Raw genomic sequence first — 57,671 nt, 5'->3', positions numbered from 1 at the left:
CGGGTAGTAATCGAGCCCGAATCCATCGGCAATCTCCATAATTTCTGATATCGCATATTCTAGCTCCTTCTGGTCGGTACTCATCCCACCGATCCCCCTTCCCGTTTGCGAAAAAAGGTACGTAAGGCTTGGTATACCTCACCTTTTTCCTTGATGACATAGTACATAAACTGATCCTTTTTAATATTCTTGTAGGCTGACATCAGCGTGCTGCTGCGATTATATTGATTCACTTCTCCATAGCCGAACATATTGCTCCGCTTTATAAGTTCCTCGATTAGCTTCACACACCGCTCATTGTCCGAGGTCAGGTTATCGCCATCCGAGAAATGGAAGGGATAAATATTGTAGCTGGAAGGAGGATATCGTTTGTCGATAATCTCCAGTGCTTTCAAATAAGCGGAAGAGCAGATTGTGCCGCCACTTTCTCCGCGGGTAAAAAATTCTTCTTCCGTAACCTCTTTAGCCTCGGTATGATGCGCGAGAAAGACAATTTCCACCTTTTCGTACTGACGGCGCAAAAAGCGGGTCATCCAGAAAAAGAAGCTGCGAGCGCAATATTTTTCAAAAGAGCCCATCGAACCTGAGGTGTCCATCATAGCTATAATCACCGCGTTGGATTGGGGAATGGTCTTCTCTTCCCATGTTTTGTAGCGAAGATCGTCCGGACTAATATGGTGAATGCCCGGTTTCCCCTCACGGGCGTTGCGGCGCAGATTTTCGAGAATGGTTCGTTTCTTGTCAATGTTCGCTTGCATGCCTTTTTTACGTATATCATTAAATACGATAGATTCAACCTCAATTTGATCCTTGTCTTTTTGCTGTAAATTCGGCAATTCCATTTCCTCAAACAGCATATCTTCCAGTTCTTCTATGCTGACTTCCGTTTCCATAATATCGTGTCCCGGCTGGTCGCCGGCTTTCTCACCTTTACCTGGCTTCTGGGAAGCAGGATCACGTCCAATGACATCCCCCACCTGACTGTCGCCATCTCCTTGGCCTACATGCTTTTGCTTTTGATAGTTATAAATGAAGCGATATTCATCCAGACTGCGAATCGGCACTTTAATAATCTGTTGACCGTCCGACATAATAATATTTTCTTCCGTTATCAGATCGGGTAGATTTTGCTTAATGACATCTTTGACCTTCTGCTGATGACGTTGCTGGTCCTGGTACCCTTTGCGATGCAGCGACCAATCTTCGCGGGATACGACGAATGAATATGGCTGGCGTGGTTCCGGCATTATTAGGCACCCCCCAAGTGGATACACGGCACAGTTTGGCCTTGTTGGTTATTAAGTATATTCACGGGGATGAACGATATGTGATGGAACTCGATTTAAATTCTGCCCGTTTGCTTTTATAATGAAAGTAAAAAATGTAAAAAAAGAATGGAGAACCTTGGGTTATGGAAGAAATTGCAGTACTTATAGTAGACGATGAGCAGGGGTTGCGGGATATGCTGACAACGGTGTTAAAAAAAGAAGGATTCCTTCAAGTCAAGCATGCTGCAACGGGTCGGGAAGCGCTGCAAGTCGTGATGGAATCTCATGTGGATGTGATTGTACTTGATGTTATGCTGCCTGATAACGATGGGTTTGAGGTATGTCGTCAAATGCGTCTATATACGGATGCCCCTATTCTTTTTTTGACGGCAAGAGATACAGACCTAGACAAATTAATGGGGTTTGGTATCGGAGGGGACGATTATATTACCAAACCGTTTAACCCGCTGGAAGTCGTTGCGCGTATGAAAGCTCGAATGAAATATCGGAAAGTTTCGACAGTGGCCATGAAACCGACCTTACGCACTTTAGATTTTGGATATTTTCGTCTGGAACTGGAATCCGGTGTATTGTATGTGGAGGACAAGCAGGTCGATTGTCCGGCACGTGAATGGCTACTGCTGGTATTTCTGTGCAAGCATCCTAACCGTATTTTCAGTGTACGGCAGCTTTATGAGGCGATATGGAGCGAGGCCTTCTTGGGTGATGAGAAGACCGTAGTGATTCATATCTCCCGTTTGCGGAAAAAAATAGAACCTGATCCCAAGCACCCGCAATTTTTAATCAATGTAAGAGGACTTGGTTATAAAATGATGTCAGTCAAGATGGGGGAGCAAGAATGAACTCTCTGGTTAAGATGTCCTTTCGCTTTATGAAAGTAACGTTATGCTTTGTACTGGCCTATGTCCTATGTTTTGTTATTTGCACGATCTTATATATTTTTATAAAAAGTATATTTGGAGCATCTCAAAATATAAATATTGATCTATTCTGGACAGGACTTGGTATCGTGCAGAGTGTTGTGTTCATAGCTGCCTACGGATGGTATATAGGCAAACCTTTGGTGTATGTAATTAAATGGATTGGAAATATTGCGACAGGGGAATTCCAAGCGCCGCTAAGTGAACTGGAACTGCCAGAGGGCAAAAAAAATCAGAAAAATAGTTATAAACCTCCGTATCAATTGTATAAAGAAGTTTTTGAACAAATGAACATCTTATCGGCCCAATTGCGCAGCAATGAGGAAGAGAGAGTGGCAATAGAGAAACGAAAACAGCAGTGGGTAGCAGGTGTAAGCCATGATCTGAAAACACCATTATCTTATATTGAAGGATATGCGGTCATGCTGACTGCTCAAGAGTATGACTGGTCTGATGAAGAAAGAAGAAGCTTTAGTATGGGTATCAGTGAGAAAGTGACGGAAATGAAGCAGTTGATTCAGGATTTGAATGCTTCTATGCAGCTTAAGGAAGGTCCATTGCCAATCCAATTGGAGAAGAAGGACATTGTGGAGTTTCTCCGTAGTACAGTCATAGATATCGCTAACCATCCTTCAGCCGAGCAATACGAATTTTCTTTTACGTCAATGGACGCGGCATGTATTATGCCCTTCGATAGTAAATTATTAGGCAGAGCGCTCCAGAATTTTTTGATTAATGCTATCATTCATAATCCTCCAGGTACACACGTTTCCATGGAAGTAAGCAAAGCGAACGATAAGCTTCATATTTCTATCGAAGACGACGGAATAGGAATGAATTCCAATGAGTACATGCAGGTATCTCATTCCCAAGGGCATGGAATACCTATTGCCAAAAGCTTTATTGAGGCGCATAACGGAACGCTTCATATCCTTTCAGGCAGTAAAGCGGGTACTAGGATGGAGATTTCACTGCCGCTAAACATCTAACTTTTTAACATCTAATCTCACATTTTGCAGTTTGCTCGGTTTTTTTGCCTGTTGTTTAGGGACTGTTTACCTGATGTTTACTTTACTTCAGTAAACTGTATGTAACTTAAGCTTCAGCATTAGAAGTCGAGAGGAGATCAGGAAATGTCTGAATATGTAATACATACACAGCAGCTAACTAGGCGTTTTGGAAAACGGGAATTTGTAAAACGAATAAATCTCCAGGTACCCGGACAGCAGATTTATGGATTTTTAGGACCTAATGGAGCGGGTAAAACAACCACGATTCGTATGCTACTTGGGCTGATTAAATCCACATCCGGGGAAATTGAGATTTTCGGGAAAAAGCTGAAGGATCAGCGTATGGAAATATTGAAGGATATTGGTTCCTTGGTTGAATCACCTGCCTATTATGCCCATTTATCCGCATATCGAAATTTAGAAATCGTTACAACCATGCGTGGACTGCCGACCCGAAGAATTCATGAAGTGCTGGATTTAGTGAGATTAACCAAGGATGCGTATCGTCCGGTAAAGGGATATTCCTTGGGGATGCGACAAAGACTGGGGATTGCTATGGCGCTTATTGCCAACCCCAAATTATTGATACTTGATGAACCGACGAATGGTTTGGACCCGTCTGGTATTCAGGAAATTCGGGAGTTAATTATGAGCCTCCCTGGCGCTTACGGAATGACGGTACTAGTTTCGAGCCATTTATTAAGCGAAATTGAGCAGATTGCAACCTATGTAGGAATTATTAATCAGGGTGAAATGATCTTCCAGGGAACGATGAAGGAACTCACCGCCAAAAGCAAGCCTCAATTATTCATTGAAACCCCAGATCCTGTTCTGGCTGCCGGTGCACTGATTCAGCATGGGTGGACGGCCGGGGCTGAATCGATTGAACAAAATGAGGTCGTGACTCCTATTGTAGATCGGCAACAATCTTCGGAGATGATCAAGGTGCTTGTGGAACACAATCATCCCATTTATCGGGTCACAGAGAAGAAAAAAACATTGGAGGAGATATTCCTGGAACTGACAGGTAAGGAGCGAAGCTTATGATACTCCGGGTTATAAAGGCAGAGGGGCTTAAGCTGAAGAAAATATGCTGGTGGATTCCTCTTATACAGGGGTGTGTACTTACAGGCATGACTGCTGTGGAATGGTATCTTTACTTTCGGCAAGGACCGGGAGGTGTCTACGCTGGTTTTGCCGTTATGTTTATGTTCCTTTCGTTTGTGATGCTGCTTGGCGGTACACTTTTGGCGAGTATTATGGCCGGTACAGAGCATGATACTCAAACATGGAAGCAGCTTATGGCCATGCCTGTTCCCAGAAGTTATATCTATTTATCCAAAATCGTATGGATTGTGATTCTGCAGTTGGGTACCGCCTTGATCACTGTAGCAGGTATGAGCCTCATCTGGGTGTTATATACAAACGAACCCATTCCTTGGCGGATCATGTTGTTACAGCCGATTAATGCAAGCTTGGCTACCCTACCAGTACTTGCAATTCAACTTTGGCTGTCTACGCTTTTCACTAATCAGGCATTCCCATTAGCGTTTGGTATATTCGGTTCAATTGCAAGCTTGTTTTTGGCACGCACAAGTATTCTGTGGATTAAAATATTGCCTTGGTCGTACCCTGCATTATCAAGTCCTCTGATGAAGGAACACATGATTTGGGTGATCGTTGCTTTAAGTGCAGGAGTCATCTTTACGGGACTTGGTACACTACAGTTTACCAAGCATGAATTCAAATAGAGAGGAAAAGATACATGGGCTCTATTTTACGCGTGGAGACAATAAAGCTTCAATGGATCATGGTTTGGATTCTCATTATATTGGATGCGATCATAAATTCTTTAATGGGAGTCCTGGAACTGAATGATTTGAAGCAGTTTTTTTCACCCAGTTGGTTAACTTTATATACTTATTCAGCGCAATTTCACTCTATGTTTTTTTATCCGCTCTATTGTGGAATTATTGCTTCTCTTTTGTGTGCGTACGAGCACCGGGATGGAGGATGGAAGATTTTATTGAGCAGCCCGTATCCTCGTCAGCAAATTTATTATGCAAAATATATATTGCTCATTCTCATACTGGGTCTGGATCAGCTTATATTTATAGTAGGCTATTTTGTAAGTGGAAATATAGCAGGTGCTCCAGGAGAGATCCCTTGGTCTGTCGTTCTTTCTACCGGTTTGGGAGGGTGGCTCGGGATTTTTCCCCTGGCAGCACTACAGCTTATGCTCTCGATAAAAATTCGGAATTTTGGAGCTTCTCTGGGAATGTCCATTTGTTGTGTGGTTCCTAATATTGTTATAACAGGCTTTCACTCTTCCATAGGTGCGTGGTTTCCTTTTACGATTCCTTATTATATTATGATGCCGCAAACAGCGACTTATGCACCCAGAGTTGAGCCTTATAGTCTCGGACTGATTGTCATTTTTACGTTTTTAGCCTATCTGTATGGTGGAAGAAAGATGTTTGTGAATAGGGACTGGTTGTAGTTAGGATAGCATGAGGATGTAATCCCAACCATTATTTTAATGGAGGAGGGCAAAATTGTGGAAGCAGGTAGTCATGAACACTTAATGGATATAGACGGAGTGTATGCAGAAATGTTTAGGCTGCAAGCCTCCTCGTATCTTTCACAACGAGAACGTGGTTTTGAGGAAGGAGATCTGTCGCCCTCGTTAGTAAGGACGACAGGTGGAGCCTAAGAAAGGACAGATGCCCTCCTATTGTAGGAGGGTAATTTTTTTCTTCACCACAAAAGTCGAATTACAGCCATACTCACAATACCGACAACGACGGTAGCCAGCAGGTTTTTGCTCCACAAGGCGGTCACTAGCGTAGGAAAGACAGCCATAAGCACTTGTCCATTAAGAGTGACTGAGGTTTCGGTTCGAACGAGCAGATTTTCCATCACGAGGGCCGTGAATATGCAGATGGGAATATAGGAAAGCCATTGTAGCACTGGCTTGGGTAGCGCCAGCCTTTGCAGCACGACAAAGGGAATGATCCTTGGAATCGCCGTGACAAGCATGGCACCGATTATGATATACAGGACATTGGGATTAATGTTCATTTGTCAGTTAACACTCCAATCGTTGCGGTGATCATGGTCGCTACAATGACGGCGATATGTGATGGTACCCACCAGGACAATAGGTACATCAGAACAGCCATACACAGCACAAGCAGCAGACGATGCTTGAGTTTGGAGGTCTGGACACTTTGGAGTTGGGAAATGAGCAGGGCAAGAAACATCGCTGGCAAGGCAAAGTCCAGACCAAAAGCCTCCGGCCGGGAAATCCAGTTCCCGAGAACCCCTCCCGCTACACAGGATGCAATCCAGGCGAGATAAGCTGTAATATTAAGCCCGTTCATCCAGCGGTCACTGACCTGCCCGCCTTTAGCCAATTTATCCGACGCTACTCCAAAGGATTCGTCCGTCAAAAGAACACCGATGCCTATGTTTTTCCACAATGAATATTTAGAAAAGTAAGGAGCCAGCGACGCACTTAACAGCAGATGACGAGCATTCACAATGAAAGTCGTTAAAATAATGACGGATGGAGGACTGGCTGCAGCCAGCATCGAGCACATGATAAACTGGGAGGCTCCTGCGTATACAAGCGCCGACATGAAGGCAATTTCCATGGTGCTAACCCCTGATGAAGCGCCCACAATGCCTGCCGCGAACCCAATACATACATAACCGAGCAATGTAGGAATACAATCTTTAACCCCTTGTAAAAAGCTGAGTGAATCGTGCTTCGTTCCGCTCAACTCCGAAGCTATGGACATTTTAACCTTACCCCCAGTGTATAAATTTTATAATAGTATATAACGTAAGTTGTAAAGTATCAATATATTATACGTTTGTATGTTATGTTGAATAGTTCCTACAGGAGAATTGCTCTTAAAAAGCTGTTTTACTGTTGACAACCCAATGAAGGCTATGTATTTACCAAAAAGGTTCGGTCGTGTTCCGGTTCCAGACGATTTGGCAGCAGCCAGTCATCCAAAAGCGGTGTTCAAATGTACTCCCGATGAGCTCTTCGAAATGGCAAACGGGCAAGAACTGATGATGAATCAAAGCAGCTCGGATGTGTTCATATAAGGGCTGTTTTGACTGAATGGGGAACTCGTAAAAAAAGGGCGTCCCAGTCAGTTCATGACTTATGGGGCAACCCTAAGGTGGTGATTTATATAAGCTCCTGCCGCTTTTTCAGATATCCGTAGAGAATAATTCCCGAGATCGCGCAGATGGCTGCGCATAGACCGATAACTCCATATCCCGCCTGAAGTCCGCGCAGTATGCCAAGCTCAGTGGTTGCGCCGTAGACTATCTTGACCCCTTCGATTACCCAGCCGATCACATAGTTGCCAATGACACTACCTATGCCCATCAGCGTGACGACGAACGTAATAGCTGTATCACTGTCCTTCGGATATCTCCTTGCTATGAACGCCATCACGGTCGGATAGATCATTGCAATACCTGCACCTGATACGGCAAAGAGAAACGCCAGTCTCTCTCCACCCGCGATTGCTGCGAACGTACATATCGCTGAGAAGGCGGAGAATAGAATCGTCGAAAGCACGAACCCCATCCGGTCTGTGAGTGGACCAAGCAATAGGCGCCCCAACGAGAAGGTAAGAAAGAACGCTGAGAGCATGCTGGACGCCTCCACCGTGCTCCATGAATACGCTTTCTCTAAAAAGTTGACCAGCCAGCCCCCAACTGCGAGCTCAGAGACTACTCCAAACGACAGGATCATTACCATCATCCAGAGTGCTGGATCGCGGGTTAGCGTCTTGAGTGAGGTTCGATCCTCATGCTGCAAATCGTCTCCCGGGAAGGTGCTGAGCAGTGCGGCCACAATCGGCAGCAAGCAGAGCGACAACATAGCCAGATACATCCCCCGCCAGTCCAGCATATGTCCAAATACCGTCAGTGACATGACTCCCGTCGCCAGCAAAGGGGCGACTGTTGAGCTGAGCCCATAGAAAAAGTGGGACAAATTCATCATCGTGCCGGTATTTTTCACAAAAATCCTCGCCCCCAAAATTGCGAGCGCAATCTCCAGCATGCCGTTCCCGATATACATCAAGAAGTAGGACGAGGCGAAGAACGGATACGTGTGCGACAGATAGATGAACACTCCCGAGATGATCATGGAAGCAAAGGAAATGATGCTGACCGCCTTGATTCCCCACTTACGGACAAGGACAGCGGTGAACGAGCAGGCAATCAAATAACCAAGTGCGTTTAGAGACAACAATGTTCCGAGCTGCTGTTCATCCAGATTGAAGTCGAATTGGATGCGTGGAATGGCAGGGCCTTTAATATTTTCCGAGATGCCAAATACAATAAAGCCAATAAAAATTGTCGCCAGCTGCATCGTATACATGTGGCGGGACTTGCGGGTTTGCAGATTCAAATTTAGTCCCTCCTAGATAGCCAAACTTGATTTTCTCACCTGTTGGGTGTTCAGGGACGGAAAAGTCATAGGATAGCAGCCCTCCTTCAGGATATTACAATAGTTTTGAAAAAAGTTTTAATAAGTGAAAAGTTTAAGGACATTTATATTCAATGTCAAATGTTTTTATTGCATGTTGAAGTAAGCGAGGAACCTGACCATATTACAATTACAGTAAATTGTAGCATGTCTACTTCCCGTTTAAGCTTTGTATTACCTTGATCGGCTACACTTAATTTACTGTGGATAATAAGTCATGCATCCAAAATTGCAAAAGATAAATGATATTTTACGATACAGTCTATATATAGCGAACACACAGTCTTTTGTGTATTCTTCTTATATAGACTTTTGGATACAAGGAGGCATCGTCCGTGGATTCAATGCAGCATATTATTGGCTCTAATTTGGCTCAAATCAGGAAGACTAGAGGATTAAGTTTGGATAAGGTGGCTGAACTGACAGGGGTCAGCAAAGGGATGCTGGCTCAGATTGAGAAGGGGAAATCCAATCCTACGGTAACAACCCTTTGGAAAATTGCGAACGGTTTGCATGTATCCTTCTCCACCTTTCTCAAAGAAGATCCGCCGCAAATCACGAAGATTCGGAGGGAAGACCTGCATCCGGTTATTGATGAGGACGGTAACTATTTTGTTTACCCTGTATTCCCGTATCACGCTGAAAAGAAGTTTGAGGTGTTCACGGTAAGTCTGAAGCCAGGTTTTACACACCAGGCAGAGAAGCATTTGGGGGAGGAAACGATTCTCATGATCCGTGGGGAAATGTACTTTGAAATGCAGGGGCAACAGCTCAAGCTGAGTGCAGGGGATGCCGTGCAATTTCAAGTATCTGACATACATACCTACCGAAATGATTCGGATGAGGATGCCGATTTTTATGTATTGATTTATTATGCGGATTAGTGGGATGATTAGCATAGTCTAAAACAGGCTTCCACATCATGATTTTGCAAAATCCTGAGATATAAAAAGAGAGCAACGAGGAAAAGAGAGGAAAGAATCCATGGAAAGCAAGTACATCCGAGAAACCTACTGCTTCAAGACGTCCCGAGTATTTCCCAACGATATCAACAATCATAACACGCTCTTCGGCGGCCGATTAATGTCGTATATCGACGATATCGCATCTATTGCAGCTGCTAAGCTGTGTCGTACGAACACAGTTACAGCCTCTACGGATTCGGTGGATTTTTTGCTACCTATCCATCCGAGTGATTCTGTCACGCTAGAAGCGTTCGTAACCTGGACAGGCCGTAGCTCGATGGAGGTGTTCGTAAAGGTAATTCGTGAAGGACTGATGACTGGCGACCGGAAAATCGCAGCCACCGCCTTCCTGACCTTTGTGGCATTGGACGAGAACAACCGTAAAGTGACCGTCCCGCAGGTGATTCCAGAAACAGAAGAGCAGTTACAATTGCACCAGACGGCTCCATCACGCGCAGCCATACGGCGTCAGCGGAGAGAAGAAAGTAAGCAGCTGGCTAGTTTTTTGACAACAGATTATCCGTGGGAACTGTAACGTACTAGAGATTATCAATTTCATCGTTTTACGTAAAAAGGAGCCGTCTTTTCCGTTAGCAGTCACCATGATCTGCTCGGAATACGGCTCCTTTTGAAAATAACTTGAGCTATTCTACCTTAACTACACGGAAATGCTGATTCGTTCCACCATTATCGCCCCATTGAATGGCTTTGGCTCCATCGGCGGTGGCGCCTTCAGAAATATCGATCAGCTTGCCGGTTGCCCGATTTTTCAGCTTGTAATAACCACCGGTTACGGATACTAATTGCCAATGCTGACTGGACCAGCCTCCGTCACTCCACTGCTCAATAACTGTACCGTCTGTTGTGGTACCGCTTTCAACACCAATTAGCTTTCCGCTGTTGCGGTTCACAATTTTATAATATCCGCTGCCTGCATCCTTGAGCTGCCATTGCTGGTTTGCTGCTCCGGAATTTGCACGCTGCTCCAGGTCTGCACCGTCCGTCGTTGCATTGCCAATAATGCTTAGTGGCTTATTGCTCTTGCGATTCACTAGCTGATAATAGGCATCCGGATCAATGGCAATTGGCGTTGTTATCCCCTCGACCGCACCACTGGCGGTGTCAATATTAATGCTGTCGAACCAATCCATGGCTAATGAAGTCGCTGTTGGAAAACGCAGTGGCAGCCATACATATTGAGAATCCTGCACAGGACCGCTCCACGCACCCGCCCAACGGTCGCCCAAATACAGGTATGAAGTTGTCTGGGCACCTTCAACAGGAATCACGTAAGCCGACTGTGAACCATATGTCGTACCGTCCCCGAAGTTTATCGTATTACTCCAGGTTCCTTCAATGCTGGATGCGGTAGCATACTTGGCTTGATTGGGATTCCAGCCGGTTGCCCCGGATGTAATCAGGAAGTAGACGTCTCCTTTTTTGAACATCGCCGGAGCTTCACGATATTGTCCTGGCCAAAGTGTAGTCACCAGCGATTCAACTTGCAGAAAATCCGGTGTCAGACGATAGATGTTCAGATCCGCGTTTACCCGGGTAGCCGAAATGAGGTAAGCTGTACCGTTATCGTTGTATACGGTCATATCGCGCGAATCGTGATCCAGAGGACGGAAGCTGCCCTGATACGTGTAATCGCCGTCCACGGTATCGGAAGAAGCGACAGCCACTCGGGCCTCGTTGTAATTAACCCCATTCTCCTTATGCATCCATAATACGTATTTACGTGTTTTTTCATTGTAAATCACTTTCGGACGTTCAATATTCGAAACATTCAGCTCTACAGCGGAGCTGCTGGTCAGTACGTTTTTACGAAACTCCCAGTTTTTTAAATCAGAGGAACGGTAGGCGGATACCGCCTTGAATGTGCCGTTGGGATTACGATTTTCACCAAACCAATAATAGTAACCATCTACTTTAATCATACCACCCCCATGGGCATGGACCACGTTTCCATCTGTATCTTTAAACTGAATGCCATTCACAACATTCGCTGAAGCGGCTGAAGCGACCTTAGGTGAAAACATCTGAAAAATGCTCAACGTCAGCAAAATAGAGAGCATAATACACAGCAAGCGGGCAAAATCATATTTCATTGTTTCGTCCTCCTCTGTATGCGTTATTTTAAAGCGCTTTCATTAATGGGCTCTATGAAGTAGTTTTAATAGAGATGCTTATCCCAATTGTATCCATATTGAATTGAAAGTGCTAGAGTAGTATATTGACCATGTACACGGCACACGCCATCCATATCTAACAGACTTCAATCGAACGGTGAGTGTTACAAACTGGCTGATATTCATTAGATATACAGGAGGCAACCATGAAAATATACGCGATTGATACGAGCAAGCCGGAAGCTGAGGAGCATTACGAATTACTGGTAAATTGGGTTTCGCTGGAAAAGCAGCACAAGTTAGATCGTTTTTTACATCGGGAAGATGCTTTGAGGGGCTTATATGCCGATGTGCTGCTAAGATGGTTGGCCTGCCGGCAATTGAAGGTATCTAATGCTAGTCTTCAATTTACATACAATGCATTCGGTAAGCCTTCCTTGATAAATGCACCCGCATTCCATTTTAATGTTTCTCACTCGGGAAAATGGGTGGTATGCGCCATTGATGATCACCCGCTTGGAATCGACATTGAACAGCTCCGTCCTATTGATTTTGAGGTAGGCAGAGTGTGCTTTTCAGACACAGAGTATGATGCGTTAATGCGTCAGGACGCAGACAACCGATTGTCCTATTTTTACGATCTATGGACGCTTAAAGAAAGCTTTGTGAAGGCCGAGGGGCAGGGACTAACTCTACCGTTGAAGTCTTTTTCATTCGAGCTGAAGGCACAACCGTTCATAGGCTTCACGACAGAGGGCTTTACCACCGAGTATTGTCATTTTAAGCAGTATGAGCTGGATCAGGATTATAAAATGGCTGTCTGTGCAGCTCATGACCAATTTGCCCAGCAGGTGCAGCAGATAGATATAAATACACTACGCTTGGAAGTGGCGACACAGGCGTAATATGAAGTGGATATGCGTATAGTTGAAAAAAGGAGATGAGTGGCGTTGACATTCGTTTTGTTCAAGCACGGCCGGTTGCATGGGGATTGGGCTTCCAAAGGAGACTCCATCGTTGTACAGCAGGGTCGGATACAAGCCATCGGATATGCTCGGGAGCTTGAATTGCAGTTGACCGGTAAGGAATATGAAACTGTGGATTGGGAAGACGCCTATGTACTGCCAGGCTTAACTGATTCACATATGCATTTGTCTATGCATGGTATGAAGCTGGCTATGCTGGATTTAACATCAGCTACCTCCAAGGAAGAGATGCTGGCTATGCTGCGCAAACGGGTCGCTGTAACACCGCCGGGAGAGTGGATTTTAGGACTTAACTGGAATGAAAATGCGTTTATTCCTGTTGAAATTCCAGGTATAGCCGAGCTGGATGCCATTACAGATCAGCATCCGGTATATCTCACTCGTACGTGCTTTCATACGTTCTTGGCCAATTCAGAGGCATTTCGGCGTGCGGGTATTAGCGAGGACACCCCTGACCCGGCTTCGGGAGCCTATGGACGAGACGCAGATGGACGGTTGAACGGATTGATTTATGAGGAAGCATCCTTTGCCTTTACTAGCGTGCAGCCAGAGCCGGATTATTCGGTTAAGAAGGATACGATTCGGCGGGCTTGCCTGGATGCGCTACGGCTTGGTCTAACTGCTGCGCACACGGAAGATTTACGTTTTTTGGGCAGTGTGGAGACGATGCAGCGAATTTACAGGGAGCTGAGGGAAGAAGGTCTTGCTTTTCGCACACACCAGCTCATCTATCATCCATTTATGGAAGAAGCGAAAGTGCAAGGGCTGCGTGCAGGTACCGGAAATGAGTGGTTTAAAATCGGTGCGATTAAAATGTTTGCCGATGGCGCTATTGGTGGAAGAACGGCATTATTATCAGAACCTTATAGTGATGCTCCACATACCCGCGGAATGGCGATTCAACCGCAGCCAGAGCTGAATCAGATGGTGGCAGCTGCCAGGGCCGCAGGCTTTCCAGTGGCTGTACATGCTATAGGGGATGGGGCAGCGCACATGATTTTGACAGCGATGGAGGCCCATGTGCTCACGGAGGAAAGCGGTTTGCCAGATCGCCTGATCCATGGACAGGTGCTTAGGAGGGGTTTGGTCAAGAGAATGGCGAAGCTGCCGCTGATTGCGGACATCCAGCCCCGTTTTGTCGCAAGTGACTTCCCTTGGGTACTGGATCGGGTTGGGAAAGAACGGACTGAATATTTATATGCCTGGAAAAAACTGCTGGAAGCAGGCATTCCATGTGCTGGAGGTAGTGACGCGCCGATTGAGCCGTTAAACCCTTTTCTTGGTATTCATGCGGCAGTGACTCGCGCCAAGCCGGAAGAAATGCATGAGGGCTATCTTCCCGCTGAAAAGCTGGATGTACATGAAGCCATTCGTCTGTTTACCACAGGAAGCGCAGTAGCAGCCGGGGAAGCTGATGAAAGAGGGGCGATAGCTGAAGGGAAAGCCGCTGACTTTACAGTCATTGACCGTGATGTATCGGAAAGCCCGCAAGCTTTACTTGATGTTAAGGTACGAATGACAGTTGTAAACGGGAAAGTTGCATATCGGTCATAGGCTGGTGCTAAGTACGTATGCAAAAAGCCTTCAACTTCACTTTTTACGTGAAGTTGAAGGCTTTTTATTTTATAAACCACGCTGTATGAATCGGTCTGCGTTTGTCACACTGGACCACAGATCAGAGCTGGCTCCGCCCGGATACCAGTAGGCGAAGCCAGCAAACCCAGCATCCTGCCCCAAGCGATACTTACGAGTGAAGGATCGTCCTTCCTCAAGCCAAAGCTTATGAAGCTGTGTGTCTTTGTAAGACACGGTATACTGCTGAATATCCTCATTCCAGATTGGTTTGGAAACGGAACGGGATACTAGCTGGTTTTGCTGATCTAGTGATATATCAGAGGAAGCGATTGAATGTCCGCTAGCATTAAGAGTCCAGTTCCGTGTAAATAATGGCAACGCCAAGATCGCTTTCTCCGGATAGGTGGTTTGTACGAAACGCCGCACGCTTTCACGGAGCCATGGCAATGAGGACACAGAGCCGGGGATCGAGCTACCTCCCCAATGCTCGTCATATCCCATCAGGATCAGATAGTCTGCCGCAGCGCCAAGCTGTTTATAATCAAAGGCGGCAGTCCAGTCCGTTCCATAATCAGGAGATACACAAATCGCCAGTACCGTATTCTGACTCTTCAACTTAGCTTTTAATTGTTGGACGAACAATGTTAAATTGGCACGATCCTGACCATCTACATTTTCAAAATCAATGACAAGTCCGTTCAAACCGTATACAGATACGGCATTGGCAAGCTGAGTTATAGTTTTATTCCGTAGAACCTCACTGGATAGAATTTGGTGCGTCAGCACCAGATTGGAACGGTTGCCTACCATAGCCCAGATATTTTTATGATGCTGTTTGGCCCAGGTGAGCAGCGACGAATTAGTATAGTCGCTTATACTACCTGTTTCATTTAGAAAAAACCAACGTGGTGACAGGGTGTTGATGTTGGATTGGAGCACCGTATTTTCAAACTGCTGAACGGTTTGATCATATTGCCAGCCTAGTCGGATGGAAGAAGCCGTGGAAGCAGTTTGGTTAGCATGCTTTGTTGAATACGTTAGCAGACGCTCCAGCAATGCCGCTGTTTCTTCGCGGGTTAGAGAGGATGCTGGACGAAAATAGTTACTTTCACCTTTCATAAAGCCGTAACGATTTACGGTGGTTACCGCATCAAGAGCCCAATCTGCAATTTCCCCAGTATCTGTGAAGGAGGAAGTAGCATTTCCTGATCCGCCCGAAGAACGGATGAGACGTGCGATCATCAAGGCCGCTTCTTGACGGGTTATAGGACTATTAGGTTGGAATGTGGCAGACGTTCCCCCCTGAACGATATTGAGTTGAGAAGCCGCTTCAATCCATCCATAGTACCACGTCTTTTGGGCAACATCTCGGTAGGAGGAAACGGCTGCTTGTACAGGCTCCAGACCGAGTGTACGGTCCAGTGCGGTAACCCATTCGGCTCTGGTAACAGCCTTTTTAGGAGAGAAGTAACCAGGTTGTGTACCGTTCAAAATTCCTTTAGCGTGCAGGGAAATAATAGACTGATAGGCATAGCTGTGTGCAATATCTTGGAACGTAGCGCCGGATGATGCTGCTGCTGGAGCAGCTAAGTATGAAGTGAATGTTGTGAATATTGTGATGGCTGCAGTTGCTGAAAGGGTGAGCCTGGTTAACCAACGTGATCGTTTGGAACTCATACCAAATAACCTTCTTTTTTATGATAGATTGTAGATTCATATATCGTTACTCGACGAATAATACTATCAAAAAGAGGAAAGTTATTCATTGCTAAATTGCTGGAAAAACACCAAAAAACCCGCTACCTATGCGGCAACGGGTTTGATATTGGATAAACTATGCTTTTTTGGCATACATAATACCGATAGTCTGTGGACCACAATGACTGGAAATGACACAGCCTGCTGTAGTTAGCAGTACCTCTTGTGCGTTCGTTTCTTCTTTCAAGCGAGCTTGCAACATCAGCGCATCTTCCTCGGCCAAAGCGTGCACGACAATAATGATATCGTTATCCATCTGATCTCGTTGATTCAGAGCGTTTTGCAGCATCTGATCCAGTGCTTTTTCACGTTTGCCGCGGACTTTGTAGGCAGGCGTCATTTTTCCGTCAATCACTTTGATCACCGGACGAATTTTGAGCAGACTGCCAATCAGGTTTTGCATGCCTGAGCATCTTCCGCCTTTATACAGGTATTCAAGTGTATCAATGACAAATTCCGTGTCTATTAACGGCCTGGTTTTTGTCAACATGTCTACAATCTGCTCTATCGTATTGCCGTTGGTTGCCGCACGAGCAGCTTTCATCACAAGCAGGCCAAAGCCGCACGACAAATTCAAGGAATCAAAAACCGTAATGCGACCTTCCGGAAATTCGGAGGCAGCGAGTAGCGCATTCTGGTACGTCGATGATAGTTCGGAAGACAGACTGATATATAAAATGTCGTCCCCTTGTTCTATGTAGGGCGCAAAGGCTTGAATAAAATCCGACGGAGAAGGTGCGGCGGTACGCGGTAAATGTCCCTCGCGGCTTACACGTTGAAATAATTGTTCTGGGTGAATGTTTACACCATCCTGCAATGCCTCATCACCAAATACTGTATACAATGGCACAATACTAATTTCGTACTGTTGACGCCAGTGAGCAGGAATATCACTGGTACTGTCGGCAAAAATTTTAATTTTGTTCATACATTGAATCCTCTCTGTGTGATGCAGAAAAATTATAAAGATTGCACGGAGGAAGGATAGATATCCGCTGTGCTATTCGGAACGGAAAGACCGATGGCAAGAAGTGCAATAAAGCCCACAATAATAAGTGCATTAATGATTAAGCCTGTAATAGCAAAGGTTTTCTTACGGTTTTTTAACGCAATTCCAATGATACCGACCACAAGTCCGCTACAATTCAGCAACAGGCTGCCTAAAAAAATAAAAGGAAGCAGTACCGTTCCGGTTTGCTGCAGAGCGACTTCCGGGTTCATCGTTTGGTATTGGCCGAAATGAGCCAGCAGATTAATAACCATAATAGCCAGAATAATATATCCGATCAGGCTGACAAGCGACATAATAAAAGAAGCAATTCCGGGACCGGAATGTTTGAGCTTGACCGGAGGCTGGAACACAGGAGTTTCTGAAAAAACAGGGTGCTCCTCAGGCGCAGCAGGCTTTTGCAAATTAGGATCTTGGGTACTCATTTTTTCAACTCCTTGAACATAGTCCGAACAGGTACTAATTTTCCACAAAATAAACAAAAAAGCAAGCCACCCTACACATTACCCTTCAAAAGACAGGGTCTAATCATCCAATTCTGTATGCGGTCTGTTCACACACGCTGGCTGGTAAACTTCATACGGTTTCGATAAAATAAGAAGAACATTCGGTTAAAAGGATGAGATGAAAAGGAGTACACAAACATGCAACGAAAATGGATATTTATGGGATCTATAATGATGATGTTGGCGGTAGCCATTGGAGCGTTCGGGGCACATATTGTGAAAGCCCGGATCGACGCGGATGCTTTGGCCGTGTATGAAACAGGTGTGAAATATCATATGATTCACGCTGTCGGTTTGCTGATCATTGCGTTGGCTGCTGGACAGTGGGGTTCTTCCAACCGTTTGAGATGGGCAGCGCGTCTGTTATTAACGGGTATCATTTTGTTTTCCGGCAGCTTGTATGTGCTAAGTTTGACCGGAATCCGTGTGCTGGGGGCTATCACCCCCTTAGGAGGCGTGTGTTTTATTGCAGGATGGATATTGTTGGCATGGGCTGCCATGGGTCTGAAGAAAGAGGATTAGAGTTCTTTTCGGATAATGCAAAAAAAAAGAGAAGGGGCAAGAAAGACGTCATGTTTTTCCTGCCCGTTCTCTTTTTTTTGCTTCGTTTTTTTATGAAGTATTTACATTTACGATGTGATTTCATCGATCTCATTCATTTTAAAGGAGTACACTTGCTTCTCATCTACATGATACACACTCAGCAGGCTATTATCATGATCCAGATTGAGGATGCGGCAAGGGATGCTACGCTGTCCGCCATAGCGGTTCACGATTAACCGTACAAGCGTATTATCTTGTATATAGCGTTTGATCCATTCATACGTACTAAGTTCTTGTTGTGTTGCAGGCTTTGGCTGTACGTGGGATTGTTTGATCTCTTGAACGACTGGCGGCTTGTTCGTAACTGCGGCTGACTTCTTTTTGGAGAACTTTTCCGCAAGCGTAGCAGCTGCGTCAGACGGGTTATTACTGGCTGACTGTTTTTTTAGATACAGTGCAGCTTCGATTAAATTCCCAAGTTCAATACCGGATTGAATCCGGCTATCCGCAATGTGTTCGTTTTGGCTCAAGAGATTAAGCAGGAACTGAAGGGCCTCTACGTTCGAACGGCCTTTAACTAATACATCTACATTAAATAAATAACTGGTTTCGTCTTGATTTGATTCCTTTTTCATACATCCTCCAGCCCAAGCCATGGGTAATTAGTCTTTTATAGTACCTATCAATATATCATTAAAACGTAATCTATCATAGTGCCTAAGGCCCTGTTGTTGGATATTAACAAAAATAAAATCTATATAAAGCCCTATGTGTAAAATTTTAATGGAGTACACCGGAATTGTACATTTTTGCATGTGTACACGAATGAGGTCAGTATGTGAGCACTAGATATAGATAAGCAAAGCCAGAGTTACATATACAGAGAATAAAGGAGGTAGGGGGTGAAATCAAGTAGTTTAAATTTTAAACATGTTACAGTGGGAAAATATAACGAAGCAGTATCATCCATCCAGAAGAAAAGTAAAATCCCCCTTAACGAAAGGGGGATGGGGCATATCAAAAACATGATATATTATAGTAATCGCAATTAAAGTAAATTTTATTTCGATCAAAACGGGATTCGTTGTGATCGAATAAGGTAGTCATGTTCGACTGCCCAACTCACAAGACCACTCCAGAAATCTTCACAGGCTGAAATGATCTTCGCTGGTTCAGCTAAATCTCCGGACATCACCAACTTAACTACATGATCAAATCCTTCTGGACGACTCGGCAGTTCCAGGGCCTCCGGTAGAACCATTGAACCCGTTGAGAAAAGCTTCTGATTGTGCAACCCAACTAACATAGCCCCATATTGGGCAAACTGCATTACCAAGTACGGCAAGTAGGTATGAGGGCCATTTACACGGACATTTCTAAGCTTTCCTATAAACTCGTACATTTCACCTACAAGCACTTCGTTGATGGCATGCCTGAAATCTTCCTTTGTTGGGGATTCGGCAGCTTCCTTTAATATAGAAAAAAAGTTTTTAGGATCATACAGACGAAGTGGGGAAAAGAAGGGTCCATGTGTCAATGGCCAATCGCCCTCAACAGTAGAGGCAATTTTAAGAAGAATGTCTGAACTACAGACGTTCACCTCAGCTTTCCAGGGCCCCGCCGACCATTCATGGCTAAATTCTACGGGGCCGTTTGGTTCACTTAGTACACAAAACATTTCAATGTCCGAGAAAGGGCCGTCAGTACCTTTGGCAACAGATCCATAGATCCCTATAGCCAGAATTTTGTCTCTGTATACTTCATGTAACCTCGCAGCTATTTCGTGGCAAGTCTGAAGTCTCTCACTTCGAGAAATGTTGACAGGTCCATTCATGTCCATTAGTGATCACCCTCTATTTCCTACGGTCTAAGTGACTTGTCCAATTTACGGATTTGCCATTCAGCGAGGGTTTAATTTCACTTGTGAGCCCTTGCCGCCCGTCTGGATTCCAGTATCCTTCACTCCGGCTTCCTTCAGATCGACTAGTAGCCGCTCTAGTACAGCTTTGGCGAAAGGTGCTTCTTTTGCACCAGACGCTTTAACGACCAACTGCACCGGTTTGCCGGAACGCAGATGTTTGTCTGCCTGACGCAGCTTCGTGTCGTAATCATGCTCCTCAATATGAGCAGTGAAGCGAAGCTCCTTGACCTTTTCTTTGCCACTGTTTTTTGCGGTTCGGCCGACATTCGTTTTGCTTGCTGCGGCTTCTTTTTGCGCAAGCGCTTTTCCTTTGCCCTTTGCGACCAAGCTACAGGGCGGTGGACTGCTCATCAGTGAGGTGCAGACCAGGTCCACCCCTTTGGATCGGGCCATAGCCAAGGCTTCTGACTTCGAGACAACGCCGAGCTTCTCCCCTGCGAGTCCAGTGAGTACCACTTCGTCAGCTTTAATTTGCTCGTTGATTAATACTGCCACGTAAATGTAGCCTCCCTTAAACAATGATAAAGCTATCATATACGGAACCCGTTTGCGATTCAATTTTAGATCTATCCGTATTGACAAAAGTCACTAAGCCCTATACTCTTTTACTGATAATGATTATCATTTTCCAATGCAATATACATACAGGGGTGATTGAGAGAAATGAAAAAGATGTTGAATAGCCTATTGTTATTTGTAGTATTTACTATTGTATTGGCGGGCTGCGGTGCAGCTGGGGATAGCTCGAAGACGGAAGGTACTGCTGGGTCTGAGCAGACATCTACTACGGCTGGTCCGGTTACGGTTAAGGACGACCACGGGGAAGTCAAGCTGGACAAGCCAGCGGAACGTGTCGTTGTACTCGAATGGACGTTTACCGAGGACCTCATTGCACTTGGCGTACAGCCTGTCGGCAATGCGGACAATGAAAACTACAAGCTGTGGGTAACACCGGAGGCAAAGCTGGCTGATACCGTAACTGATATCGGCACACGGGGCGAACCGAATCTAGAAGCGATTGCGGCGCTCAAGCCAGATCTTATTATCTCTAACGCCGATAACAATGCAGCGATCTATGCACAGCTTAAGGGGATTGCACCGACGATAGAATTCGATCCTTACAAGGGGAACGGCTATGATTACGACCGTATGGTCGAAATTTTCAAGCAAGTCGCTGTGGCTACCGGAAAAACGGAACAGGCTGATAAGGTCCTAAGCGAACTTGACCAGCACTATATAGATGCAAAGGCTACATTGGAGAAGGCAGGCAAAGCAGACTTTCACTATGCGCTGACACAAGCCTTTACAGCTCAAAATGCTGCCAGTCTGCGAATGTTCAAAGAAAATTCGGTTGTAGTGGGAACGCTTGCGAAAATCGGCATGGTGAACGACTGGAAGTCGGACAAGACTGAGAAATATGGGTTTAGCACCGTTGGCATTGAAGCTCTTCCAGCTGTGCAGGACAGCAATTTTATCTATATTACGCAAAAGACGGACGATGTATTTGGAGCCGCGATGAAGAACAACTCGGTATGGAACGGACTGAACTTTGTCAAAGAAAAACGGACCTACCCACTGGACGGTACAACATGGACGTTCGGCGGCCCAATCTCATCTAAAGTGCTGGTTGATCAAGTAGTCGGAGCTCTGACGAAATGACCCGAACAGGCACAACGGGTTTATCGAAGACTTGGCGTGTAGGAAGCATTTTTGGGGGCGGATTGATCGTCCTCATCGTGCTTTTTTTTGTAAGCTTGTGTTATGGAGAGGCTTCAATCCCGCTGCATACAGTAATTGAGGCGTTGACCCAGCGTCAGAATACGCTCGATCATAACATGGTGTGGGATCTCCGAATGCCGCGTACGGTCATCGGAATCCTAGCAGGTGGTGCGCTGGCCATCGCCGGTGCTCTGCTCCAGGCCATCACCAAAAATCCGCTGGCGGCTTCTGATACACTAGGAATTAACGCCGGTGCCTACTTTGTGGTCGTCCTTGGCGCGGTGATGTTTCCCGGATTGCTGCATCAGGCGCCGTTTCTATTTGCCGCTGTCGGCGGCCTGCTTGCAGCGGTGCTGGCTTACTTCATGGGCGGGGGACGAGCTGGAAGTCCGATTCGGTTGGCGCTTGCCGGCTTGATTGTATCCATGGTTCTCGGTTCGTTTACCGGAGCTTTGCATATCTTTTATTCATTTGAAACGCAGGGATTGTTTCTCTGGGGTTCTGGCTCGCTTGTGCAAAACGATTGGAGCGGGACGACTTACGCCTGGCCATGGGTCGTAGGACTCTCGGTCATTGCCGTTCTGCTGTCAAGACAGTTTGATGTCCTGGATCTGGATGAGTCCACATCCACGTCGCTCGGACAAAAGGTTAGCTTGACCCGGGCGGTGGGAATTGTATTGGCTGTCCTGCTATCGACCATTACAGTCAGCGTCATTGGACCCATTGGTTTTGTGGGTTTGGTAGCTCCGCATTTGGTTCGCTTAAGCGGTCTAAAAATGCATCGTTGGGTGCTGCCCGGTTCCTTCCTCTGGGGGGCATTGCTGTTGACGGGCGCTGACGTGCTGGCGAAAATGGTCCACCAATCAAGCATGGATCTGCCGACCGGAGCAATGATGGCCTTGATCGGTGCTCCTTGGTTAATTTGGCTGATTCTGTGGAAGATGAAGCTACCTTCTGGTATTAGTGGACAATCTTCAATGAACATAGGTGTGCGCTCTCGGAAATTACCGTATGGCAGGCTGGTCATGTTGCTTGGGTGCGGTGCCGTGCTGTTGACCGTATTCAGCCTGATGTTTGGAGGAATGCGAATTCCGGTCGGCGATTTGCTGTCCGGCCTGTTCGGCGGTGAGAACGCAAATTCGGCCTTGCTGCAGTTTAGAATTCCGCGCACGCTGGTGGCAGCCGGGGCTGGTATCGCTCTTGCGGTCAGCGGTGTCTTGATCCAATTAGCCGTTCGTAATCCCTTAGCGGATGCCTCGATCATTGGTGTTTCTTCAGGGGCTGGTTTCGGCGCGCTTGCAGTAATTATCGTTTGGCCTGGGCTGCCTGTTTATATGCTGCCCATCGCGGCGATTGCCGGAGCGACGGTTTCGGCGGCGGTGATCTTCTTTTTATCATGGAACAAGCACCTAAACCCGTCTGTGGTCATCCTACTTGGGATTGCCGTATCAGCGATCGGAGCAGCTGGCATTCAGATACTGATTATCCAAGGTTCGCTTTGGGGCAGCACAGGCTATATTTGGCTGACGGGTAGTACCTACGCTCGAAACTGGGGGCAGGTGGCGACGATTCTGGCTTTTCTGCTCGTGTTGTTGCCAATAGCCTGGTGGCTAGCTCGCCGCTTCGATCTTTTGGTATTTGACGATAGCAGCGCCATGGGACTGGGACTTCCGGTGCGCCGCACCCGGCTGCTGGCCATGACAGTGGGTGTGCTGCTGGCGGGCGGAGCGGTGGCCTGTGTGGGTACAGTTGGCTTCATCGGGCTGATTGCCCCGCATATCGTGCGTACGTTGATTGGGCACCATGTACGCCGCTCCATTGTTCTGTCGAGCATCTTGGGAGCGGTAATGCTGGTGCTGGCTGATACGATTGGCCGGACAGTGCTTGCGCCGACCGAAATTCCTTCTGGATTGCTGATCGCACTGATCGGTGCACCGTATTTCCTGTACTTGATGTATCGCTCCAATAAGAGTAAGTCAGTGTAGTTGAATATGTACACAAACAGGCTGTTTCCCAGCGGATTTTCTGTGGGGAAGCAGCCTTTATTATTAATTCTTCTACGTAGTCATTGGGCTTTATATTTACAAATCTAATAAAATAGATATAATGTTTTATATGGAACCGTCATTGATTTATAAAGCATTGTCAAACGAAACTCGTCGTCTAATTATGCTGTGGTTAAAAAAACCAGAAGAGTTTTTTGATGAACAGGCTTATCTAAAACAAGGGCTTAATTTTCAAATTGGTGTATGTGTGGGAGATATTCAGGCTAAAGCGGGACTTGCGCAGTCTGTGATTTCAAGTTATTTATTAACGATGCAAAAATCCGGTTTGTTAGAGTCTGAGCGTATTGGGAAGTGGACGTACTATCGTCGGAATGAAAAAACAATCCGGGAATTTGCCGAGTACGTTCAAAAGGAACTATAAACAGAAAGGAGGTTTTTTTTTACATAACATATCTACAAATCTATATATATAATTAAATTGGAGGCTTATACTTAAAATGAAAAAGGTTAACCCGTTACTTATTATCATTCTGGCTTTAGGCGTATTCGGCATTATTACAACGGAAATGGGGATTATAGGTGTTCTCCCCCAAGTAACTCAAAAATTCAATGTATCAGCTGCCCAGGCTGGTTGGCTCGTCAGTATTTTTTCTTTAGTTGTTGCCATTTCAGGTCCGTTCTTGACCTTACTCGTTTCCGGCATGAATCGTAAAGTCATTCTATTAACCGCTGTATTCAGTTTTGTCATTTCCAATATAGTCTATGCCTATACCACTCATTTTGAGGTCATGCTCATTTTTCGTGTTCTTCCTGCTATTTTTCATCCTGTCTTTTTTTCGGTCGCTCTCGTGACTGCATCTCATCTTGTCCCCCCTGAAAAGAGTAGTAAAGCGGTCACCAAGGTTTTCGCTGGAATTACAGTAGGATTTGCTTTTGGCGTGCCTTTGACTTCTTATCTTGCCGAAAAGATATCGTTAGAAGCTGCTTTCTTATTTGGTGCTGTCGTAAGCATGATTGCATTTGTAGGAATACTCGTATGGCTTCCTTCCCTGCCAGTTCAGGAAAAGATGTCTTATGGCAAACAGCTTGGTATATTACGCAAACCTCAATTGTGGTTCAACATTGTGACTGTTATTTTTATCTTTGCAGCTATGTTTTCGGTGTATAGCTACTTTGCCGAATATCTTGGAGAAGTAACTCTTATGAACGGGTCATGGATCAGTATGATGTTGATGGTCTTTGGAATCGTCATGATTTTTGGAAACTTTTTATTTGGAGGATTATTACATAAAAATCTGATTAAGACCGTCATCATGTTCCCATTGCTATATATGGTCATTTACGTATTCACTTATGCTCTGGGGGCATCTTTCCTACCAATGATTGTGGTTGTGCTCATTTGGGGGGCCGTGCATTCCGGGGGGCTAATTATTAGTCAAACATGGTTAACTACTGAAGCGAAAGAAGCTCCAGAGTTTGGTAATAGTCTGTTTGTCTCATTTTCTAATCTAGGTATTACGATGGGAGCTGCTATAGGCGGCTGGTTTATCTCTCACTTGGGAATACACCAGCTCATCTGGAGCGGACTGATGTTTGCACTGCTAGCGTTTTTATCTATGATTATAAAAATAAAATTGTTCAATTCGAATGCAACGGAAGTCAACGTGCGTTAAAATATGGAGAGACATTAGAAGAGTACTCTACATTATCTAATTGGGAGGAATAGATGAATATTCGAATGTATCACGATCTGGAGGCTCAATTGGAAGAGGAAATTTGGGCTCTTGGTGAGGAAGCAGCTCATATACTCCCATTAGATAGCAACTTGGCCGAGGAAAAAGCACAGAAGGCCTGGGATCTAATACCCGAACCTAAGCATACATGGGGCATCACAGGGGTAACCCTACATCAATACGTTCAAATTCTCAATTATAACGGGCATACTCAGCGATCAGTAGAGCTTTTAAATGAGGAGATTTTAGATTTGGAAGGTTCAGGGTACCGGATTATACATGCCGAACCTTATATCCAGATGGCGGAAACACTTCTTCATCAGAGCAAGCCTGTATTAGCTCATGAATATCTCCAGAAGGCATACTCGATTGGGAGTGCAAGAGCATTTCGGGACCAGCCCAAGCTTTATCTCAAAATGGCGAAAAGTAAAGCTCTGGATGAACAGGATATACTACTTCAATTTGCGGCGTTAGATGTGAATGCCAAACTTCTAAGCGATTTAAAGGATAATCAATAACCAATGTAATGGCCTCATACAGTCTGAGATAAAATGCTGATCTGGATACGACGGAAAATGGGTTTCAATATTATTTATGGGGAGGACCAATGCATTGAAATTAAAAGAAGTGCTTTTAGGCACCCACAGTTTCGAAGCGATAAAAGCTTTTTACGGCTCTCTCTTAGATTTGCAGGTTGTGGAGGAAAACCCTTCGCGGTTGTCTTTTCAAGTAGGGGAATCGGTTCTTGCTTTTCAGGAATCCTCCCACATGGAAAATGAATTTTATCATATTGCGGTTACGATTCCAACGAATAAATTCATAGAAGCAAAACAGTGGATAATCGACCGTGGGATTTCATTGATTTCAAGACCCCGAGAAGATGAGTTTTTTTTCGAAAACTGGAATGCAACAGCGCTTTACTTCTATGATCCGGATCATAACCTTGTCGAGTTTATCGCTCACCATACACTCAACAACGCAGTCACTGAAGCTTTCGGGCCCCACTCTCTACTTCGTATAAGCGAGATCGGTCTTCCTGTCGATGATGTCTCCGAAGTATCTAGGATAATCGCCGAAACGTTCCAACTTCATTCATGGGGAGGGGCTGGACAGAAATTCGCGCCGCTAGGGGATGTAGAAGGATCATTTATAGTCATAGACAAGCAACGGCCTTGGTTTCCTGATGATAGGCTTCCGGCCGTATTTAACACCAGAGTCTTGTTCGAAGCTCCATGCTCTGCTAGTCTTTCGCTTCACAATGGTTTGTATGAATTGAGATCAAACTGATTTAGGGCTTCCCCGGATTTCTGGAATAAAGCTTACGATAAGGGGAAATCCGGGGATCATAATACATACAGGAGAGAATATATGAAAATTAGACTACTTAATTCAAATGAAAAATATCCAATAGAGCTCTTGTTACTAGCTGATCCTTCGCACCAACTTGTTGAGGAATACTTAAAAAGAGGGCAGTGTTTTGTAGCAGAGATGGACCAACATATTGTTGGAGTCTATGTTCTTTTACCTACAAGACCTGAAACAGTTGAGTTAGTGAATATAGCAGTATCAGAAGATATGCATGGTAAAGGAATAGGCAGACAATTAGTAACACATGCAATTGAAACAGCCAAGACACAAGGTTATAAAACGATGGAAATGGGCACAGGAAACTCTAGCATTGGGCAGTTAGCTCTCTACCAAAAATGTGGGTTCAGAATTGTTGGTGTAGATCTAGATTTCTTTGTCAGACACAACTATCTAGAAGAAATTTATGAGAATGGCATACAGTGTAGAGATATGATTCGTATGTCTCAGGATTTATAGAGCTTAATTTCTTTGCAAACCCTTCAAAGGTATCTTAAGTAAGGTTCTGAAAGGTATATGATATTGTGCCAAAAGATGGTACAATAAATTGCGGAAAGGCTATACAATCATTGGATTGCAATAGTCCTTTTTTAATAAGTTGATATCCTACTAAGTTCCTGATAAGGGGTGGTTACTTTGTACAACACAACAACCACGATACTCACAGAGATAACAAAATATATGAAAGATAATGATTTAATATTAAGTGATTTAGCTAGAGAAGCCGAAATGAATCCGGGCACCATGAGCAGTATTATTAATGGGAACCGCACTCTTTCAGTGGATCAGCTAGACCGAATTACAAAAGCGATGGGGCATCCCGTTGGCTATTACTACGAACGGTATGTGTCTGAGTATTTAACAGAGGCTAATCCGAATTGGCGTCGAATGAGTCCTTTTATACATAATTGTGCGAAATTAAACAAACTGGACTGCATTCATGATGTGGTCAATCTATTGATGGATAAGTTGGGCTATTCAGAATCCTTATTTGAGCTTGCTGAAGAATTATTTCATGAAAAGATGTACCAAGCGGCAGCCATACTTTATGAAAATGTAGCTGTAAGTGAGAAAAAACAATACTCAGAACGCCTCGCTATGTGTCAGTACCGCTTGTTCCATACGAGGCAAGGAGACAATCAAGAAAAAAATTATGAGGCGGCAGTTCAATTTGAAATATATGTTGAACGACTAGATGAGATAGATCAGTTAGAAGCGTTAAAAGATTTGGCGAATACATACCGTTCGTTACGTAAATGGGACAAAGTAGAATTGTTCGCTAAAGCTTTGGGAGACAAAGCTAAAATTCAATACAAACTGGAACAACAGCGGCATCATGTGAAAAAAGAAAATTCAAAGAAACCAAGTTTTCCTCTGTTTGCTTATTGGGCATTTTCTCATTTACTTCGTGCAGAAGTTTGTGAGGCTCATAAAGATTATGAGAAGGCACTTCAGCATACGTACAAATATGGTGACTTAAGTTGGGTGAAAGATTCAGATGAAACTACTTTGAAGTGGAAAAGGCAATATGAAGAATGGTCTAAAGCCAATACTTATGTAAATAAACTTCATGCTGGTGAAATTGGTGTTTTGGCTGATTATGTAACATTTTTTTCTTCAAGGAAAGAAGAGTTACTTTCCGGATTAGATAACATACTTGAAGCTGCTAATCGATATCATTTAAATGTTGATAATATACTAAATCAATTTCAAACAGAAATTTTAGTTTTGCTGGATAAACCTGAGTGTGTAGGTACGTACAACCAACAATTAGTTATAGAACGTTATGTTCATTTCACACATGAATTAGCGGTTTACTACTTTAACAAAAATAATTTTGTGGATGGATTTACTTTTTTGTTAAATTGTTTGGGAAAATCTACATTAATCAATAATAAGTCGTATATAATTAAGTGTGTAAAGCTATATGAGTTCTATCAGGAATGTGCAGCATCTGAGACGAAGACAGCATATAGAAATTTAATTAATGAGGTGGATAATGATGAAACGTAAAGTAATTCTATCTTTTTTAGTTACCAGTTTTATACTAGTAGTAGTAGCGGTTCCCCTTCTTCAGCACCAAGACAAAGGGTCTACTTATGAGCCTACAGGGCAACATGGAGGAATGTGAGAATAAAATGTCGCAAGTTCATGATTACAGTAGAGCATAGAAAATCAACTATTATCAAGTAGTTAGGTGGGATTATCCGTCTAGCTCTTTTTATATGACTTATTTTAATATTATTTTACTATACATGAATAAACCCTAAATATTTTATGGCTCCACGGATGTCCACAGTACTGCAATTGCTGCATAAAAATATCTGGATAAATAAAGCTTTCATAGCTATTTTCAATTTACTGATATGTACTGGCTCATTTTATTAAAATCTCATAACTGACTGAAATGAACAGACTCTAAATTCATATGTGTACACTCGTACACTGTTGCAGCCTAGATAATATGTCTAGGTTTCTTTGTTTTTAATATCCATATATTATTATTTAGATAAAATGAGGGGGGGATTTACACCCAAAACATCTCTTTAATTTCTACAATTTCCTCCAGCACATCTATTTACACCGTATAGTTATTTAATGGACGCTGATTTATGCTTCTAAATACCCCGGAGGTGGTTAAAATCAAATTACCATTCAATTTCCACAAATATGGGCATAGCACTTCCACTCCCTGACTCAGCCTATTTTTCGACTTGATACCATACGCAAATTGTAGACGGTAGTTGGTCAGCTTTACATATCAATTTTAAGACCAATCTACAGATAAATTATAATGGAATTTGAACACATCTACTCAATCTGATAAATTTGTATTGCTTGATTTGTCCTCTGATATTCCACTTTATCATGAAATCATTGTAAACTATCCAAAAAGGTATCTTGAGTAAATATCTGAAATATATATGATTTTATTCTAAAAAACGGTATAATCATGAGTGATCAAATAAATTAATTTTATAACTCGTTTCTCAATTACATAGTTTTTTATCTATGCATCATATGAAAAGTTTATGATGAAGGGTGGTTTATCTATGGAGATCACACCTACGATTAGAGCAGAAGTTCAAACCTATCTGATACGGAAAAGCTTAACCATGACCGAGTTTGGACACATCATTGATTTGAATGTAGGTACGGTTAGCAGTATTGTTACTGGAAATCGTATTTTATCCGTTAACCAATTGGATCGCATTACTGCCGGGATGGAATTACCACCAGACTATTTTTATGAACGTTACATTGAAGAGTGTATCATAGAAGAAACGCTCAACTGGCGAAGAATTAGCCCTTTTTTGTACCGATGTGTGGAGCTTGATCGACTCGATTGCTTGCAACGAGTTGTATTTTTGTTGCTGGATAATCCAATCTATCCTCCGTTACTCTTTGAAGTAGCCGAGAATATTTACAGAGATGGTCACAATGAAGCAGCGGCGTTTCTTTATGAAAATGTGGCCGAGAGTGAAAGGCAGCAACATTCAGAGCGATTGGCGGTTTGCCATTATCGATTGTTTACGATTCGTGTTGGAGACGATCAAGAGAAAAACTATGATGCAGCGGTTCAGTTCGAGCCTTACGTTGAAAGATTAGATGAAATAGATCAGCTTGATGCACTAAGAGCGTTGGTGAATACATATCGTTCTCTACGAAAATGGGTTAAATTGGATTATTTTGCTAAATCGCTGGGGAATAAAGCGAAAATACAATACAAAATTGATCAACAGCATTCTGAAAATAGTGAACATACAAAGAAGCCGCTATACCCTTCATTTGTCTACTGGGCATTTTCGCATTTAATACGTGCTGAAGTTTGTGATGCTAATAAAGATTATGAGACAGCACTCCAACATATCCAGAGATATGCCGATTTAAGCTGGGTAGAAGAGAAAGATGAAACGACCCTAGAATGGAAAAATCAATTTAAAGAATGGGCAAGCGCTAATATTTATGTGAATAGGCTTATGTCAGGCGACTTAAGTGTAATCCCTGATTATGTTGCTTATTTTTCTTCAAAGAAAGATGAAATACTCCCCGCAATAGATAATATAATTGAGGTGGCTAATCGATATAATATAAATGTAGATCACATCCTTGAATTGTTTGAAGCAGAAATTCAGTCTTTTTTGAATGAACAAAATCAGGTAGGCGTATATACTCAACAAATTAGTTCAGAACGTTTTACTCATTTTTCAAGGGAATTGGCGATCTATCTTTTGCGTAAGGGGAGATTTTCAGACGGCTTCACATTTTTGTTCAGCTGTTTGGAAAAGTCTGCTGAAGCTAATAATAGAATACAAGCAATCAGATGTATGAGGTTGTTTACGTATTTTAAAGAACATGCATCTGCTCACACGAGGGCAGTCTACGGAAATCTAATTAAAGTGGTTAATGAAGATGAAGAGTAAGTTGATCCCGCCCTCCTAGTATCCAGTTTTATGTCAGTAGCATCAGTAATTATGATCCAACTGGACAATATAGAGGAATGTTGGAATAAAATAGTCTCAAGTTCAAGATCACAGTAGACTTAGAAAAACAACTATGATCAAGAGGTTAGATGGAATTATCCGTCTAGCCTTTTTTAAATGGCCTGTTTTGCTCTACATAAATAAGCTTCTAGAAGTGACTTAGCTTGGACTTTTATCTGTCAAATGCTTATTCGATCATTGGAAGATTATCATTGGAAGATTATATAATGTGGAAAGTAGTATTTAAATAACAAGACATATTGCCTATTTCCTTCATTTCCCTTATGATAATTGCACTACTGCCAAAGAAGGAGATACATATGAAGAAAGCTATTCTACTATTATTGATGTTTGCTATTTTAATTCCATCACAAGTATTGGCAGCAACATCTACAAAAGCAATGTCAACAAGTGAAATCGAAAAAATATACTTTGAGAATTACAAAGATCGTGTGAAGGAAATTAAAATTGCACAAAAAAAACTTAATGCTGTTCTGGGGGCAGAAGTTCGTGAGCTAACTCAGAAATTAAGTCAAGCATCAGCGCGGTATAAAAACGAAGTGAAAAATAAGTCAAGTAAAGTGGTAATAGCTCAATCCAAGGCTGACTGCGATAAATTAAAGAAGCAGCTCAGCGTGGCTAAAGTGGAACTAAATAAAACAGTTAAAAATTACAAAAAAGAAAGTGAACAAGCATTAAAGGATATTGCAAATCAGAAAGCAGACCTTATAAAATTCATTAAGAATCACACAGCAGGAAAAGATAAACTTACTGAGTCTCAATTTAGCAAACAAGTTAATGGAGATATTATGTCGATTAACGGCTCATTTACTGGCATTTTAAAAATGTTGACGGAAGCTAAATAATGATGAGTAAAGGCAGCAGGTATCACCTGTTGTCTTTTTAATTAGGCTTAGAATGGAAGTTATTGTTGGCCGACTTTGGATTGCTGTGGAATGGGGTCAAAGAGGATATATGGATGAAATAAATTTTGTTCGTTTTTATATAATGAAGTACGATTAGCGAGGAGAAAAATTTATGAATCGTAAGTTTTTTATCATGGCTTTGATAAGAGGTATTTTTGGGTATTTCCCTTGTGGGCTGGGAGTTGCAGTATTATTGGAGGCTTATAGCAGATATAGTCTAAGAGGTTTTTTAATTGGAGCTACATTTTTCCTTATCGGGGGATTAGTGCTTTACTTCACAAGACGCTATGAATCATCAGATTGGTTACTTTAGATAAAGCAAATATTACATTAGAAGGAGTATATGATGTTATCACCAAAACAAGAAGAGAGCCTTAGTAAATTTATGAGTAAAATTCTTAGGCATACACCAGAACAGTTTGGAATTAAGTTGGATCATGAAGGTTATTGCCACGTGCAAGACTTAATTTCAGCAATTAAATCAGAGAATAGATGGTCGGATATAGGAGAAGCAGGGATTGATCAAGTCGTAACTAATTGTCCAAAGAAGCGATACCACATGGTAAATGGATACATACGAGCGAACTACGGGCACAGTGCAGGAAGATTAGATTACAAAGAATCCATTCCGCCAACTGCTCTTTATCACGGAACAAATAGCAAAGTAGTTGATAAAATTATTACCGAGGGAATTAAACCCATGGGGAGAAAGTATGTTCATCTATCTGAGACACTTGAATTTGCAACATTGGCAGGTAAGAGACGTGGTGAATTAGTCATTCTTGAAATCGATACAGTAAAATCAATGGCTAACAATGTTAAGTTCTATGTCGCTAACAATGGTGTTTGGCTTGCCGATTTTGTGCCCCCACAATATGTTGAAAAAATTTAACACTGATATTTTTGTTTATATTAAAAAGTCAGTTGCATTACTTGAATCTATTAGTGAATCACCATCTATCGGCAACTGATATAAGGAGCTATTTGTGTATTTTATAAACAAAAAGAAAATAAATGCTATGGATTTATTATTTTTATCAAAATTAACGAGATAAAATTGGATGCTATCAAAAGAGTGAAGTCAAATAATTTACTTTGCCAGGGATTTATACAATACTTTTGACATAGTAAATCCGTTTATATCAGTCCATTTGTCACATAATATAAAAGGGATATCCCTAAACATCTCCTTCTGATAAGATTATTTCCATCTAAATTAAAATGGACGTGATCAATTGGGGAGAATATTGGTTCCACCTGACAAGCTAATGGAAGTGGCTGACCAGTTCTTGCATGGTAAACACGAAATGGAACGTATGTTGAATTTACTGAATGGAAGAATTGATTTTGTCCAACAAGGTTGGTCTGGTGCTACCCGAGAGAGGTTTTCCCAAGATTTTCAGGTCTCTAGACAATCCATGGGCGTGACGCTTGAACGACTTTCTACGGTTGCACAAGAACTCATCTTTATTTCAAAAAACTTCACACAGGTAGATGGAGAAAAAGTCGTACTTGATGTGCCCGGGAATGGTGTGCCTGTTAAAACGGCATCAAGCGGTGAAGGTTGGTTACATAAAATCTTTGAACAGATCGGTAAAGCTGAGATCACAAAAGCCGAAGCTCAGATGGAAGCTAGTAAGCTTCAAGGGGAAATTTTGTGGGATACTGCTCAGGGAGCGAAAGGTGCTATTCAGGAAGATTTAACCTTGGGGATGCTGCCTGACAAAGACCGTGACTATGATCATCCTATGGCTGCTAAAGTAGGTGAAACTCTCGGTCACGTAGCTACGACATTGCAGGGAGCTGGTGAGGTAATCGTTGGAACAGGTGGAGAAGGATTATCAGTTGCTGTTTCATCCACAGGAGTTGGTAGTATTATCGGAATACCTGGATTGATTGGCTCAGCAGCTTTAGCGGCACATGGAGGTACAACCGCAGTTAAAGGCGCAAGCGGAATAGGAAAAAGCTCAGCGGAATTGTGGCAGATGATGAAGGGAGAAGGTGTACCTTCTTATGGGAAAAAATCTGTTCCAGCAGGTCCTTATCGTGAAGTTGACAGTTACCCTGTAAAAGTAAAACACGGAGATCAGGAGAAGCATATTGTTGAGACGCCCAACTACAAACAAGACTTAGCCAATGGTAAGAACAAGAGTATTTTCTATGGTGATAACAAAACCGCACAAGAATTACTTGATAGTTATTCTGGAAAAGGTGCTATGTTTAAAGCAGGGCGAGAAAGGATTGATTTCGGAAAACCTATCGGGAAATATTATAATAGAGATACTGGTATGTTCGAAGAAACAACAAAAGGAATTATTCATTACAGTAAAGATGGCGCACATATTGTACCAGCAGCGCCTTAAACCAAGGAGGAATATATGGGATATGATTCTTTGATTAAAGCCATTATTTCAGTACCGAAAGAAGAATTAACTATTCAGTGGGGAAGTGGATTAAAGATTATTGGTACTAGGGACACCATTTATGAAACAAACAATGGTTTAGATGAAGATGATAATGAATTCATTGAATATGATGCTGCGGTTATTGAAGTTAAAAAGATAGTATCTAAGCCGATTAACGACGAAGGAAGTATATATAATTGGTTACAAAAAGGAAAGAGCCCCTTTATTGAAATTTCTCTCCATAACGATCCTCCCAGCATGATAACATCTACTGATGGATCTATTATTTGGAAATATGAATAACTCTGGAAATCCTCAATTGTGTATTTTTCACTCAATCGAGGCTAGATGGGATTATCCATCTAGCCTTTTTGGTTTGTATGGGTACCACATAAATTGTAAGCACGACAGAGCATATAGTCCCCTATGGTCTAACATTCGTTATAAAGTAGTAGGATGCCATTACACCTAAGAAAATTAAAACAATAGACTACACGAATCATGGAAATTCAAAGCAGCATCCAGAGTGGCCTCATGAACATGTTTTTGAATGGAAAGAAGATGGGACATTTAAAAGAGTTAACAAGAAGTAGGAGGGACTGTTTTGGAATACAATGAATTGGTGGAACGTTTTGAAATGGGGGAAGAGTTTCAGTTCTACTATAAGAATGATAGCTATTGGATTAGCCAAAATGAAGAAGAGTACTTTCTTACTCGTGAAAGAGACAGTTTTTCGCAATCATTTGAATCAGCAAGAGAGTTGTTCATTAATGGGAAGATTGAAGATAAGACTATTTTAGAGTTGTCGGATAGCATAGAGATTTAAAAAAGTACAATTTGAGCCTGCTCCTTAACAATAAAAACGGGAGTGGCCTTTTTACTAGTTAGCCAATCTGAATAAAGGAGGATGACATTTACAACCACCTTGCTTCAAACGAAGGTGCGTCAAATTCAGGTCACCATGTTCCAATATCAATCATGATCAAATTGTTGAGCTAAGGATATGGGAATCAAGCAGATGAACAAAATGTCCATCTAAAAGATATTACCGATATTGGAGAAAATAAAAGCGTGTCGTAGTTTTTACTCATAAAGAAACACCTCGAATGAATTTGATTTTGATCTCGTATTCTCGGTGTTCACGTTCTAATTTAAACCCATAAACCACCTAATATTTTGAACGTATCCACGAGTGTCCACACTTACCCGCAAATGCCGCATAAAATATCCCGGGTGAACAAAGAGTAGGTGCATGTAATAACCATGTTACACTTGGAACCCGTACAAGTGGGTGAGCATACATTTATTGGAGTCGAAGTCAAACTGCCTAAAACAACGCTGCTGACTATCTCCAACTCCCGTGGTTACATCATGTGTGGTGCGTCTAAGATACGGCTACTTCAGGGGATTTAAAATCTCCTTTATTTAAGCCGTAAAATCAAGCAGGACAAGCTTTCATAAATATTTGCTTCGAACCGTTAATTAAGAAAAGAAGCCGTTGCTTGGACGGCTTCTTTAACCTTAAAATCATTCAGGTAAAATCTACTTATTTCCTCTTATGCATAAGAAAGTGATTGTATACACCACTCCAGCAAAGAGGCTTAGTAGAAACGAGGTTGATAATGTTCTGAAAATAAAAGTAGAAGTGGGTACCGTATAAAATTCAAACATACCGTTGATCGGAGTACTCGTTGTTGTTGGCCCTTTAATAAAGGAATAGTATATTCCTACAAAAAAACCGTAAGACAAATACTTAATTAGATTTTTTTCGAATTTACTCATTTGTTAGCCTCCAATAATGTTTTTGGAAAAGTAGAATTCTTGTACTATGAAGCCCTTCAAAGTAATGTAGGAAAAGTCTATAAATATAGCGATCTTAAAAATCTTTGGTAAGGATGTTTATTGATATTATGTCAATTATATTATTTTAAATCAAGAAAAAGGAATAATGATGTAATCATCATTACTCAATCTTTGGTGTTAGCCCTATGGATAAAACCCCCTGTAACTCTAGGTACACAGCGTCTAACATTAACATTACGTTAAATCCAGTCATATCAAGGCTTATGACAGTTTCTCAAAAGTATAAGGAAAAGAAAACTTCTTATAATCAGGAATTTTATTCTTTTTTCTTCGTGATTCACTAAACCTGGAATGACGTTCAATAAAATGTACAACATATAAGCTTAAAAAATTGGTCTAGGCTCTTTGCATGTCTATGTGAAGCAAATGTTACAAAGAGGAAGGCAAAACAAGAAGGAATGCGTATACAGGAGTCAAGAAGAGTCATCCCCCATGGATATGAAGCTATTCGCCTAGCAATAGACATTTCTTTGTTAACAATTTACTATACTTATTCGAAATATATGGGAAATTATCCCTATCTGTTGTATTATAAGATAGTGTGAAAAAGAGCCAAAGTAGCTAAGGAGGAACATTGTTGTCTATATTTGTGATAGTGTGTGTCGTTGTTGTATTGATTGCTTTGGTGTTGCTACGCTTATTTAAGAAGCCTAGAGTTCAGGAACCGTATAAAGTAACGCAGAATATTGACCCTTATAAAATTGGCATTAACGAAATAGACCGTATGGAGGATGGCAAGGACTTTGAAATGTATCTGTTCAGGCTGTTCCAGTGTTTAGGCTATGGTGATGCGTATAAAACACAAGACAGTAGAGATTTTGGAACAGATTTGGTATTTACGGACAGAGAGGGCTACCGTAATGTCATTCAGGCTAAACGGTATGCAATAAGCAATCCTGTTGGTTTGAGCGCAGTTCAGGAAGTTTATAGTTCTATGCGATTTTACAGAGCTAAGAAATCTATTGTCATTACTTCAAGCAAATACACAACTTCGTGTGAACAGTTAGCCAGTTATAATGGAGTAAAGCTGTTGGATCGCAACGATTTAATTAAAATGATTGAGCTATTCAAAGAACAACAGCACAGCAAGGTAAAAGATATTATTGAAGCAGAGCCATACTTGAGTTTAGATTCATGGGATGATTATAGGAATAACAGTAAAGTGATTAAAAAGGATCGCAAGGCTGAAAAGCTTATCGCTTCAGGTAACTAGATACTGGATACTCCCGTAGTAAAACGATGATTTTATAAAGGTGCATAAAAAATCTACGATAAATGAGGATTAAGCATCATGGAAGTTATAACTAAATATTTGCCTATAGTCGGAGCTGGGTCTTTAGTCGCACTAGCCTTACTAATTTTCAAAGCTATTGCCTTAATCAATTCATCTACTCTTGAAAAGTTACTGTACAAGAGTAATAAAAGATACATGGTAACACCACTGTCAATTGCACTAACTGTCGCTACTACTTCTATGCTATGTGTCATCATAAGCTTTTTAAATGATGAAATTAAAACTATAACAGATTTGAAGGTAACAATATTAGCCTCTTCATTTCTTAGCTTTTTATTAAGCTTAATTGTTTTTGTACCTTTATATTTTATAAGAAAGAAGAAAGGAAGAGTATACTATATTAAAGATAATCTAAATGGCACAGATATTGAGCTTTACTTATTGAAAACTACTGATGAGGGCTATATTTTATTGTCTGATCAACCGCATGTTAAATCTAGTACAGGATTTAAAATATTAAGGAAACAAGAAGATATACTTAATAGGCAGATCTATTCAAAACTTATCTCATAACAACGGAGATGATGATCTAGAAATGAATCTATACTAACATCACACTATGCTACAAGCAATTCCTATAATGGATGGAGCGCACAAATTAAAATAGGAAGAAAGTATTTGGTACTGACGGGAATTTGTATAGAAATAATCAGCAAAATATTACCCATATACCAGTTGATCTTGGGAGGTAAACAATGAATTTGAATGAAATTAAACAGTTGCCTGATATTATGTCTAAAGAACAGTTAGAGTCCTATATTATTCAATATTTAGACTCCATTGAAAATTTAGAGAAGATAAATATTCTTGAAACGTTGGAATGTTTTTCGGAATTTGCTGACAGGAAGACTTATACTTACGAATTGTTAAGTGATTCGTTGAGAAAAAGATTAGACAGCTTTGTCCAGAAGATATGGGATGATACATCTTCAGAATTAGTAGATGTATATTCTTCAGTTGTTGTCAATCTGAACTTAAAAAGTAGCTATAACTTGATGAAAGAATCTTTAAACAAGGATTTGGATGAAGATGTAAGGGAAATCATCGAGGAAACTGTAAATGAAATTGGTGAAGATATAGAGGTTACTTGTTTCACAACTACATAATAATTTTAACTATGCATCGTATTGTAAGTTCACGCTGAAAGGGTGGTTTATAGATGAAAATTACACCCACGATTAGAGCAGAATTGGAACAATATCTAAAACAAGAAGGCTTAAACCTATCGCAATTTGGACAAATTACAGGGATGAATAGGGGAATAATAAGTAGCATAGTGTCAGGAAACAAATCTATGTCTGTTAATCAGCTTGACCTAATGACTGAGGGCATGGGTTTACCAGAAGGTCACTTTTATGATTTATTTATAGAAAACTACATCATCGACACACCTCCAAATATGAGGCGAATCAAGCCATTTTTATATCGTTGTGTAGAGCTGGATAAGTTTGATTCAATTCGTCGAGTGGTGGGAGCCATCATGGATAATCTTCTCTATTCGCCAAAGTTATTCGAAATTGCGGAAAGCTTATATGAACAAGGACGACACGATGCTGCGTTGCTTCTCTATGAGGGTGTAGCTGAAGCTGAAAAGTATCAGCATTCTGAACGCTTAGCCGTCTGTCAATATCGCATATTCAAGATTCAGATTAGAGACGATCAGGAAAGAAATTTACAAGCAGCACTCCAATTTGAGTCATTTGTCAAACGACTCGACGCTATAGACCAGTTAGATGCCCTTGTAGATTTGGCTAATGTATACCGATCATTGCGTAAATGGGAACGGGTTGAGGAAGTTGCTAAGGACTTAAGGACTTTAGGTAAAGCGCAATATTCTATAGCACACTCTCTAAAAAGAGAACAACATAAGAAGCCTTTACGACCGTTATTTTTTTATATAACATTCAGTAATTCACTTATTGGAGGCGCTAACTATGAGCAAGGAAACTATGAGTTAGCACTGCAAGCAGCCTATGAATCTGCTGATTTGGAATGGGTGAAAGAGACTGATAAAGAAACAAAACACTGGAAAAACTTATTTCAGGAGTGGGGTGAGGCTAATGTGTGCCTGACCAAGCTGATGGCTGGCAATAGAGAGGTGCTTCCTGCATATGCTGATCTCATCACAAGGACGAAAGATGAGATTCTTCCGGGTCTATGGAACATTATGATCGCAGCCAATCGTTATAGCATAGACGTTGATGATATTCTGAATCGATTAGAGTGTGAAGTTTCAAACATACATGATTATCACGGAGGAATACAAACTAATGACCAGCAAAATATTAATAATCAGCTTGTTGGCATATTGAGTGAATTGGCTGAATATTGTTTATCCAGAGGCCAGTACGAAAAGGGAGTTCGGTACTTATTAGATGGTATGAGGAAATCCATTATAATTAATAATGAACGCTCAATCCTTCGTTACATGATAATTGTCGAACGGTATCAGAAATTTGTCTTAGCTGAAGCCAAGACGGAGTATCATAATTTAGAAAGCTATGCACGACGACATTCTTATTAGTATTAGTCATAAGTACACAAACAATGAGTAGTCAAGTTACAACTATACCAACGGCAACTTCAAGTGTTGGTTTCAAGTTTAGGGCTGGCAGATTGGAAGTTTAGTGATCAGATTACTTTATACTATGATCCAATTGGTGGGGCTTGAACTGAAATTTGAATGAAAAAGCTTTGAAATAATGCAGTCATAAAATGGGTCTTATTACGAACCCAACAGGAATCATTCCTAATACGAACCAATGGGAAACAAGGGAGAATATTAAATCATAATTAAAGGTTAGACGAGACTGTCCGTCTAGCCTTTTTTGTATGTTAGGGAATGAATAGGGCGATAAAGATGTGAGGAATTGAAAATATTTATCTAGGGTTACCTCACTAAGTTGTAGAAAAAACAGCGGTACCGATAATGACAAAATTTAGACACTGGTTGGCACCGCTACGTATTAGGATCTAAAGTGAGTTAGAATTTGGACTGTTTATCTACCATAACTAAATGTGAAGCCTTGGCTAATTGCTTTTCTCATTTGACCATTAACTCCTACATTGTAACCGAAAACACCTAGAGAAACCCCACCAGACTCTGTTTCTATAGTACCAACCACAGCAGTTCCAGTAATTTGAACCCTTTGGGTAGGGAATTTACCAGTTATAGAAATGGTATTAGCATGTGTATTTTCCAAACTCCAAGATCCACCACTAACAGGTGTCCAATATGTTTCTGAAATATTCGAAACCTCAGCCAATGAACCACTACTTATACTGACATTACCGAATATAATTTAGCAGTTACAAACCCATCCTTATAGTCTTGATATACAGTACATGTTTCGTAGCCGTTTGTTGTAGTTTAATCGTATTACTTACTTTCAACTCGCCTACAATGTAAATCACATTCCCTGAACCTTTTTTCAATAAACTCCATAGAATTTGTTAACGATCTCATTATAGTACTATCTGAAATAATTATAAAAAAAATAATAAAAATAATATGTTATTGTAAATAATTGACTGGAGGTGTGCTGGATGGATATAGGTGAATTAGTACAGTATTTAAATCGGATGAGTTCTAGCATAAGTGAAATAGGGGATAAAACTAGTTCAGGTTTACAGGACATTGAAACCAGATTGAGCAACTTAAATAGCACTCTTACTATCACAAATGTTTTGCTCATCGTTCTAATTATTGTTATTGCCATAAATACATTTCTAAAATGGAAAAATTCAAAGAATTAATTATCAGCTCATTAAATATGTTCATACATGAATGCCCCTATACATGCCAGAAAGTTGAGGCGATCTGGTTAGGGGCATATTCTTATGGATTGAGTATTGAAGCTACTAGTACATGAGCCTAAAACACAATTCAGTATTTTCTCAAGTAATTAGCACAACCAAGCAACAACTACATAATTATAAAAACTTCTGACACTCATTCCTGAGTTGCAGGATATGGTTGTCGTTACAAATATAAGGCCTTTAGACATAGGCAGAAAGATTAACTCTTCACATAACAATTAGGAATTAAGTTGGTTTTCCATAAATTTGAATAATGTTACTATGTCATAACGAACTAAAACAGAGGTATATTATGACAACAATTAAAGTGACACCTGAGCAGCTTATGACTGCCTCCAAGCAGTTTGAGTTAGCACAGCAAACGGCAACTCAAATGAATAGTAATTTAGTACAACAAATTTCATCTATGGGGCAATTGTGGGAAGGACTGACTAAAGAGCACTTTTACTATTCCTTCCAAACCTCTCAGAAGAATATGAATGACTTTGTTACCTTGACGGATTCTATTGCTAGGGAATTACGTCACCATGCAGATAAATTCAGATTAGCAGATCTGATGGAAGCAGGTAACCTTGACGCAAGTTGTTTACCACCTCCACCGAATTCATGTGCTGTTCCTGCTCCAGATACACGGAATGCGTTCCAAAAATCAGTAGATAGCTTAACTGAACTAGGTCAGGATTTTGTAGATGCTAACTCAGTACGCTATGAGAAAAAGTTTAATTCAGTCTGGAGCTTTCTAGATTATATGTCATATGGTATTCCAAAAGGAATGTACCAAGGGTACATGGAACGGGCAGCTAAACAAAACGATTCATGGAATGACATGCTCAATTTCGGTACATTTGGAGTAACAGGTATGATTCAAGGGGCATTTAATCCAAACAATGCCTGGTCAAAGGAACACTGGGCTAATATGATCGGTACAGCTGGATTAATTGGAGGAGTTAGTTCAGTAATCAAGCCTAAAATTGGTTTGAAATCATCTATTAAGTATGAGATTCCGAAGAATAATGCGAATTCGAAATTGCGTAATTCAATAGAATCTGAACCTAAAACAGAAGTACAAACAGGTGGAAGAAACGATCTTTCAATTGATGAATATTTTCGTAGAGAAGCTGAAGCAGATGAGATGTATGATCAAATCAGAGCGTCTGATAGTGATGTAAGAGCAATAGCTGAAAATTCTGGAATGAAGGAAAGTAGAGTTCAAAGAATCAAAGAACACGTTTTCATAAATGAACATACAAAGTCGAGTGGTTATGGCAGATTTCATTCTGATTACGAAATAGCTCAAGCATGGGATAGATTACAAAAAGGATTACAAACAGAAAAAGATATGGATTTGCTTAATCATGAATTGTTTGAATCCAGATTTGAGGGTATATTTAAAACAGACTATGAGACTGCTCATAAAGCTGCGGTAAGGTCGGGTCGTCCATGGGAAATAGAATAGAGGAGATTTTATAATGGGAGCATTTGTTTTACTTTTTAAAGAGCATGAGGATGAGAATGTAGTTATTTATAGATATGGCCCAAATGAACACATTATGGGGAAAATTCAATTGAACAAAGAGACTAAGCTATTCTCTGAAATTGAACCTTTACCAGATCCGAGTCATTCAAATAAATTTTATTTTGATAGGGCTGCACAGCGGATGGCACGTTGCTTCGTTAAAGAAGGTGGTATATTTCCCGAAAAGCTGACATTTGAATCATAAAGTAGCTTCAACAATAGGAACCGAGCTTGCTCCTTTAACAATAAAATGGGAGTGAGCTTTTTTCATTTTTCATAGTAATTTATCTGATAAAGAAGATAATTTGCATGCACCTAAGAATTTAGAGGTGGGTTTAAACAGGAGAGTCTTCAATCAGGCTACTTACTTAGTGATATGGTTAAAGTATACGGAAGGTACGTGAATGTTATGAAGTATGATACATACTCAAAATTATGGGAAGAACAAAATAGTCTAATGAGATTATTAGAGGGGAGGGGTTTTATGAATCGGAGATTTTTATCATGGCTTTGATAAGAGTTTTTTTAATTGGAGCTACATTTTTCCTTATTGGGGGATTGGTGCTTTACTTCACAAGGCGCTATGAATCATCGGATAGATTACTATAAATAAAACAAATATTTATTACAAGGAGTATGTGATGTTAACACTAAAACATGAAGAGGGCCTTAGCAATTTATGAGTATGATTCTTAGGCATGCACCAGAACAGTTTAGTCTTAAGCTAGACCATGAAGGTTATTGGGACATTTAAGATTTGATTCAAGGGATAAGATCAGAGAATAGAGGGGCCGATGTCTGTGAGTTGGATATCAAGCAAGTAGTAAACCATTGTGGTACATAAGAGCTAATTATGGTCACAGTACAGGCAGAGTAGATTATAAGGAAGCTACTCCACCAACAACTCTCTATCACGGTACAAACACAAAGGTAATCCAAAATATTTTCAATGAAGGAATTAAGCCAATGGGCAGGAAGTATGTACATCTGTCTGAATCCCTTGAGTTTGCAATTTTAGCAGGCAAAAGACGTGGGGAACTAGTGATCCTCGAAGTAGAAACAGAAAAGGCATTAGCTAATCAAGTGAAGTTTTATAAAGCCAACCATGGTGTTTGGCTTGCTGACCTTGTACCGCCACAGTACTTAAAGAAGTTTAACAAAGCGTAGACCTAGAACATTAACGATGATAAAGAGACTAGATGTGATGAATCATCTAGTCTTTTTGATATTGCCTGTTTTGCTGTAAATACATAAGCCTCCTAATATTTTGAATGTATCCACGGGCGTCCACACTTACCCGGAAATGCTGCATAAAATATCCCGGGTGAACAAAGAGGAGGTGCATGTAATAACCATGATACACATGGAATCCGTGCAAGTGGGTGAGCATACATTTATCGGAGTTGAGGTCAAACTGCCTAAAACAACGCTGTTGACGATTTCTAACTCCCGTGGTTACATCATGTGTGGTGCCCTGGATGTTGGACTGCTCAATGAACGGCTGGCGGATCGGAAAATTCTTGCCGCACGAGCTGTGGGGGTAAAAACGCTGAAGGAATTGTTGGAAGCGCCGATGGAATCGGTGACGACTGAAGCGGAGCAACTAGGGATTAAGCCAGGTATGCCAGGATACGAAGCACTTTTGAAACTGGTGTAATGAAGCCTATGTGCATATGTTGCATAAAAGTAGAGGAACAAGAACAGAAAAAAACCGGACTTTTTGGCTCCGGTTTTTTTCTATGAAAAGTTTTATTCTATCGAGTTGAATCATATGAATTATATACGAACGATATGACCTGCAAGAACAATTATTCGGCAAACAAATGGGTCAGGTTCTCGCTAAAGGGTGGTTGTACAATTCCTTTTTCGGTAATGATGGCGGTAATGTACTCATGAGGTGTAACGTCGAAAGCTGGGTTGTAGACTTTGATGCCCTGCGGGGCGGTCCTTTTACCAAAGCTTTCGGTAACTTCCTCAGCAGAACGCTCCTCGATCGGAATATCTGCGCCTGTTGCGGTCTGCAAATCAATGGTAGATAGTGGCGAAGCGACATAAAAAGGAATGCCATGCGCCTTCGCTAGCACAGCTAGGCTATAGGTGCCGATTTTGTTGGCCACATCTCCATTAGCAGCGACTCTATCTGTGCCGACAATAACGGCCTGTACCCATCCTTTGGACATCACCATGCCCGCCATATTGTCACAGAGCAGGGTGACATCAATGCCTGCCTGCTGAAGCTCGAAAGCGGTTAGGCGCGCCCCCTGCAGCACGGGGCGGGTTTCGTCGGCAAATACTTTGAGGTGAATGCCGTTCTCCTGCGCAAGGTACATCGGCGCGAGCGCTGTTCCGTATTTCGCTGTCGCCAATCCGCCTGCATTGCAGTGAGTAAGTACGCCCATCCCGTCCTCGAACAGAGGTAAAGCATGGATGCCGATCTGGCGACATACTTGCTCATCCTCTGCCTGAATGGCTGTGGCTTCACGTTCCAGCCCGGCATTCCAGTCTTCGACCTGACCTTCGCTAGCTTCAACGATGAGTTCCCCAGCCCGCTTCTTCATGCGGTCAAGGGCCCAGAATAGGTTCACTGCCGTCGGGCGTGAAGTAGCCAAATGTCCGCACACGGTGTGTACATGCTGCAGCCACCCAGCAGCGTCGGTGCCGTCGTAGGCGGTAGCTCCTAGCACAACGCCGTAGGCCGCAGCCATCCCGATAGCGGGCGCACCACGTACCTTCATGGCATGTATGCCATCCCATACTTCCTCGGCCGTGAATAAATCCAGCATGACAATCGTTTCGGGCAGCAGACGCTGATCCAACATAGACAAGCGGTTGCCTTTCCACACCAGCGAAGATAGAGCCTGACTGGACACTGCAGCTTTCCCAGAGGTTACGGGCGCCGATTCTTTCTTTTCACTCATATTCGTTAAGCTCCTTTAGTTTGGGCAGCTGTTGCTGTCCGAACAATGTCTCCCAGTTCCCGAATCGAATGAAGCTCGCGATTGCGAAGAACCAAGGATTTACCGATAGATAACGCCAGACGTTCCGCAGCTTCCTTGATAGCAGGATCGGCAATGGTGTCGATATCTGCCACATGCGATAGGCTGATGATACGGCGAATCACTTTGCACCCTGCAAAACCAATCGTATCTTGCAGTACTTTCTGGAGATACAAGTCCTGATATCCCGCTGTACGTGCCATATGATCGGTGACATGCTCGTCCCACAGTTTGCGGAACCTACGCTCAAACTGCTCCCATACCTGAATGGCGGTCTCCAGAACCCAGTCACGCCTTTCCTTTAGAGCCTTCTCGCCAGAGGTCCATCCGGGTTGTGCTGCGTAGTTCAACAGCAGATTGGCGATCACCGCTCCGATATCAAAGCCCATGGGTCCGTAGTAGGCAAATTCAGGATCAATGACTTTAGTCGATTCGGTCGTTACAAAAATGCTGCCAGTATGAAGGTCACCGTGCAGAAGCGCTTCGGTTCGTGTCAAAAACTTTTCTCGCAGCAAAGCCACTTCCAGGTGAAGCACTTGATCTGTACGTAGTGCCTCTGCTTCGTCTTCGATGTACGCACCATAGTTGTTATTATCTGAGATCCGATACGGTTCATCCAGAATCAGATCTTCAGTTATTTTGCAGAGATCCGGGTTGATAAAGCGTTTAACCAGGTCTTTTTTATCCTGCTGATTCATGCCCAAATCTGAGGTGAAGAAGAGCGTGCGTGCCAGAAACTCCCCAATATGATTAGCGAAATATGGATAGGTGTTTCCTTCTATTAGTCCCTTGCGCATGATGGTGTGTGAGCTAAGATCCTCCATCACGGTCAACGCAAGCTCATCGTCATACGCCAGTACCGCAGGAACCAATTCGGGGCAAATGTAGTGTTCCTGCTGAAGTGCCTCGCGTTCAATACGGGCACGATCCAGTGAAAGCGGCCAGGATTCACCCACAATTTTTACATAGGGAAGTGCCTGCTTGGCAATGATACTCTTGTTAGATTCAGAATCCGTAATATGAAAAACCAGATTTAAGTTACCATCACCGATTTCTCGGCATTCCAGATGGGCTTCCTGACTAAAAAATCCGGGGATGTTCTTCACGAATTCGATTGCTTCTTCAGTCGTTAAAGGATGATATTGGGACAACGAAGTCACCTCCATAAAATGTGCGCATGTAAATAGTTTAAAAAATATCACAATATTAAACCAAGTATTTTGATAGGATAGAGAAAGTATAACGAAAATCATTGAAGTTTTGTACATTTTTTTTATGGGAATTGAAAGAGGAAGAAAGGAGTACTCTTTTTTTGTTTCGTCTCCGTATAGAGAGGGTAAATATGAGACAGACGTCCGGCAGGTGATATTAGGATGCCCGCTGGCGTCTTACCGTCAGCAATGGCGGTGATGGATACGTAAACGTTCCTGAAAATCAATTTGATGAAAAAGGAAGGGATTTATGATGGCTAAAACAACAAGTAACTCGAAAAATACGCAAACCAAATCGGTGGAGGAACTTTTAAACCGTCAAGTCGCTAACCTCAATGTGTTATATGTAAAAATTCATAACTATCACTGGTATGTGAAAGGCTCCAGTTTCTACACACTCCATGTTAAATTTGAAGAGTTATACAATGAAGTGACATTGAAAATGGATGAGATCGCCGAGCGTTTGCTCGCGTTGAAAGGTTCTCCTTCCGCAACGTTGAAGGAATACCTGGAGCTGTCGTCGATTCAGGAAGCAACCGGCAACGAAGATGCTCCTAAGATGGTACAAACCTTGATCGAGGATTTTGCAACTGTATGCGAGGAGTTTCAGGAAGGTATCGAACTGGCGGAAAGCAATTCCGACCAGCCAACTGCAGATTTGCTGATTGGTTATAAAGCGGATCTGGAGAAACATATGTGGATGCTTCGCTCTTATTTGGGCTAATTGGCCGAATTTCGCTCCATCACTCAATGCCTAGTTCGGTGAATTTAATTCCACTCCATAGTGATGGGGTTACGCTCTGAAATAAACTCTCTACATGTAAAACGCTACTGACGTCATGCTGTCAGTAGCGTTTTTATGGCTGGAAAAAGATCATGCATCCCATGTTTTTTGTACAAATTTATAATTATATGAACAACCACAGGATGAATTTTGCTATTTGTGTGCCTGGTAGGGTGAACATTTTATGAAGAAAGTTGGATAACGTGTGTCTGTTGGTTGCACCCTTAAAGATATTTATTATAAAATAACTTGAGAATCATTGAGAATCAGTTTAGAATGATTATAAATAAATTTTTAAATATTACTTGAAATCAGGGGGCTCCCCTGTTTAAATATACTTTCTGATTTCGACACCACACTACATTTTTTGGAGGGTATTGCGAATATGGCTACAAACTTTAAGATTGAAGGTCTCAAGGCGACCATTGAAGGCAAGGAAATTTTGAAAGGTATTAACCTCGAAATGAAGGGCGGAGAAATCCATGCCATCATGGGTCCTAACGGTACGGGTAAAAGTACACTCGCGTCTGCTTTGATGGGTCATCCTAAATATGAAGTCACAGATGGCAAAGTAACTTTGGATGGAGAAGACGTGCTGGATATGGAAGTGGATGAGCGTGCACGTGCAGGATTGTTCTTGGCGATGCAGTATCCGAGTGAAATTGCAGGGGTAACGAACTCCGACTTTTTGCGTAGTGCGATCAACGCACGCCGTGAAGAAGGACAAGAAATCTCCCTGATTAAGTTTATCCGTCAAATGGAAAGCAAAATGAAAGAGCTCGAAATGAATCCTGAGTTTGCTCACCGTTACCTGAACGAAGGCTTCTCTGGTGGTGAGAAAAAACGGAATGAAATTTTGCAAATGATGATGATTGATCCGAAAATTGTCATTCTTGATGAAATCGACTCCGGTCTGGATATCGATGCTTTGAGAATCGTGGCTAGCGGTGTCAACGCTATGCGTTCCGAAGAGCGTGGTTTCCTTATCATTACTCACTATCAACGTCTGTTAAACTACGTTAAACCAGATTATGTACATGTAATGATGCAAGGACGTATCGTTAAATCCGGTGGTCCTGAGCTTGCTGAGCGTCTGGAAGCGGACGGTTACGACTGGATCAAGGAAGAGCTGGGTATCGTTGATGAAACTGTAGGACAAGAGGCGTAAGCCGGAAGCGAGGAGGAAAACTAATGACTACACAAACAATCCTTCCGGTAGATTCCGAGCAACTGCGTGTTCTGTCCGAACGTAACGGCGAACCATCTTGGTTGGCCGAAGACAGACAAAAAGCACTTGAGCTTGCAGGCAAACTGGAGCTTCCGGTATTTGAAAAAACAAAAATCGAACGATGGAAATTAAACGATTACGGTCAACATAAACAGAACGAGGTCATTGCATCGGTAGGGCAGGTCCCGGCAGCCATTGCTGATCTGGTCAAAGAGCAACAGGAGGGTGGTCTGATTATTCAGCGCAACTCCGGCGCGGTATATGTGAAGCTGAGCGAGGAATTGGCGGCGCAAGGCGTCATTTTCACGGATTTACAAACAGCGGTTAAAGAGCATGCTGATTTGGTTAAAGCTCATCTGAACACAGTTATTAAGGCTGAAGAAAATTCATTATCTGCATTGCACGCAGCACTCTGGAACGGTGGAGTATTTGCTTATGTGCCTAAAAATGTAGAACTGAACGTTCCGCTTCAAGCTGTATTTCTGACGGACGATGCGACTGCAACGTTTGCACCGCATGTGCTGCTCATTGTTGAAAGCCACAGTTCCGTGACGTACGTAGACAACTATGTATCTGCGGATTTGGCGGCACCTGTTCTTCATAACGGTGCGGTAGAAGTTGTTGCAAATGCAGGAGCTAAAGTACGTTATGCGACAGTCCATCAGTTTGGAGAGCAAGTAACGGATATTTCGATTCGTCGTGCTACGTTGGGAAATGACGCAGCTATCGAATGGATTGTGGGCGAAATGAACAACGGTAATACAGCAAGCAATACCATGTCCGTGCTCAAAGGCAATGGCTCCAATTCGGATGCCAAGATCATTGCTGTTGGTTCCGGCTCACAAAAGCTGAACTATACGACACAAGCACAGCATTTTGGTAAAAATTCCGCCAGTCAGATGATTACGCGCGCAGTAATGCGTGAAGAAGCGTCTTCCATCATTAACGGAATTACAAAAATTGAAAAAGGTGCTACCAAAGCAGACGGTCAGCAAACAGAACGTGTTCTTATGCTCAGCCCGAAAGCGCGTGGTGACGCTAACCCGATCCTGCTGATTGATGAAGATGATGTAACGGCAGGTCACGCAGCATCGGTTGGTCAGGTAAACCGTGAACAAGTGTATTACTTGATGTCCCGCGGGATTAGCCGTGCAGAAGCTGAACGTCTGATTATTTATGGCTTCTTGGCACCTGTCGTATCTGAAATTCCGCTCGAAGGACTTCAACATCAGCTGCAAAGCCTTGTTGAAAGGAAGTTAGGCCAATGAATACTGCATTGATCCGTGAACAGTTCCCGATTTTACATCAGGAGATTAACGGTCATCCGCTGGTTTATTTGGATAATGCGGCCACTTCGCAAAAACCGCTGGCGGTCATCGAGGCGATCAAGCACTACTACGAATATGATAATTCAAATGTTCACCGTGGTGTGCATACCTTGGGTAGTCGCGCAACGGATGCTTATGAAGGTGCGCGGGAGAAGGTAGCCCGCTTTCTGAATGCAAAGCGCAGTCAGGAAATTATTTTTACAAGAGGAACAACAACGGCGTTGAATCTGGTCGCTTCTTCCTATGGCAGGGCTAATTGCCAGGCAGGTGATGAAATTGTCATCACCCAAATGGAGCATCACAGTAATCTGATTCCGTGGCAACAGGTAGCCAAAGCCACAGGCGCGACTTTGAAATATATTCCACTTCAAGAGGATGGTAGCGTTGATCTTGCTGATGTGGAGAATACCATTACAGAAAACACGAAAATTGTAGCGATTGCGCATGTCTCCAATGTGCTTGGTGTTGTGAACCCTGTCAAAGAGATTGCAGCTATTGCGCATCGCAAAGGCGCAGTCATCGTTATAGACGGTGCACAAAGCACACCACATATGAAAGTAGACGTGCAAGACATCGATGCTGACTTTTATGCCTTTTCGGGTCACAAAATGTGTGCTCCTACTGGGATCGGAGCACTGTACGGCAAGAAGACGCTGCTGGAAAACATGGAGCCCATTGAGTTCGGCGGTGAAATGATCGACGATGTGGGATTGTATGAATCCACATGGAAGGAGCTGCCTTGGAAATTCGAAGGTGGAACCCCGATTATAGCCGGAGCCGTTGGTTTGGGAGCTGCCATTGATTTTCTGGAAAGCATCGGACTGGACGCCATTGCACAGCATGAAAGCCGTCTGGTCGACTATGCTCTCAAACGTCTCCGTGAAGTGGAGGGGTTGACGATTTACGGACCTGCAGAACGTCATGTCGGGCTTGTAACATTCAACTTGGATGATGTGCATCCGCATGATGTAGCTACCGTATTGGATAGCAAAGGGGTGGCTGTACGTGCAGGCCATCATTGCTGCCAGCCATTGATGCGCTGGTTGAAAGCCAGTGCGACTGCACGTGCCAGCTTTTACCTCTATAACACGGAAGAGGAAGTCGACGCTTTGGTCAGCGCCTTAATCCAAACAAAGGAGTATTTTGGCGATGCAACTTGATGACTTGTACCGACGCGTGATTATGGATCATTATAAAAATCCGCGCAATCGCGGACGTTTTGAGGACGATGCCGTTACGGTGGATTTGAATAATCCTACGTGTGGTGACCGAATTTCTCTTCAACTCAAAACGAAAGACGGCGTGGTCGAAGATGCCCGTTTTACTGGCGAAGGCTGCTCGATTAGTATGTCCTCAGCTTCGATGATGACAGAAGCGGTCAAAGGAAAAACGATTGATCAGGCACTGGATATGGCAAGCCGCTTCTCTTCTTTAATGAAGGGAGAAGCCGTTGAATTCGATGATTATGAAGAATTGGAAGCTTTGTCAGGCGTGAATAAGTTCCCGGCCCGCATCAAATGTGCGACACTGGCTTGGAACGCGCTGCGCAAAGGGATTGATGAAGATAAATAATTTAAATAGAACAGAGGAGGTTTGAGAAACATGGCCAAGAAAGCACCGGAAATGGAAGAGTATAAATATGGCTTTCGTGACGAGCACAAGTCCATTTTCCAAACAGGTAAGGGTCTCACTCCGGAAATTGTAAAGGAAATCTCCAAAATTAAGGATGAGCCAGAATGGATGCTGGAGTTCCGTCTGAAAGCACTGAAACAGTTTGAAAAAATGCCAATGCCAAACTGGGGCGGAGATATGGATGAACTGGATTTCAACGATATCCAGTACTATGTAAGACCTTCCGAGAAACAAGGGAAGACATGGGAAGAAGTTCCGACGGAAATTAAAGAAACCTTTGATAAACTGGGTATTCCTGAGGCGGAGCAAAAGTTTTTGGCTGGTGTATCCGCACAGTATGAATCCGAGGTTGTCTACCACAGTATGCAAAAGGAACTGGAAGATCAGGGCGTTATTTTCATGGATACCGATACGGCGTTGCGTGAGCATCCTGAGATTCTGAAAGAGTATTTTGCAACAGTTGTACCTCCTGCGGACAATAAGTTTGCTGCACTGAACAGTGCGGTATGGTCAGGTGGTAGCTTCATCTATGTACCAAAAGGCGTGAAATGTGAAGTTCCATTGCAGGCTTACTTCCGTATCAACTCGGAAAACATGGGTCAATTTGAGCGTACGCTTATTATTGCGGACGAAGACAGCTTTGTGCATTATGTAGAAGGTTGCACGGCTCCAATTTACAGCACGAACTCGCTGCATAGTGCCGTGGTCGAAATTATTTGTAAGAAGAACGCACGCGTTCGTTATACAACGATCCAGAACTGGGCACCAAACATCTATAACCTGGTAACCAAACGTGCGGTTGCAGAAGAAAACGCAACGATGGAATGGGTCGATGGTAACATCGGTTCCAAGTTGACGATGAAGTATCCAGCCGTTGTATTGAAAGGCCGTGGAGCGAAAGGGATGGTCCTGTCCATCGCTGTTGCAGGCAAAGGCCAGCATCAGGATGCAGGTGCGAAAATGATCCACTTGGCACCAGACACCACCTCCACAATTGTATCCAAGTCGATCAGTAAGCACGGCGGTAAAGTAACGTATCGCGGATTAGCTTCATTCGGTCGTCAGGCTCAAGGTGCAAAATCGAATATCAAGTGTGATACGCTGATTTTGGATAATCAATCAACTTCAGATACTATTCCTTATAATGAAATTATGAATGACGACATCACGCTTGAGCACGAAGCAACGGTTTCCAAGGTATCGGAAGATCAGCTATTCTATCTGATGAGCCGTGGTTTGACTGAAGCAGAGGCAACGCAAATGATCGTTATGGGCTTTATTGAGCCGTTCACCAAAGAGCTGCCGATGGAATATGCGGTAGAAATGAACCGTTTGATCAAGTTCGAAATGGAAGGCAGTATTGGTTAAAACGCAGTAACCCTTGGTGTGACAAGGTTTTTGAGGTATTCTAAAGCTGTTAAATCGGAGTCGTGCCGATTTTGTGCCGACTCGGATTTCCTGCTAGTATAGAAGGCGAACTTTTTAAGTTCGTCTTCTTCTATTTTTTCCGTAATGTCTAAAAAGACTTCGGCAGTTTTCTGAAACCGCTTTTATAAGGGGAGATAGAATAAAAAAAATTATTGTTAGGACTGCGGATAATTGCCTAGCACTTAACTATGTTTGCTTAATAGGATATTGTAAAGCCACAAAACATAAGGAGGCAGGCAACGGATGCAGAAGAATAAAGCTGGAGTGAAGAAGAAAACCCTCTCTTCTAAACAGACACAGAGGCATGTACATGAATTTGAAGGTAGTACCAAACTGGCTGAAGAAGGCGCAGACCGACATAACCACCGCTTTGCAGGTGTTACTGGGCAAGCGATTCGAGTTGGAAGAAGTCATGTCCATGAAATTGATCTTTCAAAAACTGATTTCGTGAACCATTTTCATAATCTGAGAAGGATTAGAACAGGACCCGCTATTCCAGTCGGAAATGGCAAGCACGTACATTTTGTTACGGGCCAAACCACATTAAATGATGGTCATGTACACCAGTTCAATTTCGCAACATTGATTCAGGCACCTCTTATTTAATAAACAAATGTAGCAAATAATATAGTAGTAGAAACGCGTTTTTATTGTGTTTGATCGTTGTAAATTGTGACTAGGTTAATGTCCCTAACATAAAAAGAGGCTGTCCTTCGTAGAATAACCTACGAATCAAGGACAGTCTCTTTTTATTCGCGTAGCCTGGGCTTCGGCAAGACATTTCGTTCCACCGAAGTAACGCCGGGAGGCAGTAGCGGATCAGGATTCCAAATAAATTTCATCAATGGATACATGGCGTTCCCTAGATAAATCTACATATTCATCATCGTTAATTCTCACTAAGGGTCTGAAGTAATCAGCAGGATTGTTCAGAATAATCGTTCCTGTCTGCCCTGTAGTCAGCAGAACCTGCTTATTAATGAAATTAGGAAGCATATGTCTGATGAACACTTGGGTAGCTTCTGGGTTTAGATGTCCAAAACTCATGCTGTGCAGCTCGCGTAATACGGCGAGTAGCTCCTGCTTCGTCTGGTACACACGATTGGAAATCATCGCGCTATACACGTCTGCAATAGCTGTTATGCTGGCAAAAGGATGAATTTCTTCCTTGAACAGTCCATGGGGATATCCACTTCCATCTTCACGCTCGTGATGCTGCAAGGCGACAATTGCAGAAATCTCATCGCTGGTTGAATTGCGAATAATATCATAGCCATAGAGAGAATGTTTCTTCATTTCATGAAATTCTTCAGGTGTCAGTTTATCTGGTTTGTTCAAAATTTCATCCGGTATCATGGATTTGCCTATATCGTGTAAATATCCGGCTTTACCAGCAGCATAGGCTTCTTCTTCTGTATATCCAAGCCATGTGGCAATGTAATATGACAGTACACCTACTTGGAGAGAATGATTATAGGTATAGTGATCTCCCCGCTCCATAATTAACAGCAGAGATACGACATCTTTTTGACGAGCCAGCTCTGAAACGAGAGGGCCGAACAGTTCATCAACTCGATATTCATCAAATTTTCCAGTTGAGGAAGCTTCGAGAAACATGCTTTCAAAGCCACTGATCGTCTGCTCCATGAGGGGAACGGCGCGTTTGAGGGATTCAGGGGAAGCTGGAACATCGGGGGCAAAGTCAACCGGAATGCTCGCAGAACCGGCATCAATGTCGATATAATCGACACCATGCATAATGAGTTTGGAAATGTCGTCATGCTGAAGCTCGGTGCCCTGAATCATGACAGGTACACCGTGCCCATTGTATGTATCGGATTTGAGGCGATCTCCCGGCTTGGCATCGGTAACGTGAACTCTCATGTGCTAACCTCCTTATTGTCGTAAATTTGTCGAAAATATGAAACAACCCTAATATATCAAGAATTATATGGGATGACAACGACTAAATTACTATTATTCCAAGCTGTAAAATAGGTCCCAGGCACCCGTTTCCTATCAGATACCTACAGTAGATTACGTCAATGCTTTTCACTATGTTTATGATGTGAGCTTGTTCAGAGAGTACAGCGAAGCTTAAGGACTATGTCCACTCATATGTACCATATTGCTAAATAACATGGTATGCTTAAACATTAGAAGCTCCAAAGTCGATATATATAAAGTATAGAGGAGGGCGGTTATGGAGATGACGACTCGGCAAACGTTGACCATTTTGCATACCAATGATATCCATAGTCATTTTGGCAGTATGCCTTCGATAGCCGCGATGATCGATGAACGAAGAGCCGCATCACGGGATGCGCTGCTTGTGCTCGACATAGGAGACCACATGGACCGGATGGCCCCCGAAACGGAAGGAACGCTCGGTGGGGCAAATGTGGATGTGATTAATCTAACAGGATACGATGCAATTACGATCGGTAACAATGAGGGACTGACTTTTACCCCGGATATGATTGAACAGGCATATGCGGGGATTCATTGTCCGGTCGTATGCGGCAATATGACAGAGCGTGCTACGGGGATGAGCCCTTCGTGGATGAAGGAATCCCTTATCGTAGACAAAGCTGGAATCAAGGTCGGTTTACTCGGTGTGACGGCTCCTTTTGTAGAGTTTTATCAATTGCTGGGCTGGGATGTGCTCAATCCGTTTGAGGTGCTGGGGAAGCAGATCGCGGCACTGAGAAAGCAGGTTGATGTTTTGGTCGTGATGTCGCACCTGGGTCTACCTTCCGATCAAAAATTAGCGTCGCAGTTTCCTGAAATTGACGTTATCCTTGGAGGTCACACCCATCATGTGCTGGAGGAACCGCTTTGGATCGGAAAAACAGCTTTATGTGGGGCGGGGAAGTTCGGAACGCTGCTGGGTGAAGTGACACTAAGTCGTAACAATAGCCTCGAACCGTTTCGAGTCACGTCAGGCGGCGTAGTTCCTGTAGATCAGACACTACTGGACGAAAAAGTGGCATCGGCCATTGTGGTGCATCGCAGACAAGCAGAGCGCACCATGGAGAGCACCATTGCGGTGACGGATCGGAAACTGGAGATTGCATATGATCAGGAATCCCCTTTTGGGAATATGCTGGCACAAGCGGTGTCCCATTTTACAGGAACAGAAATTGCCCTCGTCAATGCGGGACAACTGCTCGGCCCATTACCTCAAGGGGATATCAGCAAAGGAATACTACATTCCTTATGCCCTTCGCCGATTAATGCCTGTGTTATGAAGTTGCGGGGAAGAGATATTCGGTTGGCGCTGGAGCAGTCCTTGCTGCCTGAATTTACAGACAAGCCCATGACGGGCTTTGGCTTCAGAGGCAAAGTGCTTGGCACGATGTGTGTGGAAGGCTTGGCCATTCAGTATGACTCGGGCCGTGCTCCTTATGAAAAAGTGACGGACATTCGTGTAGCGGGTCAACTATTGGAAGAGCATGAGGAATACACAGTGGGCACGTTGGATATGTTCACTTTCAAAGCAGGTTATGAAGTGCTTGCGAACGGAACAGATCTCCGATTTATGCTTCCAGAATTTTTACGGGATTTGATTGAAATGGAGTTGAAGCGTCCGGGCGCGATGGAAGAATGTTTTGCAGCTAGGTGGCTTCAGGTATCAAAACAATCGGGAGAGGATTAAGCTGCGACTGGTACCTGTTACATTATTGAGAGCCGGCATGAAGCTGGGCAAAAAAATATACAATGAAAACGGAATGGTGCTGCTCTCGGAAGGTGTTGAGCTTACTTCGCGATTGATTGAACGTCTAGGCCAAGTCGGTAT

The 57,671-nt window shown here is 42.6% G+C and carries 61 protein-coding genes (2 of these 61 running past the window's edge); 45 read left to right on the top strand and 16 right to left on the bottom strand.

What is annotated here, in order from left to right:
* A protein-coding gene (locus tag MHB54_RS05005) for a SpoVR family protein (protein ID WP_264454001.1) crosses the window boundary here: on the bottom strand, nucleotides 1-84 show its start. Its footprint begins 1,359 nt before the window's first position; the window shows 84 of its 1,443 coding nt (coding positions 1-84); its start codon is at nucleotides 82-84; the stop codon falls past the left edge of the window.
* Nucleotides 81-1,247: a sporulation protein YhbH gene (gene yhbH / locus MHB54_RS05000; RefSeq protein WP_023987828.1), complete on the bottom strand. Its 1,167-nt coding sequence runs from the start codon at nucleotides 1,245-1,247 to the stop codon at nucleotides 81-83. Before yhbH ends, MHB54_RS05005 begins: the two co-directional genes overlap by 4 nt.
* 164 nt (nucleotides 1,248-1,411) lie before the next feature.
* Here yhbH and MHB54_RS04995 point away from each other — a divergent pair, with 164 nt between their 5' ends.
* The 6 genes from MHB54_RS04995 to MHB54_RS04970 all read left to right on the top strand — a co-directional run bounded on the left by MHB54_RS04995 (nucleotide 1,412) and on the right by MHB54_RS04970 (nucleotide 5,932).
* Nucleotides 1,412-2,131, top strand: a complete 720-nt coding sequence (locus MHB54_RS04995; protein WP_264454000.1) for a response regulator transcription factor — start codon at nucleotides 1,412-1,414, stop codon at nucleotides 2,129-2,131.
* Nucleotides 2,128-3,198, top strand: a complete 1,071-nt coding sequence (locus MHB54_RS04990; RefSeq protein WP_264453998.1) for a sensor histidine kinase — start codon at nucleotides 2,128-2,130, stop codon at nucleotides 3,196-3,198. The genes MHB54_RS04995 and MHB54_RS04990 overlap by 4 nt, the downstream gene beginning before the upstream one ends.
* 144 nt (nucleotides 3,199-3,342) lie before the next feature.
* A complete protein-coding gene (locus tag MHB54_RS04985; RefSeq protein ID WP_023987831.1) occupies nucleotides 3,343-4,266 on the top strand; it encodes an ABC transporter ATP-binding protein in 924 nt (307 codons plus the stop codon).
* A complete protein-coding gene (locus MHB54_RS04980; RefSeq protein ID WP_023987832.1) occupies nucleotides 4,263-4,970 on the top strand; it encodes an ABC transporter permease in 708 nt (235 codons plus the stop codon). The genes MHB54_RS04985 and MHB54_RS04980 overlap by 4 nt, the downstream gene beginning before the upstream one ends.
* Nucleotides 4,971-4,984: 14 nt before the next feature.
* On the top strand, nucleotides 4,985-5,719 hold the full coding sequence (locus MHB54_RS04975; protein ID WP_013309463.1) for an ABC transporter permease: 735 nt from the start codon (nucleotides 4,985-4,987) through the stop codon (nucleotides 5,717-5,719).
* A 57-nt stretch (nucleotides 5,720-5,776) separates the two neighbouring features.
* Nucleotides 5,777-5,932 (top strand): hypothetical protein, encoded by a 156-nt coding sequence (locus tag MHB54_RS04970; protein WP_155613660.1) that lies wholly within the window; start codon nucleotides 5,777-5,779, stop codon nucleotides 5,930-5,932.
* A 44-nt stretch (nucleotides 5,933-5,976) separates the two neighbouring features.
* On the opposite strand, the gene MHB54_RS04965 is transcribed toward MHB54_RS04970, so the two are convergent.
* A complete protein-coding gene (locus tag MHB54_RS04965; RefSeq protein WP_053325053.1) occupies nucleotides 5,977-6,300 on the bottom strand; it encodes an AzlD domain-containing protein in 324 nt (107 codons plus the stop codon).
* Nucleotides 6,297-7,022 (bottom strand): AzlC family ABC transporter permease, encoded by a 726-nt coding sequence (locus MHB54_RS04960; RefSeq protein ID WP_028542932.1) that lies wholly within the window; start codon nucleotides 7,020-7,022, stop codon nucleotides 6,297-6,299. Before MHB54_RS04960 ends, MHB54_RS04965 begins: the two co-directional genes overlap by 4 nt.
* A gap of 154 nt (nucleotides 7,023-7,176) precedes the next feature.
* On the opposite strand from MHB54_RS04960, the gene MHB54_RS04955 reads away from it, so the two are divergent.
* The gene (locus MHB54_RS04955; protein WP_155613661.1) at nucleotides 7,177-7,338 is read left to right on the top strand and encodes a hypothetical protein; all 162 of its coding nucleotides are present in this window, start codon (nucleotides 7,177-7,179) and stop codon (nucleotides 7,336-7,338) included.
* A gap of 85 nt (nucleotides 7,339-7,423) precedes the next feature.
* On the opposite strand, the gene MHB54_RS04950 is transcribed toward MHB54_RS04955, so the two are convergent.
* Complete coding sequence (locus MHB54_RS04950; protein ID WP_028542931.1) at nucleotides 7,424-8,662, bottom strand: MFS transporter; 1,239 nt, start codon at nucleotides 8,660-8,662, stop codon at nucleotides 7,424-7,426.
* Nucleotides 8,663-9,075: 413 nt separating this feature from the next.
* Here MHB54_RS04950 and MHB54_RS04945 point away from each other — a divergent pair, with 413 nt between their 5' ends.
* Together MHB54_RS04945 and MHB54_RS04940 are read left to right on the top strand one after the other, a co-directional pair.
* Complete coding sequence (locus MHB54_RS04945; RefSeq protein WP_023987843.1) at nucleotides 9,076-9,624, top strand: helix-turn-helix domain-containing protein; 549 nt, start codon at nucleotides 9,076-9,078, stop codon at nucleotides 9,622-9,624.
* Between the two features lie 100 nt (nucleotides 9,625-9,724).
* Nucleotides 9,725-10,240, top strand: coding sequence for an acyl-CoA thioesterase (locus MHB54_RS04940; RefSeq protein ID WP_013309488.1), 516 nt, complete (start codon nucleotides 9,725-9,727; stop codon nucleotides 10,238-10,240).
* 109 nt (nucleotides 10,241-10,349) lie between these two features.
* On the opposite strand, the gene MHB54_RS04935 is transcribed toward MHB54_RS04940, so the two are convergent.
* Nucleotides 10,350-11,816 carry an RICIN domain-containing protein gene (locus tag MHB54_RS04935; protein ID WP_023987844.1) on the bottom strand — a complete coding sequence of 489 codons (1,467 nt, stop codon included), beginning with the start codon at nucleotides 11,814-11,816 and terminating at the stop codon, nucleotides 10,350-10,352.
* Nucleotides 11,817-12,043: 227 nt separating this feature from the next.
* Between MHB54_RS04935 and MHB54_RS04930 the strand changes: the two genes are divergently transcribed.
* Entirely contained in the window at nucleotides 12,044-12,742 is a 699-nt protein-coding gene (locus MHB54_RS04930; RefSeq protein WP_023987845.1) for a 4'-phosphopantetheinyl transferase family protein, read from the top strand.
* A gap of 45 nt (nucleotides 12,743-12,787) precedes the next feature.
* Nucleotides 12,788-14,377, top strand: a complete 1,590-nt coding sequence (locus MHB54_RS04925; RefSeq protein WP_023987846.1) for an amidohydrolase — start codon at nucleotides 12,788-12,790, stop codon at nucleotides 14,375-14,377.
* A 69-nt stretch (nucleotides 14,378-14,446) separates the two neighbouring features.
* Here the strand turns inward: MHB54_RS04925 and MHB54_RS04920 are convergent, their stop codons facing one another.
* The 3 genes from MHB54_RS04920 to MHB54_RS04910 all read right to left on the bottom strand — a co-directional run bounded on the left by MHB54_RS04920 (nucleotide 14,447) and on the right by MHB54_RS04910 (nucleotide 17,590).
* A complete protein-coding gene (locus MHB54_RS04920) occupies nucleotides 14,447-16,075 on the bottom strand; it encodes an S-layer homology domain-containing protein (protein ID WP_340981451.1) in 1,629 nt (542 codons plus the stop codon).
* 157 nt (nucleotides 16,076-16,232) lie between these two features.
* A complete protein-coding gene (locus MHB54_RS04915; RefSeq protein ID WP_068940141.1) occupies nucleotides 16,233-17,084 on the bottom strand; it encodes a DegV family protein in 852 nt (283 codons plus the stop codon).
* A gap of 32 nt (nucleotides 17,085-17,116) precedes the next feature.
* A complete protein-coding gene (locus MHB54_RS04910) occupies nucleotides 17,117-17,590 on the bottom strand; it encodes a hypothetical protein (protein ID WP_023987849.1) in 474 nt (157 codons plus the stop codon).
* A gap of 219 nt (nucleotides 17,591-17,809) precedes the next feature.
* Between MHB54_RS04910 and MHB54_RS04905 the strand changes: the two genes are divergently transcribed.
* Nucleotides 17,810-18,193 (top strand): DUF423 domain-containing protein, encoded by a 384-nt coding sequence (locus tag MHB54_RS04905; protein WP_340981450.1) that lies wholly within the window; start codon nucleotides 17,810-17,812, stop codon nucleotides 18,191-18,193.
* 107 nt (nucleotides 18,194-18,300) lie between these two features.
* Here the strand turns inward: MHB54_RS04905 and MHB54_RS04900 are convergent, their stop codons facing one another.
* From MHB54_RS04900 to infC, 3 genes are all read right to left on the bottom strand, one after another.
* Nucleotides 18,301-18,849, bottom strand: a complete 549-nt coding sequence (locus MHB54_RS04900; RefSeq protein ID WP_023987852.1) for a hypothetical protein — start codon at nucleotides 18,847-18,849, stop codon at nucleotides 18,301-18,303.
* Between the two features lie 434 nt (nucleotides 18,850-19,283).
* Complete coding sequence (locus MHB54_RS04895) at nucleotides 19,284-20,054, bottom strand: ANT(4')-I family aminoglycoside nucleotidyltransferase (protein WP_340958469.1); 771 nt, start codon at nucleotides 20,052-20,054, stop codon at nucleotides 19,284-19,286.
* Between the two features lie 60 nt (nucleotides 20,055-20,114).
* The gene (gene infC, locus MHB54_RS04890) at nucleotides 20,115-20,630 is read right to left on the bottom strand and encodes a translation initiation factor IF-3 (RefSeq protein WP_279831471.1); all 516 of its coding nucleotides are present in this window, start codon (nucleotides 20,628-20,630) and stop codon (nucleotides 20,115-20,117) included.
* Nucleotides 20,631-20,798: 168 nt separating this feature from the next.
* On the opposite strand from infC, the gene MHB54_RS04885 reads away from it, so the two are divergent.
* The 20 genes from MHB54_RS04885 to MHB54_RS04790 all read left to right on the top strand — a co-directional run bounded on the left by MHB54_RS04885 (nucleotide 20,799) and on the right by MHB54_RS04790 (nucleotide 40,454).
* Nucleotides 20,799-21,794 carry an ABC transporter substrate-binding protein gene (locus tag MHB54_RS04885; RefSeq protein WP_053325061.1) on the top strand — a complete coding sequence of 332 codons (996 nt, stop codon included), beginning with the start codon at nucleotides 20,799-20,801 and terminating at the stop codon, nucleotides 21,792-21,794.
* Nucleotides 21,791-23,839, top strand: coding sequence for an iron ABC transporter permease (locus MHB54_RS04880; protein WP_340981449.1), 2,049 nt, complete (start codon nucleotides 21,791-21,793; stop codon nucleotides 23,837-23,839). The genes MHB54_RS04885 and MHB54_RS04880 overlap by 4 nt, the downstream gene beginning before the upstream one ends.
* A 130-nt stretch (nucleotides 23,840-23,969) precedes the next feature.
* Nucleotides 23,970-24,281 (top strand): ArsR/SmtB family transcription factor, encoded by a 312-nt coding sequence (locus tag MHB54_RS04875; RefSeq protein ID WP_023987858.1) that lies wholly within the window; start codon nucleotides 23,970-23,972, stop codon nucleotides 24,279-24,281.
* Nucleotides 24,282-24,357: 76 nt separating this feature from the next.
* The gene (locus MHB54_RS04870) at nucleotides 24,358-25,533 is read left to right on the top strand and encodes an MFS transporter (RefSeq protein WP_340981448.1); all 1,176 of its coding nucleotides are present in this window, start codon (nucleotides 24,358-24,360) and stop codon (nucleotides 25,531-25,533) included.
* Nucleotides 25,534-25,586: 53 nt separating this feature from the next.
* Entirely contained in the window at nucleotides 25,587-26,111 is a 525-nt protein-coding gene (locus tag MHB54_RS04865) for a hypothetical protein (protein ID WP_338533423.1), read from the top strand.
* Between the two features lie 94 nt (nucleotides 26,112-26,205).
* Nucleotides 26,206-26,880 (top strand): VOC family protein, encoded by a 675-nt coding sequence (locus MHB54_RS04860; protein ID WP_340981446.1) that lies wholly within the window; start codon nucleotides 26,206-26,208, stop codon nucleotides 26,878-26,880.
* Nucleotides 26,881-26,961: 81 nt separating this feature from the next.
* A complete protein-coding gene (locus tag MHB54_RS04855; RefSeq protein WP_340981445.1) occupies nucleotides 26,962-27,417 on the top strand; it encodes a GNAT family N-acetyltransferase in 456 nt (151 codons plus the stop codon).
* A gap of 222 nt (nucleotides 27,418-27,639) precedes the next feature.
* A complete protein-coding gene (locus tag MHB54_RS04850; RefSeq protein WP_340982133.1) occupies nucleotides 27,640-28,971 on the top strand; it encodes a helix-turn-helix domain-containing protein in 1,332 nt (443 codons plus the stop codon).
* 1,040 nt (nucleotides 28,972-30,011) lie between these two features.
* On the top strand, nucleotides 30,012-31,382 hold the full coding sequence (locus MHB54_RS04845) for a helix-turn-helix transcriptional regulator (RefSeq protein WP_340981444.1): 1,371 nt from the start codon (nucleotides 30,012-30,014) through the stop codon (nucleotides 31,380-31,382).
* A gap of 380 nt (nucleotides 31,383-31,762) precedes the next feature.
* Entirely contained in the window at nucleotides 31,763-32,308 is a 546-nt protein-coding gene (locus MHB54_RS04840) for a hypothetical protein (RefSeq protein WP_340981443.1), read from the top strand.
* 172 nt (nucleotides 32,309-32,480) lie between these two features.
* Nucleotides 32,481-32,681, top strand: coding sequence for a hypothetical protein (locus MHB54_RS04835; protein ID WP_028542918.1), 201 nt, complete (start codon nucleotides 32,481-32,483; stop codon nucleotides 32,679-32,681).
* Between the two features lie 33 nt (nucleotides 32,682-32,714).
* Nucleotides 32,715-33,260, top strand: a complete 546-nt coding sequence (locus tag MHB54_RS04830) for an RNA 2'-phosphotransferase (protein ID WP_340982132.1) — start codon at nucleotides 32,715-32,717, stop codon at nucleotides 33,258-33,260.
* Between the two features lie 343 nt (nucleotides 33,261-33,603).
* Complete coding sequence (locus MHB54_RS04825) at nucleotides 33,604-34,731, top strand: polymorphic toxin type 50 domain-containing protein (protein ID WP_340981442.1); 1,128 nt, start codon at nucleotides 33,604-33,606, stop codon at nucleotides 34,729-34,731.
* Nucleotides 34,732-34,746: 15 nt separating this feature from the next.
* Nucleotides 34,747-35,076, top strand: a complete 330-nt coding sequence (locus tag MHB54_RS04820; RefSeq protein ID WP_028542915.1) for a hypothetical protein — start codon at nucleotides 34,747-34,749, stop codon at nucleotides 35,074-35,076.
* A gap of 301 nt (nucleotides 35,077-35,377) precedes the next feature.
* Nucleotides 35,378-35,599 (top strand): hypothetical protein, encoded by a 222-nt coding sequence (locus MHB54_RS04815; RefSeq protein ID WP_340981441.1) that lies wholly within the window; start codon nucleotides 35,378-35,380, stop codon nucleotides 35,597-35,599.
* A 437-nt stretch (nucleotides 35,600-36,036) separates the two neighbouring features.
* Nucleotides 36,037-36,186 carry a hypothetical protein gene (locus MHB54_RS04810; RefSeq protein WP_175405254.1) on the top strand — a complete coding sequence of 50 codons (150 nt, stop codon included), beginning with the start codon at nucleotides 36,037-36,039 and terminating at the stop codon, nucleotides 36,184-36,186.
* A 1,027-nt stretch (nucleotides 36,187-37,213) separates the two neighbouring features.
* Nucleotides 37,214-37,849 carry a restriction endonuclease gene (locus tag MHB54_RS04805; RefSeq protein WP_023987873.1) on the top strand — a complete coding sequence of 212 codons (636 nt, stop codon included), beginning with the start codon at nucleotides 37,214-37,216 and terminating at the stop codon, nucleotides 37,847-37,849.
* Between the two features lie 78 nt (nucleotides 37,850-37,927).
* Complete coding sequence (locus tag MHB54_RS04800) at nucleotides 37,928-38,443, top strand: hypothetical protein (RefSeq protein ID WP_023987874.1); 516 nt, start codon at nucleotides 37,928-37,930, stop codon at nucleotides 38,441-38,443.
* Between the two features lie 182 nt (nucleotides 38,444-38,625).
* Nucleotides 38,626-39,036 carry a hypothetical protein gene (locus tag MHB54_RS04795; protein ID WP_023987875.1) on the top strand — a complete coding sequence of 137 codons (411 nt, stop codon included), beginning with the start codon at nucleotides 38,626-38,628 and terminating at the stop codon, nucleotides 39,034-39,036.
* 53 nt (nucleotides 39,037-39,089) lie between these two features.
* A complete protein-coding gene (locus MHB54_RS04790; protein WP_340981440.1) occupies nucleotides 39,090-40,454 on the top strand; it encodes a transcriptional regulator in 1,365 nt (454 codons plus the stop codon).
* A gap of 475 nt (nucleotides 40,455-40,929) precedes the next feature.
* Here the strand turns inward: MHB54_RS04790 and MHB54_RS04785 are convergent, their stop codons facing one another.
* Nucleotides 40,930-41,133: a hypothetical protein gene (locus MHB54_RS04785; RefSeq protein WP_076294943.1), complete on the bottom strand. Its 204-nt coding sequence runs from the start codon at nucleotides 41,131-41,133 to the stop codon at nucleotides 40,930-40,932.
* A 908-nt stretch (nucleotides 41,134-42,041) separates the two neighbouring features.
* On the opposite strand from MHB54_RS04785, the gene MHB54_RS04780 reads away from it, so the two are divergent.
* From MHB54_RS04780 to MHB54_RS04765, 4 genes are all read left to right on the top strand, one after another.
* Complete coding sequence (locus MHB54_RS04780; protein WP_023987878.1) at nucleotides 42,042-43,205, top strand: WXG100 family type VII secretion target; 1,164 nt, start codon at nucleotides 42,042-42,044, stop codon at nucleotides 43,203-43,205.
* A gap of 13 nt (nucleotides 43,206-43,218) precedes the next feature.
* Nucleotides 43,219-43,470, top strand: coding sequence for a hypothetical protein (locus MHB54_RS04775; RefSeq protein ID WP_023987879.1), 252 nt, complete (start codon nucleotides 43,219-43,221; stop codon nucleotides 43,468-43,470).
* A gap of 626 nt (nucleotides 43,471-44,096) precedes the next feature.
* Nucleotides 44,097-44,432, top strand: coding sequence for an RNA 2'-phosphotransferase (locus tag MHB54_RS04770; RefSeq protein WP_268747489.1), 336 nt, complete (start codon nucleotides 44,097-44,099; stop codon nucleotides 44,430-44,432).
* Between the two features lie 187 nt (nucleotides 44,433-44,619).
* The gene (locus MHB54_RS04765; RefSeq protein ID WP_023987881.1) at nucleotides 44,620-44,922 is read left to right on the top strand and encodes a YunC family protein; all 303 of its coding nucleotides are present in this window, start codon (nucleotides 44,620-44,622) and stop codon (nucleotides 44,920-44,922) included.
* A 151-nt stretch (nucleotides 44,923-45,073) separates the two neighbouring features.
* Here MHB54_RS04765 and mtnA read toward each other — a convergent pair whose 3' ends face one another.
* Nucleotides 45,074-46,183 carry an S-methyl-5-thioribose-1-phosphate isomerase gene (gene mtnA, locus MHB54_RS04760; RefSeq protein WP_340981439.1) on the bottom strand — a complete coding sequence of 370 codons (1,110 nt, stop codon included), beginning with the start codon at nucleotides 46,181-46,183 and terminating at the stop codon, nucleotides 45,074-45,076.
* A 5-nt stretch (nucleotides 46,184-46,188) separates the two neighbouring features.
* On the bottom strand, nucleotides 46,189-47,412 hold the full coding sequence (gene mtnK, locus MHB54_RS04755; RefSeq protein WP_028542908.1) for an S-methyl-5-thioribose kinase: 1,224 nt from the start codon (nucleotides 47,410-47,412) through the stop codon (nucleotides 46,189-46,191).
* A gap of 313 nt (nucleotides 47,413-47,725) precedes the next feature.
* On the opposite strand from mtnK, the gene MHB54_RS04750 reads away from it, so the two are divergent.
* From MHB54_RS04750 to MHB54_RS04720, 7 genes are all read left to right on the top strand, one after another.
* Nucleotides 47,726-48,196 (top strand): Dps family protein, encoded by a 471-nt coding sequence (locus MHB54_RS04750; RefSeq protein WP_013309551.1) that lies wholly within the window; start codon nucleotides 47,726-47,728, stop codon nucleotides 48,194-48,196.
* Between the two features lie 445 nt (nucleotides 48,197-48,641).
* Nucleotides 48,642-49,424: a Fe-S cluster assembly ATPase SufC gene (gene sufC, locus MHB54_RS04745; RefSeq protein WP_013309552.1), complete on the top strand. Its 783-nt coding sequence runs from the start codon at nucleotides 48,642-48,644 to the stop codon at nucleotides 49,422-49,424.
* A gap of 23 nt (nucleotides 49,425-49,447) precedes the next feature.
* Nucleotides 49,448-50,752 (top strand): Fe-S cluster assembly protein SufD, encoded by a 1,305-nt coding sequence (gene sufD / locus MHB54_RS04740; RefSeq protein WP_023987884.1) that lies wholly within the window; start codon nucleotides 49,448-49,450, stop codon nucleotides 50,750-50,752.
* Nucleotides 50,749-51,972 carry a cysteine desulfurase gene (locus MHB54_RS04735; protein ID WP_190298971.1) on the top strand — a complete coding sequence of 408 codons (1,224 nt, stop codon included), beginning with the start codon at nucleotides 50,749-50,751 and terminating at the stop codon, nucleotides 51,970-51,972. The genes sufD and MHB54_RS04735 overlap by 4 nt, the downstream gene beginning before the upstream one ends.
* Entirely contained in the window at nucleotides 51,962-52,384 is a 423-nt protein-coding gene (gene sufU / locus MHB54_RS04730; RefSeq protein ID WP_013309555.1) for a Fe-S cluster assembly sulfur transfer protein SufU, read from the top strand. Before MHB54_RS04735 ends, sufU begins: the two co-directional genes overlap by 11 nt.
* 30 nt (nucleotides 52,385-52,414) lie before the next feature.
* Complete coding sequence (sufB, locus tag MHB54_RS04725) at nucleotides 52,415-53,812, top strand: Fe-S cluster assembly protein SufB (protein WP_013309556.1); 1,398 nt, start codon at nucleotides 52,415-52,417, stop codon at nucleotides 53,810-53,812.
* 303 nt (nucleotides 53,813-54,115) lie between these two features.
* Nucleotides 54,116-54,478: a YmaF family protein gene (locus tag MHB54_RS04720; protein WP_023987886.1), complete on the top strand. Its 363-nt coding sequence runs from the start codon at nucleotides 54,116-54,118 to the stop codon at nucleotides 54,476-54,478.
* A gap of 213 nt (nucleotides 54,479-54,691) precedes the next feature.
* Here MHB54_RS04720 and MHB54_RS04715 read toward each other — a convergent pair whose 3' ends face one another.
* Complete coding sequence (locus MHB54_RS04715) at nucleotides 54,692-55,756, bottom strand: HD-GYP domain-containing protein (protein ID WP_023987887.1); 1,065 nt, start codon at nucleotides 55,754-55,756, stop codon at nucleotides 54,692-54,694.
* Between the two features lie 319 nt (nucleotides 55,757-56,075).
* Here MHB54_RS04715 and MHB54_RS04710 point away from each other — a divergent pair, with 319 nt between their 5' ends.
* Together MHB54_RS04710 and MHB54_RS04705 are read left to right on the top strand one after the other, a co-directional pair.
* A complete protein-coding gene (locus MHB54_RS04710) occupies nucleotides 56,076-57,530 on the top strand; it encodes a bifunctional metallophosphatase/5'-nucleotidase (protein WP_068940177.1) in 1,455 nt (484 codons plus the stop codon).
* Nucleotides 57,484-57,671, top strand: the beginning of a protein-coding gene (locus MHB54_RS04705) for an HD-GYP domain-containing protein (protein WP_025722542.1). 973 nt of this gene lie beyond the right edge of the window; only the first 188 of its 1,161 coding nucleotides appear in the window; its start codon is at nucleotides 57,484-57,486; the stop codon falls past the right edge of the window. The genes MHB54_RS04710 and MHB54_RS04705 overlap by 47 nt, the downstream gene beginning before the upstream one ends.

The sequence above is a fragment of the Paenibacillus sp. FSL M7-0802 genome (assembly GCF_038004945.1).
GTDB lineage: Bacteria > Bacillota > Bacilli > Paenibacillales > Paenibacillaceae > Paenibacillus > Paenibacillus polymyxa_B.
This window is presented reverse-complemented; position numbering and strand designations above follow the sequence as displayed.

Excerpts from the sequence above, each read along its gene's own strand:
- yhbH (WP_023987828.1), bottom strand. The coding sequence starts at position 1,247 with ATGCCGGAACCACGCCAGCCATATTCATTCGTCGTATCCCGCGAAGAT.
- MHB54_RS04995 (WP_264454000.1), top strand. The coding sequence starts at position 1,412 with ATGGAAGAAATTGCAGTACTTATAGTAGACGATGAGCAGGGGTTGCGG.
- MHB54_RS04990 (WP_264453998.1), top strand. The coding sequence starts at position 2,128 with ATGAACTCTCTGGTTAAGATGTCCTTTCGCTTTATGAAAGTAACGTTA.
- MHB54_RS04985 (WP_023987831.1), top strand. The coding sequence starts at position 3,343 with ATGTCTGAATATGTAATACATACACAGCAGCTAACTAGGCGTTTTGGA.
- MHB54_RS04980 (WP_023987832.1), top strand. The coding sequence starts at position 4,263 with ATGATACTCCGGGTTATAAAGGCAGAGGGGCTTAAGCTGAAGAAAATA.
- MHB54_RS04975 (WP_013309463.1), top strand. The coding sequence starts at position 4,985 with ATGGGCTCTATTTTACGCGTGGAGACAATAAAGCTTCAATGGATCATG.
- MHB54_RS04965 (WP_053325053.1), bottom strand. The coding sequence starts at position 6,300 with ATGAACATTAATCCCAATGTCCTGTATATCATAATCGGTGCCATGCTT.
- MHB54_RS04960 (WP_028542932.1), bottom strand. The coding sequence starts at position 7,022 with ATGTCCATAGCTTCGGAGTTGAGCGGAACGAAGCACGATTCACTCAGC.
- MHB54_RS04955 (WP_155613661.1), top strand. The coding sequence starts at position 7,177 with ATGTATTTACCAAAAAGGTTCGGTCGTGTTCCGGTTCCAGACGATTTG.
- MHB54_RS04940 (WP_013309488.1), top strand. The coding sequence starts at position 9,725 with ATGGAAAGCAAGTACATCCGAGAAACCTACTGCTTCAAGACGTCCCGA.
- MHB54_RS04935 (WP_023987844.1), bottom strand. The coding sequence starts at position 11,816 with ATGAAATATGATTTTGCCCGCTTGCTGTGTATTATGCTCTCTATTTTG.
- MHB54_RS04930 (WP_023987845.1), top strand. The coding sequence starts at position 12,044 with ATGAAAATATACGCGATTGATACGAGCAAGCCGGAAGCTGAGGAGCAT.
- MHB54_RS04920 (WP_340981451.1), bottom strand. The coding sequence starts at position 16,075 with ATGAGTTCCAAACGATCACGTTGGTTAACCAGGCTCACCCTTTCAGCA.
- MHB54_RS04915 (WP_068940141.1), bottom strand. The coding sequence starts at position 17,084 with ATGAACAAAATTAAAATTTTTGCCGACAGTACCAGTGATATTCCTGCT.
- MHB54_RS04910 (WP_023987849.1), bottom strand. The coding sequence starts at position 17,590 with ATGAGTACCCAAGATCCTAATTTGCAAAAGCCTGCTGCGCCTGAGGAG.
- MHB54_RS04905 (WP_340981450.1), top strand. The coding sequence starts at position 17,810 with ATGCAACGAAAATGGATATTTATGGGATCTATAATGATGATGTTGGCG.
- MHB54_RS04900 (WP_023987852.1), bottom strand. The coding sequence starts at position 18,849 with ATGAAAAAGGAATCAAATCAAGACGAAACCAGTTATTTATTTAATGTA.
- MHB54_RS04895 (WP_340958469.1), bottom strand. The coding sequence starts at position 20,054 with ATGGACATGAATGGACCTGTCAACATTTCTCGAAGTGAGAGACTTCAG.
- MHB54_RS04885 (WP_053325061.1), top strand. The coding sequence starts at position 20,799 with ATGAAAAAGATGTTGAATAGCCTATTGTTATTTGTAGTATTTACTATT.
- MHB54_RS04880 (WP_340981449.1), top strand. The coding sequence starts at position 21,791 with ATGACCCGAACAGGCACAACGGGTTTATCGAAGACTTGGCGTGTAGGA.
- MHB54_RS04875 (WP_023987858.1), top strand. The coding sequence starts at position 23,970 with ATGGAACCGTCATTGATTTATAAAGCATTGTCAAACGAAACTCGTCGT.
- MHB54_RS04870 (WP_340981448.1), top strand. The coding sequence starts at position 24,358 with ATGAAAAAGGTTAACCCGTTACTTATTATCATTCTGGCTTTAGGCGTA.
- MHB54_RS04865 (WP_338533423.1), top strand. The coding sequence starts at position 25,587 with ATGAATATTCGAATGTATCACGATCTGGAGGCTCAATTGGAAGAGGAA.
- MHB54_RS04855 (WP_340981445.1), top strand. The coding sequence starts at position 26,962 with ATGAAAATTAGACTACTTAATTCAAATGAAAAATATCCAATAGAGCTC.
- MHB54_RS04850 (WP_340982133.1), top strand. The coding sequence starts at position 27,640 with ATGAAAGATAATGATTTAATATTAAGTGATTTAGCTAGAGAAGCCGAA.
- MHB54_RS04845 (WP_340981444.1), top strand. The coding sequence starts at position 30,012 with ATGGAGATCACACCTACGATTAGAGCAGAAGTTCAAACCTATCTGATA.
- MHB54_RS04840 (WP_340981443.1), top strand. The coding sequence starts at position 31,763 with ATGAAGAAAGCTATTCTACTATTATTGATGTTTGCTATTTTAATTCCA.
- MHB54_RS04835 (WP_028542918.1), top strand. The coding sequence starts at position 32,481 with ATGAATCGTAAGTTTTTTATCATGGCTTTGATAAGAGGTATTTTTGGG.
- MHB54_RS04830 (WP_340982132.1), top strand. The coding sequence starts at position 32,715 with ATGTTATCACCAAAACAAGAAGAGAGCCTTAGTAAATTTATGAGTAAA.
- MHB54_RS04820 (WP_028542915.1), top strand. The coding sequence starts at position 34,747 with ATGGGATATGATTCTTTGATTAAAGCCATTATTTCAGTACCGAAAGAA.
- MHB54_RS04810 (WP_175405254.1), top strand. The coding sequence starts at position 36,037 with ATGTTACACTTGGAACCCGTACAAGTGGGTGAGCATACATTTATTGGA.
- MHB54_RS04800 (WP_023987874.1), top strand. The coding sequence starts at position 37,928 with ATGGAAGTTATAACTAAATATTTGCCTATAGTCGGAGCTGGGTCTTTA.
- MHB54_RS04795 (WP_023987875.1), top strand. The coding sequence starts at position 38,626 with ATGAATTTGAATGAAATTAAACAGTTGCCTGATATTATGTCTAAAGAA.
- MHB54_RS04790 (WP_340981440.1), top strand. The coding sequence starts at position 39,090 with ATGAAAATTACACCCACGATTAGAGCAGAATTGGAACAATATCTAAAA.
- MHB54_RS04780 (WP_023987878.1), top strand. The coding sequence starts at position 42,042 with ATGACAACAATTAAAGTGACACCTGAGCAGCTTATGACTGCCTCCAAG.
- MHB54_RS04775 (WP_023987879.1), top strand. The coding sequence starts at position 43,219 with ATGGGAGCATTTGTTTTACTTTTTAAAGAGCATGAGGATGAGAATGTA.
- MHB54_RS04765 (WP_023987881.1), top strand. The coding sequence starts at position 44,620 with ATGATACACATGGAATCCGTGCAAGTGGGTGAGCATACATTTATCGGA.
- mtnA (WP_340981439.1), bottom strand. The coding sequence starts at position 46,183 with ATGAGTGAAAAGAAAGAATCGGCGCCCGTAACCTCTGGGAAAGCTGCA.
- MHB54_RS04750 (WP_013309551.1), top strand. The coding sequence starts at position 47,726 with ATGGCTAAAACAACAAGTAACTCGAAAAATACGCAAACCAAATCGGTG.
- sufC (WP_013309552.1), top strand. The coding sequence starts at position 48,642 with ATGGCTACAAACTTTAAGATTGAAGGTCTCAAGGCGACCATTGAAGGC.
- sufD (WP_023987884.1), top strand. The coding sequence starts at position 49,448 with ATGACTACACAAACAATCCTTCCGGTAGATTCCGAGCAACTGCGTGTT.
- MHB54_RS04735 (WP_190298971.1), top strand. The coding sequence starts at position 50,749 with ATGAATACTGCATTGATCCGTGAACAGTTCCCGATTTTACATCAGGAG.
- sufU (WP_013309555.1), top strand. The coding sequence starts at position 51,962 with ATGCAACTTGATGACTTGTACCGACGCGTGATTATGGATCATTATAAA.
- sufB (WP_013309556.1), top strand. The coding sequence starts at position 52,415 with ATGGCCAAGAAAGCACCGGAAATGGAAGAGTATAAATATGGCTTTCGT.
- MHB54_RS04720 (WP_023987886.1), top strand. The coding sequence starts at position 54,116 with ATGCAGAAGAATAAAGCTGGAGTGAAGAAGAAAACCCTCTCTTCTAAA.
- MHB54_RS04715 (WP_023987887.1), bottom strand. The coding sequence starts at position 55,756 with ATGAGAGTTCACGTTACCGATGCCAAGCCGGGAGATCGCCTCAAATCC.
- MHB54_RS04710 (WP_068940177.1), top strand. The coding sequence starts at position 56,076 with ATGGAGATGACGACTCGGCAAACGTTGACCATTTTGCATACCAATGAT.